Source organism: Ruegeria sp. CG1, assembly GCF_056537265.1.
In genome coordinates, this window is sequence record NZ_JBQFRF010000001.1 from 619705 (window position 1) to 674775 (window position 55071).

Annotated in this window: 63 protein-coding genes, 1 tRNA gene and 1 pseudogene (2 of these 65 cut by a window edge); 25 read left to right on the forward strand and 40 right to left on the reverse strand. The window is 55.1% G+C overall.

The window, feature by feature from the left end:
- The 3 genes from ACR0AU_RS03105 to ACR0AU_RS03115 form a co-directional block, all read right to left on the reverse strand.
- Positions 1-654: the 5' portion of a serine hydrolase domain-containing protein gene (locus tag ACR0AU_RS03105; RefSeq protein ID WP_480795250.1), read on the reverse strand. Its footprint begins 564 nt before the window's first position; 654 of the gene's 1218 nt are visible here — the first part of the coding sequence; its start codon is at positions 652-654; its stop codon lies beyond the left edge, outside the window.
- A gap of 107 nt (positions 655-761) precedes the next feature.
- Positions 762-1793, reverse strand: a complete 1032-nt coding sequence (locus tag ACR0AU_RS03110) for a phosphotransferase family protein (RefSeq protein ID WP_170562744.1) — start codon at positions 1791-1793, stop codon at positions 762-764.
- Between the two features lie 27 nt (positions 1794-1820).
- Complete coding sequence (locus tag ACR0AU_RS03115) at positions 1821-2639, reverse strand: SDR family NAD(P)-dependent oxidoreductase (protein ID WP_480795251.1); 819 nt, start codon at positions 2637-2639, stop codon at positions 1821-1823.
- Positions 2640-2747: 108 nt separating this feature from the next.
- On the opposite strand from ACR0AU_RS03115, the gene ACR0AU_RS03120 reads away from it, so the two are divergent.
- From ACR0AU_RS03120 to ACR0AU_RS03130, 3 genes are all read left to right on the forward strand, one after another.
- On the forward strand, positions 2748-3749 hold the full coding sequence (locus tag ACR0AU_RS03120; RefSeq protein ID WP_480795252.1) for an NADPH:quinone oxidoreductase family protein: 1002 nt from the start codon (positions 2748-2750) through the stop codon (positions 3747-3749).
- Between the two features lie 129 nt (positions 3750-3878).
- Positions 3879-4328, forward strand: a complete 450-nt coding sequence (gene aroQ / locus ACR0AU_RS03125; protein ID WP_170509909.1) for a type II 3-dehydroquinate dehydratase — start codon at positions 3879-3881, stop codon at positions 4326-4328.
- Positions 4325-5077 (forward strand): autoinducer binding domain-containing protein, encoded by a 753-nt coding sequence (locus tag ACR0AU_RS03130; RefSeq protein ID WP_170393076.1) that lies wholly within the window; start codon positions 4325-4327, stop codon positions 5075-5077. Before aroQ ends, ACR0AU_RS03130 begins: the two co-directional genes overlap by 4 nt.
- A 363-nt stretch (positions 5078-5440) precedes the next feature.
- Here the strand turns inward: ACR0AU_RS03130 and tsf are convergent, their stop codons facing one another.
- From tsf to ACR0AU_RS03155, 5 genes are all read right to left on the reverse strand, one after another.
- Positions 5441-6316, reverse strand: a complete 876-nt coding sequence (gene tsf / locus ACR0AU_RS03135) for a translation elongation factor Ts (RefSeq protein ID WP_170393077.1) — start codon at positions 6314-6316, stop codon at positions 5441-5443.
- A 76-nt stretch (positions 6317-6392) separates the two neighbouring features.
- Positions 6393-7193 carry a 30S ribosomal protein S2 gene (gene rpsB, locus ACR0AU_RS03140; protein ID WP_170393078.1) on the reverse strand — a complete coding sequence of 267 codons (801 nt, stop codon included), beginning with the start codon at positions 7191-7193 and terminating at the stop codon, positions 6393-6395.
- 167 nt (positions 7194-7360) lie between these two features.
- On the reverse strand, positions 7361-8215 hold the full coding sequence (gene olsA / locus ACR0AU_RS03145) for a lyso-ornithine lipid O-acyltransferase (protein WP_480795397.1): 855 nt from the start codon (positions 8213-8215) through the stop codon (positions 7361-7363).
- On the reverse strand, positions 8202-8957 hold the full coding sequence (gene olsB, locus ACR0AU_RS03150; RefSeq protein ID WP_170732216.1) for an L-ornithine N(alpha)-acyltransferase: 756 nt from the start codon (positions 8955-8957) through the stop codon (positions 8202-8204). Before olsB ends, olsA begins: the two co-directional genes overlap by 14 nt.
- 105 nt (positions 8958-9062) lie before the next feature.
- Positions 9063-9245, reverse strand: a complete 183-nt coding sequence (locus tag ACR0AU_RS03155) for a DUF3553 domain-containing protein (protein WP_170732215.1) — start codon at positions 9243-9245, stop codon at positions 9063-9065.
- 42 nt (positions 9246-9287) lie between these two features.
- Here ACR0AU_RS03155 and ACR0AU_RS03160 point away from each other — a divergent pair, with 42 nt between their 5' ends.
- Positions 9288-9884, forward strand: a complete 597-nt coding sequence (locus tag ACR0AU_RS03160) for a histidine phosphotransferase family protein (protein WP_170405755.1) — start codon at positions 9288-9290, stop codon at positions 9882-9884.
- Here the strand turns inward: ACR0AU_RS03160 and ACR0AU_RS03165 are convergent.
- The 9 genes from ACR0AU_RS03165 to ACR0AU_RS03205 all read right to left on the reverse strand — a co-directional run bounded on the left by ACR0AU_RS03165 (position 9881) and on the right by ACR0AU_RS03205 (position 17366).
- The gene (locus tag ACR0AU_RS03165; protein WP_480795253.1) at positions 9881-11143 is read right to left on the reverse strand and encodes a glutamate-5-semialdehyde dehydrogenase; all 1263 of its coding nucleotides are present in this window, start codon (positions 11141-11143) and stop codon (positions 9881-9883) included. The two genes, ACR0AU_RS03160 and ACR0AU_RS03165, sit on opposite strands and share 4 nt — an antisense overlap.
- 39 nt (positions 11144-11182) lie before the next feature.
- The gene (gene proB / locus ACR0AU_RS03170) at positions 11183-12289 is read right to left on the reverse strand and encodes a glutamate 5-kinase (RefSeq protein ID WP_170393083.1); all 1107 of its coding nucleotides are present in this window, start codon (positions 12287-12289) and stop codon (positions 11183-11185) included.
- On the reverse strand, positions 12277-13311 hold the full coding sequence (obgE, locus tag ACR0AU_RS03175; protein WP_170595639.1) for a GTPase ObgE: 1035 nt from the start codon (positions 13309-13311) through the stop codon (positions 12277-12279). Before obgE ends, proB begins: the two co-directional genes overlap by 13 nt.
- Before the next feature lie 37 nt (positions 13312-13348).
- Positions 13349-13885, reverse strand: coding sequence for a GNAT family N-acetyltransferase (locus ACR0AU_RS03180; protein ID WP_170393085.1), 537 nt, complete (start codon positions 13883-13885; stop codon positions 13349-13351).
- Positions 13882-14490, reverse strand: coding sequence for a LysE family translocator (locus ACR0AU_RS03185; protein ID WP_170393086.1), 609 nt, complete (start codon positions 14488-14490; stop codon positions 13882-13884). The genes ACR0AU_RS03180 and ACR0AU_RS03185 overlap by 4 nt, the downstream gene beginning before the upstream one ends.
- A 95-nt stretch (positions 14491-14585) precedes the next feature.
- Entirely contained in the window at positions 14586-14855 is a 270-nt protein-coding gene (gene rpmA, locus ACR0AU_RS03190) for a 50S ribosomal protein L27 (RefSeq protein WP_010440093.1), read from the reverse strand.
- A gap of 11 nt (positions 14856-14866) precedes the next feature.
- Entirely contained in the window at positions 14867-15484 is a 618-nt protein-coding gene (locus tag ACR0AU_RS03195; protein WP_170732211.1) for a 50S ribosomal protein L21, read from the reverse strand.
- A 233-nt stretch (positions 15485-15717) separates the two neighbouring features.
- Positions 15718-16524 (reverse strand): DUF2059 domain-containing protein, encoded by an 807-nt coding sequence (locus tag ACR0AU_RS03200; protein WP_170732209.1) that lies wholly within the window; start codon positions 16522-16524, stop codon positions 15718-15720.
- Positions 16524-17366: a DUF2059 domain-containing protein gene (locus ACR0AU_RS03205; protein ID WP_480795254.1), complete on the reverse strand. Its 843-nt coding sequence runs from the start codon at positions 17364-17366 to the stop codon at positions 16524-16526. Before ACR0AU_RS03205 ends, ACR0AU_RS03200 begins: the two co-directional genes overlap by 1 nt.
- Before the next feature lie 123 nt (positions 17367-17489).
- Between ACR0AU_RS03205 and ACR0AU_RS03210 the strand changes: the two genes are divergently transcribed.
- Positions 17490-17579 (forward strand) — tRNA-Ser (locus tag ACR0AU_RS03210).
- Between the two features lie 289 nt (positions 17580-17868).
- Here ACR0AU_RS03210 and ACR0AU_RS03215 read toward each other — a convergent pair.
- Together ACR0AU_RS03215 and ACR0AU_RS03220 are read right to left on the reverse strand one after the other, a co-directional pair.
- A complete protein-coding gene (locus ACR0AU_RS03215; RefSeq protein WP_480438545.1) occupies positions 17869-18087 on the reverse strand; it encodes a GDCCVxC domain-containing (seleno)protein in 219 nt (72 codons plus the stop codon).
- Positions 18088-18091: 4 nt separating this feature from the next.
- On the reverse strand, positions 18092-18415 hold the full coding sequence (locus ACR0AU_RS03220) for a hypothetical protein (protein ID WP_170776185.1): 324 nt from the start codon (positions 18413-18415) through the stop codon (positions 18092-18094).
- Between the two features lie 99 nt (positions 18416-18514).
- Here ACR0AU_RS03220 and ACR0AU_RS03225 point away from each other — a divergent pair, with 99 nt between their 5' ends.
- From ACR0AU_RS03225 to ACR0AU_RS03235, 3 genes are all read left to right on the forward strand, one after another.
- Positions 18515-18913 (forward strand): MerR family transcriptional regulator, encoded by a 399-nt coding sequence (locus ACR0AU_RS03225; RefSeq protein WP_170392759.1) that lies wholly within the window; start codon positions 18515-18517, stop codon positions 18911-18913.
- A 103-nt stretch (positions 18914-19016) separates the two neighbouring features.
- Positions 19017-20420 carry a sensor histidine kinase gene (locus ACR0AU_RS03230; RefSeq protein WP_170776183.1) on the forward strand — a complete coding sequence of 468 codons (1404 nt, stop codon included), beginning with the start codon at positions 19017-19019 and terminating at the stop codon, positions 20418-20420.
- Complete coding sequence (locus ACR0AU_RS03235; RefSeq protein WP_170732199.1) at positions 20417-21064, forward strand: response regulator transcription factor; 648 nt, start codon at positions 20417-20419, stop codon at positions 21062-21064. Before ACR0AU_RS03230 ends, ACR0AU_RS03235 begins: the two co-directional genes overlap by 4 nt.
- A 75-nt stretch (positions 21065-21139) precedes the next feature.
- On the opposite strand, the gene ACR0AU_RS03240 is transcribed toward ACR0AU_RS03235, so the two are convergent.
- The 4 genes from ACR0AU_RS03240 to ACR0AU_RS03255 form a co-directional block, all read right to left on the reverse strand.
- A complete protein-coding gene (locus tag ACR0AU_RS03240) occupies positions 21140-22003 on the reverse strand; it encodes a hypothetical protein (RefSeq protein ID WP_480795255.1) in 864 nt (287 codons plus the stop codon).
- A gap of 159 nt (positions 22004-22162) precedes the next feature.
- On the reverse strand, positions 22163-23044 hold the full coding sequence (locus ACR0AU_RS03245; protein ID WP_170732198.1) for a cation diffusion facilitator family transporter: 882 nt from the start codon (positions 23042-23044) through the stop codon (positions 22163-22165).
- Positions 23045-23202: 158 nt separating this feature from the next.
- On the reverse strand, positions 23203-24111 hold the full coding sequence (locus tag ACR0AU_RS03250; protein WP_480795256.1) for a c-type cytochrome: 909 nt from the start codon (positions 24109-24111) through the stop codon (positions 23203-23205).
- Positions 24112-24124: 13 nt separating this feature from the next.
- Positions 24125-24592 carry a c-type cytochrome gene (locus tag ACR0AU_RS03255; protein ID WP_480795257.1) on the reverse strand — a complete coding sequence of 156 codons (468 nt, stop codon included), beginning with the start codon at positions 24590-24592 and terminating at the stop codon, positions 24125-24127.
- Between the two features lie 86 nt (positions 24593-24678).
- On the opposite strand from ACR0AU_RS03255, the gene ACR0AU_RS03260 reads away from it, so the two are divergent.
- Positions 24679-25524 (forward strand): LysR family transcriptional regulator, encoded by an 846-nt coding sequence (locus tag ACR0AU_RS03260; RefSeq protein WP_170732195.1) that lies wholly within the window; start codon positions 24679-24681, stop codon positions 25522-25524.
- Positions 25525-25961: 437 nt separating this feature from the next.
- Here the strand turns inward: ACR0AU_RS03260 and cueR are convergent, their stop codons facing one another.
- From cueR to ACR0AU_RS03310, 10 genes are all read right to left on the reverse strand, one after another.
- On the reverse strand, positions 25962-26348 hold the full coding sequence (gene cueR / locus ACR0AU_RS03265) for a Cu(I)-responsive transcriptional regulator (RefSeq protein ID WP_170564201.1): 387 nt from the start codon (positions 26346-26348) through the stop codon (positions 25962-25964).
- Between the two features lie 15 nt (positions 26349-26363).
- On the reverse strand, positions 26364-28874 hold the full coding sequence (locus ACR0AU_RS03270; RefSeq protein WP_480795258.1) for a heavy metal translocating P-type ATPase: 2511 nt from the start codon (positions 28872-28874) through the stop codon (positions 26364-26366).
- A gap of 325 nt (positions 28875-29199) precedes the next feature.
- Positions 29200-29928, reverse strand: coding sequence for a DsbA family protein (locus ACR0AU_RS03275; protein WP_480795259.1), 729 nt, complete (start codon positions 29926-29928; stop codon positions 29200-29202).
- A 1-nt stretch (position 29929) separates the two neighbouring features.
- Complete coding sequence (locus ACR0AU_RS03280; protein ID WP_170509961.1) at positions 29930-30403, reverse strand: c-type cytochrome; 474 nt, start codon at positions 30401-30403, stop codon at positions 29930-29932.
- Positions 30403-31773, reverse strand: coding sequence for a multicopper oxidase family protein (locus tag ACR0AU_RS03285; protein ID WP_480795260.1), 1371 nt, complete (start codon positions 31771-31773; stop codon positions 30403-30405). Before ACR0AU_RS03285 ends, ACR0AU_RS03280 begins: the two co-directional genes overlap by 1 nt.
- Before the next feature lie 39 nt (positions 31774-31812).
- Positions 31813-32712, reverse strand: a complete 900-nt coding sequence (locus tag ACR0AU_RS03290) for a c-type cytochrome (protein WP_480795261.1) — start codon at positions 32710-32712, stop codon at positions 31813-31815.
- A gap of 9 nt (positions 32713-32721) precedes the next feature.
- Positions 32722-33309, reverse strand: coding sequence for a cytochrome c (locus tag ACR0AU_RS03295; RefSeq protein WP_170732187.1), 588 nt, complete (start codon positions 33307-33309; stop codon positions 32722-32724).
- Positions 33310-33705: 396 nt separating this feature from the next.
- Positions 33706-34155: a c-type cytochrome gene (locus tag ACR0AU_RS03300; RefSeq protein WP_170392477.1), complete on the reverse strand. Its 450-nt coding sequence runs from the start codon at positions 34153-34155 to the stop codon at positions 33706-33708.
- Positions 34156-34224: 69 nt separating this feature from the next.
- A complete protein-coding gene (locus ACR0AU_RS03305) occupies positions 34225-34815 on the reverse strand; it encodes a L,D-transpeptidase (RefSeq protein ID WP_170732186.1) in 591 nt (196 codons plus the stop codon).
- Between the two features lie 726 nt (positions 34816-35541).
- A complete protein-coding gene (locus ACR0AU_RS03310; protein ID WP_170732183.1) occupies positions 35542-35733 on the reverse strand; it encodes a hypothetical protein in 192 nt (63 codons plus the stop codon).
- Between the two features lie 182 nt (positions 35734-35915).
- Between ACR0AU_RS03310 and ACR0AU_RS03315 the strand changes: the two genes are divergently transcribed.
- From ACR0AU_RS03315 to ACR0AU_RS03350, 8 genes are all read left to right on the forward strand, one after another.
- The gene (locus ACR0AU_RS03315) at positions 35916-36470 is read left to right on the forward strand and encodes a hypothetical protein (RefSeq protein ID WP_170421572.1); all 555 of its coding nucleotides are present in this window, start codon (positions 35916-35918) and stop codon (positions 36468-36470) included.
- 210 nt (positions 36471-36680) lie between these two features.
- Positions 36681-37709, forward strand: a complete 1029-nt coding sequence (locus ACR0AU_RS03320) for a zinc-binding dehydrogenase (protein ID WP_170610605.1) — start codon at positions 36681-36683, stop codon at positions 37707-37709.
- Between the two features lie 42 nt (positions 37710-37751).
- Positions 37752-38627, forward strand: a complete 876-nt coding sequence (locus ACR0AU_RS03325) for a branched-chain amino acid ABC transporter permease (RefSeq protein WP_170393104.1) — start codon at positions 37752-37754, stop codon at positions 38625-38627.
- Positions 38628-38631: 4 nt separating this feature from the next.
- The gene (locus ACR0AU_RS03330) at positions 38632-39729 is read left to right on the forward strand and encodes a branched-chain amino acid ABC transporter permease (protein WP_170421566.1); all 1098 of its coding nucleotides are present in this window, start codon (positions 38632-38634) and stop codon (positions 39727-39729) included.
- Positions 39726-40490: an ABC transporter ATP-binding protein gene (locus ACR0AU_RS03335; protein ID WP_170732179.1), complete on the forward strand. Its 765-nt coding sequence runs from the start codon at positions 39726-39728 to the stop codon at positions 40488-40490. Before ACR0AU_RS03330 ends, ACR0AU_RS03335 begins: the two co-directional genes overlap by 4 nt.
- On the forward strand, positions 40487-41260 hold the full coding sequence (locus ACR0AU_RS03340) for an ABC transporter ATP-binding protein (protein ID WP_170405694.1): 774 nt from the start codon (positions 40487-40489) through the stop codon (positions 41258-41260). Before ACR0AU_RS03335 ends, ACR0AU_RS03340 begins: the two co-directional genes overlap by 4 nt.
- A gap of 5 nt (positions 41261-41265) precedes the next feature.
- On the forward strand, positions 41266-43152 hold the full coding sequence (locus ACR0AU_RS03345; RefSeq protein WP_480569677.1) for an AMP-dependent synthetase/ligase: 1887 nt from the start codon (positions 41266-41268) through the stop codon (positions 43150-43152).
- Positions 43153-43182: 30 nt separating this feature from the next.
- On the forward strand, positions 43183-44343 hold the full coding sequence (locus ACR0AU_RS03350) for an ABC transporter substrate-binding protein (protein WP_170393109.1): 1161 nt from the start codon (positions 43183-43185) through the stop codon (positions 44341-44343).
- 60 nt (positions 44344-44403) lie between these two features.
- Here the strand turns inward: ACR0AU_RS03350 and rpsI are convergent, their stop codons facing one another.
- A complete protein-coding gene (rpsI, locus tag ACR0AU_RS03355; RefSeq protein WP_010440030.1) occupies positions 44404-44889 on the reverse strand; it encodes a 30S ribosomal protein S9 in 486 nt (161 codons plus the stop codon).
- 6 nt (positions 44890-44895) lie between these two features.
- Positions 44896-45354 carry a 50S ribosomal protein L13 gene (gene rplM / locus ACR0AU_RS03360; RefSeq protein WP_039536983.1) on the reverse strand — a complete coding sequence of 153 codons (459 nt, stop codon included), beginning with the start codon at positions 45352-45354 and terminating at the stop codon, positions 44896-44898.
- A gap of 239 nt (positions 45355-45593) precedes the next feature.
- On the opposite strand from rplM, the gene ACR0AU_RS03365 reads away from it, so the two are divergent.
- A complete protein-coding gene (locus ACR0AU_RS03365) occupies positions 45594-45959 on the forward strand; it encodes a nuclear transport factor 2 family protein (protein WP_480795262.1) in 366 nt (121 codons plus the stop codon).
- Positions 45960-45962: 3 nt separating this feature from the next.
- Here the strand turns inward: ACR0AU_RS03365 and ACR0AU_RS03370 are convergent, their stop codons facing one another.
- Positions 45963-47366, reverse strand: a complete 1404-nt coding sequence (locus ACR0AU_RS03370) for an aminotransferase-like domain-containing protein (protein WP_170610589.1) — start codon at positions 47364-47366, stop codon at positions 45963-45965.
- A gap of 99 nt (positions 47367-47465) precedes the next feature.
- On the opposite strand from ACR0AU_RS03370, the gene ACR0AU_RS03375 reads away from it, so the two are divergent.
- Positions 47466-47693 carry a YjiS-like domain-containing protein gene (locus ACR0AU_RS03375; protein ID WP_170393113.1) on the forward strand — a complete coding sequence of 76 codons (228 nt, stop codon included), beginning with the start codon at positions 47466-47468 and terminating at the stop codon, positions 47691-47693.
- Positions 47694-47752: 59 nt separating this feature from the next.
- Here the strand turns inward: ACR0AU_RS03375 and ACR0AU_RS03380 are convergent, their stop codons facing one another.
- A complete protein-coding gene (locus ACR0AU_RS03380; RefSeq protein ID WP_170510386.1) occupies positions 47753-48196 on the reverse strand; it encodes a PaaI family thioesterase in 444 nt (147 codons plus the stop codon).
- Between the two features lie 49 nt (positions 48197-48245).
- Between ACR0AU_RS03380 and ACR0AU_RS03385 the strand changes: the two are divergent.
- The 4 genes and pseudogenes from ACR0AU_RS03385 to gluQRS form a co-directional block, all read left to right on the forward strand.
- A pseudogene (locus tag ACR0AU_RS03385) lies at positions 48246-49040 on the forward strand (enoyl-CoA hydratase); the annotation flags it as partial.
- Between the two features lie 251 nt (positions 49041-49291).
- Positions 49292-50632, forward strand: coding sequence for a methylenetetrahydrofolate--tRNA-(uracil(54)-C(5))-methyltransferase (FADH(2)-oxidizing) TrmFO (gene trmFO, locus ACR0AU_RS03390; RefSeq protein WP_170405674.1), 1341 nt, complete (start codon positions 49292-49294; stop codon positions 50630-50632).
- A gap of 38 nt (positions 50633-50670) precedes the next feature.
- On the forward strand, positions 50671-51285 hold the full coding sequence (locus tag ACR0AU_RS03395; RefSeq protein ID WP_170595665.1) for a class I SAM-dependent methyltransferase: 615 nt from the start codon (positions 50671-50673) through the stop codon (positions 51283-51285).
- Positions 51282-52127: a tRNA glutamyl-Q(34) synthetase GluQRS gene (gene gluQRS, locus ACR0AU_RS03400; RefSeq protein WP_480795263.1), complete on the forward strand. Its 846-nt coding sequence runs from the start codon at positions 51282-51284 to the stop codon at positions 52125-52127. The genes ACR0AU_RS03395 and gluQRS overlap by 4 nt, the downstream gene beginning before the upstream one ends.
- 23 nt (positions 52128-52150) lie before the next feature.
- Here gluQRS and hisI read toward each other — a convergent pair whose 3' ends face one another.
- The gene (gene hisI, locus ACR0AU_RS03405) at positions 52151-52540 is read right to left on the reverse strand and encodes a phosphoribosyl-AMP cyclohydrolase (RefSeq protein ID WP_480795264.1); all 390 of its coding nucleotides are present in this window, start codon (positions 52538-52540) and stop codon (positions 52151-52153) included.
- A gap of 48 nt (positions 52541-52588) precedes the next feature.
- On the opposite strand from hisI, the gene ACR0AU_RS03410 reads away from it, so the two are divergent.
- Both ACR0AU_RS03410 and ACR0AU_RS03415 read left to right on the forward strand, forming a co-directional pair.
- Positions 52589-53041: an iron-sulfur cluster assembly scaffold protein gene (locus ACR0AU_RS03410; protein ID WP_480795265.1), complete on the forward strand. Its 453-nt coding sequence runs from the start codon at positions 52589-52591 to the stop codon at positions 53039-53041.
- Positions 53042-53096: 55 nt separating this feature from the next.
- Positions 53097-53735, forward strand: coding sequence for a MarC family protein (locus tag ACR0AU_RS03415; RefSeq protein ID WP_170393121.1), 639 nt, complete (start codon positions 53097-53099; stop codon positions 53733-53735).
- Between the two features lie 185 nt (positions 53736-53920).
- On the opposite strand, the gene ACR0AU_RS03420 is transcribed toward ACR0AU_RS03415, so the two are convergent.
- Positions 53921-54043, reverse strand: coding sequence for a hypothetical protein (locus ACR0AU_RS03420; RefSeq protein WP_255612104.1), 123 nt, complete (start codon positions 54041-54043; stop codon positions 53921-53923).
- Between the two features lie 110 nt (positions 54044-54153).
- A protein-coding gene (gene recG, locus ACR0AU_RS03425) for an ATP-dependent DNA helicase RecG (RefSeq protein ID WP_170732155.1) crosses the window boundary here: on the reverse strand, positions 54154-55071 show its final stretch. The gene runs 1173 nt beyond the window's last position; 918 of the gene's 2091 nt are visible here — the last part of the coding sequence; the start codon falls outside the window, past its right edge; its stop codon occupies positions 54154-54156.

The window sequence follows — 55071 nt, forward strand, 5'->3', positions numbered from 1 at the left end:
TGAAAACGCGGTTTCACTCATCCCAAGTGGTCGAAAGATGTGTTCTGTCAGAAACACGTCCAGCGGTTTGCCTGATACAACTTCTATCACGCGGCCAATCACGTCGATCCCGACCGAGTACTCCCAGCGACTGCCTGGCTGAAAAGCCAGCGGCAACCCTGCCAGCACTTTAACCCGGTCTGACAGCGGGCCTTGTTTCGGGGAAAAGATCAGATCGAGCTCATCCATGGCTATTGGCAAAAGGCCGGGATTGAACGGGTAGCTCAGCCCGCTGGTGTGCGTCAGCAACTGATGCAGGCTGGGTGTTGGCGCGTCCTCGGTCTGGTTCAACTGCGTTGCGCCCGGGACCAAGGCTTGCATCGTTGCAAACTCTGGCAGGAAATCGGAAACCGGGGCATCTAGATGAAACAACCCTTGTTCCACCAACATCATCAAAGCAACGGACGTCACAGGCTTGGTCATCGAATAGATCCGAACCAGGCTATCGCGCTGGAACGCGAGGTCGGTTTCAATGCAGCGGCGGCCACATGCGTGAAAGAATGCCTCTTGCCCGTTCTGGTGGATCAAAAGGGCGCTGCCTGCGTATTTCGTCTGCTCAACATATCGGTGCATCCATTGGCGGATGTGGGTCTGCGCGGTCGGATCAAATCCCATGAGGCAACTCCATCTTGATCAGGCCGATCTTGCCTTCGTAAGACCCTAGGCAACAGCGAATTCTGCCGATTTTTTCTGGATTTGTTGAAGGGCGCCGAGAATACTGCCTACGTTTTTTGCAGCGCAGATAATCCGTGTTGGGCGAAGACCGGCACATAGGCACCGAAAGCCTTAGCGCGTGCCGGGTCTGATGCGTTTCCATCCAAGGCCCGCTTGTAGACACCTTGCAGAATGCCGGCCATCCGAAAGAAGTTGAAAGCAAGGTAGAAGCCAAAATTCTCAATCCCCGTTAGGCCGCGGCGCGCGCAATACTCGGCGATGAAGTCCTGATCTGACGGTAGCCCAAGTCTTAACCGATCTACGCCAGCCAACCCCCGACCCTCCTTGCCCGGCGGCAGTTGCCACTGCATGATGACGGCCGCCAGGTCGGCATATGGATGGCCGATGGTCGATAGCTCCCAATCCAGCACTCCAATGCAGGCGCTTCCATCCGCCTCGAACATCAGATTGTCGATGCGGTAATCCCCATGAACCAGTGTTCTTTGATTATCATCCTCGGGGATCTGGCGCTCAAGCTCGGCGATCAGCTGATCCATCTCGGCGATTTTTTCGGTCTCAGAGGCGCGATATTGTTTGGTCCAGCGAGCAATTTGCCGCTCGAAATAGTTGCCTGGAGGTCCGAAATCCGAAAGACCCACCGCATCGATATCGACCATGTGCAGTTCGGCCAGTACGCGGTTCATCTCTTTCAGCACACCCGTGCGCGTCGCATTGTTTTCGCCTTTCATGACAGGGTCGACAAATGTGCGCCCTTTCAGATGCTCCATCACGTAAAAGGCAGAGCCTATGACGCTGTCATCTTCACAAAGCAGATGTACTTGCGGGACGGGCACTTTGCTACCAGCCAGCGCCGCTTGTACGCGAAATTCCCGATCCACTGCATGTGCGGATTTCAGCAATATGCCCGGCGGCTTGCGTCTCAGAACATAGGATTTGGCCGGCGTACGCAGCAGATAGGTTGGGTTCGACTGACCCACGGTGAATTTTGTAGCCTCAAGAGGGCCATGATACCCAACAAGATGCGTGTTTAGATAAGCGTCGACGGACTTGATATCCAAAGTGTTTTCAGTGTGTGTCATATATTCAGCCTGCGTATGAACCCACGGCTAAAGGGCATCGGCAAAGATATTGCCACCGGTCTGCACATTTATCCCACCGGAGACAGGGATGACCGCGCCAGTGACATAGCTGCCTCCGCGACCGCATAGAAACAACATGCAACCAGCGATATCCTCGGCCTGGCCAACCCGGCCCAGTGGAACACCTTTGCCGACGCGCGCGCGCTTGGTTTCGTCTTCGGTGGCAAAGGCCGTCATGCGCGATACGAATGGTCCCGGGGCCAGCGCATTCACCGTGACTCTGTATGGTGCCAATTCCTTAGCCATGATTTTGGACAGGTGAATAACCGCCGCTTTGGACGCGGAATAGCTGTAGGCCCCGTCACCCATCGGGACCTCACCCATGACTGAACCTACATTGATGACCCGCGCAGGATCCTCGTCGGTTGCGGATTTCATCAGAAGTGGCAGCAATTTTTGGGTCAGATCAAATACGCCTGCGACATTAACCGACATGACTTTGTCCCAAGCGAAATGAGGGAACTGCCCCATCGGCGCGCCCCAAGACACACCTGCATTATTCATCAATATATCAATCGCTTGAGTGCGACTTTTGACTTCATCCACCAACGCATCTACACCCGCCTCTCTGCTGATGTCGCCAGCAAACCCTTCGGCCGAGCCTGACGCGTCCAGAGCGTTCAACTCTGTTGCAACCTCCTCGCATGCCTCGCCTTTGCGAGAAGCGATCAGTACATGCGCCCCGGCACGTACCAACGCCTCGGCCGCCATTCGACCGATACCGGTGGCACCCCCCGTTACCAGTGCCGTCTTTCCACTGAGCGAAAACAAAGTCTCGGGCGTCATGTGTACTCCATTCAGGCGATCTGGGATTCTGTCGTGAGGTCTTCTTGACAATACGTCCTGACAATCCAACGATTTCAAAACAGGTGAAGCAAGAGGCAATTGAAAAACATGCAGGCATTACTCAGCGTCACACCAGGCGGCCCCGAGAGTTTGGAACTGACCACCCTGCCCGATCCAACCCCTGAGTCAGATGAAATTGTATTGCGTATCCGCGCCGCCGGGGTGAACTTCCCTGATACGCTGATGATCCGGGACCTCTATCAGATAAAACCACCCCGCCCCTTTGCGCCAGGTGGTGAAATCGCCGGAGAAGTTGTCTCGGTTGGAGAAGGCGTCACAGACTTCGCGCCTGGTGATCGGGTTCTGGCGCTGACAGGGCACGGAGGGTTCGCCACGCATCTGAAGCTTAAACCAGCGACTGCCGTCAAGATACCCGACGTGATGCCGTTTGAAGATGCGGCTAGCTTTGTCTTCACCTACGGCACTTCATACCACGCCCTCAAGGACCGTGCGCTACTTAAGCCCGGCGAAAAAGTACTTGTTCTGGGGGCCGCCGGTGGCGTTGGGTCTGCGGCGATCGAGCTAGCCAAAGCGATGGGGGCACATGTGATCGCGGCGGTCTCGTCTGAAGACAAAGCATTGTTTTGCAGAGATGTTGGCGCAGACCAGACGCTGATCTATCCTCGCGATTTGGACCGCGAAGCGCAAAAGGCCCTGTCCGCCGAGATAAAGGCACTGGCCCGGGGCGAAGGTGTGGATGTGGTCTACGACGCGGTCGGCGGAGACTACGCTGAGCCCGCCTTGCGAAGTATGGCATGGGGTGGGCGTTATCTGGTTGTTGGCTTTCCTGCCGGCATCCCCAGCATTCCGCTGAACCTGACTTTGCTCAAGGGCTGTCAGATCGTCGGGGTGTTCTGGGGCGCGTCCGTATTTCGCGACCCGAAGGGGCACGCACAAAACCTGGCCGAGTTGTTCCGCCTATATGGTTCGGGAAAGATTTCACCCCGTATCAGTGCACGATTTCCGCTAACCCAGGCGGCAGAGGCAATTGGCATGCTCGAAAGGCGCGAGGCTCTCGGTAAAGTTGTGGTCACGATGGAAGATAATTGAATAGAGGATGGGATTGAGCCGATCCAGCAACCTGCATGCGTCAATGAAGCTCTACCCATAAGAGCGAAGGTCGCTGGACGACCTTTAAATTCATGTTTATGAAAAAAGGAAGATGGGGACAGTTTGAATATGCACAATATCCTGGTTCTGAATGGTCCGAACCTGAATTTGCTTGGTACACGGCAACCCGAGGTCTACGGCGCAACGACGTTACAGATGATCGAGGACCTGTGCGTTGCGCATGGTGAAACGCTGGGTCAAAACATAACCCATCTCCAATCCAATCACGAAGGCGCGCTGATTGATGCGATCCACGCGGCACGCGGCGTTCAGGATGGCATAGTACTGAATGCAGGCGCATTCACGCATACATCGATTGCGCTGATGGATGCGATATCTTCGGCCGAAGTACCCGTGGTTGAAGTTCATTTATCTAACATCCACGCGCGCGAGGCGTTTCGTCACAAATCGCATATCGCACCAGTCGCGATTGGACAGATCTGTGGTTTTGGCGCGCAAAGCTATGTTCTTGCACTGAATGCGATTGCCGCGCATCTGGCTGAGAGGGACACAGGATGACCCTCAAAGAGTATCTGAATTTTCTGAGCTACACGAAAACTCTGGAAGAGCTTTGGGATGCACATTGCCGCCAGATGGAAAAGTATGGCTTCGACCGGCTGTTGTATGGGTATACGCAATACCGAACGGCGACTTCGCTCGGCGATCCAGAAGACTTTGTAATCCTGACCAATCACTGCTCAGATTACTTGGAAGGGTTCCTTCAATCCGGCCTGTATTTTCACGCCCCCATGCTGAAATGGGCGCTGAACAACGAAGGCGCTGCAAGTTGGAGCATGATACAGGACATGATGTCCAGCGGGGTCATGTCGAACGAAGAGCTTCGGGTTTTTGAGTTCAATAAGTCGCGTGATATTACAGTAGGTTATACGGTCAGCTTCAACTCAGTATCGATGCGTTCCAAAGGGGCGATTTCGCTTGCGGCACGTAATCACAGCCAGGAGGAGATGGACGAGGTTTGGAACGAGCACGGCGACGACATCCTTCTGATGAACAATGTTGCCCATCTCAAAATCCTGACCTTGCCATATCATGCCCCGAACCGCGCGCTGACCAAACGCCAGCGCGAAGCTTTGCAATGGGTCGGCGACGGAAAGACCACGCAGGACATCGCGCTATTGATGGGTTTGACTTCGGCAACGGTGGAAAAACACCTGAGACTCGCGCGTGAGGCGCTTTCGGTTGAAACAACGGCACAGGCCGTATTGAAGGCCGCGTTGCAGAATCAGATGTTTGTGATGGAAGCATGACCCTATTTTGATGCTAATTAGCATCAAATTGACCTAGGGTAAGGAATACATGACTTTCCGAATCTCCCGATAAAATTGCAAATTGATATTGTTCCGTGAGTGGTGGCTTTAGCCAGGGAACGTTTTGATCGGATCTTTGTAATACCAAAGCTCTCTGATCGCTCTGACACCGAGGCGTCTATTCGTCCACGTCTCTTTGTCGGGATTATTGAGGGGCCCTTCCATCCCCATCATGCAGGGCCCCTCAATTCACCAATCTTCGCAAGCATCGGTTCACAGGCTTTTGACATGAAAAAAACCCGGCTGCGCTATGCAACCGGGCTCGGTATTTGTTGCAGCCTCTAACCGAAGCTGCAAAAGATTTTAGCCTTGGGCTGCCTTTGCAACTTCGGCAGCGAAGTCTTCTTTTTCAACCACGATGCCTTCGCCTACTTCCATGCGGACAAAACCGGTGATGGTCGCACCCGCTTCTTTGGCGGCCGCTTCGACGGTCAGGTCAGGATTCACAACGAAGTCCTGGTTCAGAAGGGTCGCTTCGGCAACGAATTTCTTCATGCGACCGACGATCATCTTTTCGATCACCTGCTCCGGCTTGCCGGATTCGCGAGCGATGTCCATCTGGACCTGCTTCTCTTTCTCGACAACTTCCGGATCCATGTCCGCCTCGGACAGGGCCGCCGGGTTCACAGCCGCAATGTGCATTGCAACCTGCTTGCCGAAGGCTTCATCGCCGCCGGACAGAGCAACCAGAACGCCGATTTTGCCCATGCCGGTTGTCGCCGCGTTGTGAACGTATGACACGACGGTATCGCCCGACAGTTTCGACATGCGGCGGACCGACATGTTTTCACCAATGGTGGCGATCTTGTCGGTCAGGGTATCTGCAACAGACTTGCCGCCCAGATCAGCAGCCAGCAGCGCATCGACGTCATCAACACCCTCGGCTGCGTAGGTGATCTTGCCGACCATCTCCTGGAATTCACTGTTTTTCGCAACGAAGTCGGTTTCCGAGTTCACTTCGACAGCAACACCGTTGCCGCCGTTGACGTGAACAGCAACCAGACCTTCGGCTGCGGTACGGCCCGATTTCTTGGCCGCCTTGGCCAGGCCTTTGGTGCGCAGCCAGTCAACGGCTTCGTCCATGTTGCCGCCGGTTTCGGTCAGCGCTTTTTTTGCGTCCATCATGCCTGCGCCGGTCGAGTCGCGCAGTTCTTTTACCATTGCTGCTGTGATTGCCATCTTTTGGCTCTCCTCAATTCAAACGGAATTGGGGCAGGTCTACCCTGCCCCATATGTCATTTACGTGACGGGCAGCTTACGCTTCGGCTTTGGCTTCCGGCGCGGCTTCTTCAGCGGGTGCTTCTTCGGCTACGACTTCTTCAACCGGAGCTTCTTCGAATGCACCCAGGTCAACGCCAGCAGCACCCATCTGAGCGGTCATGCCGTCCAGAGCGGCACGTGCGGCCAGATCGCAATACAGAGCGATTGCGCGCGCTGCGTCGTCGTTGCCGGGGATGATGTAGTCAACACCATCGGGCGAGCAGTTGGTGTCGACAACAGCCACAACCGGGATACCCAGCTTGTTGGCTTCGGCGATGGCCAGTGCTTCTTTCTTGACGTCGATGACGAACAGCAGATCCGGAACGCCACCCATCTCGCGGATACCGCCCAGTGAAGCCTGCAGCTTGGCCTGGTCACGTTCCATGCCCAGACGCTCTTTCTTGGTCAGGCCTTCGGCACCCGATTCCATGGCTTCGTCGATCTGGTTCAGACGGTTGATCGACTGGGAAACGGTTTTCCAGTTGGTCAGCGTGCCGCCCAGCCAGCGGTGGTTCATGTAGTACTGAGCCGACTTTTCAGCGGCATCTGCGATCGGCTGAGCTGCCTGACGCTTGGTGCCTACGAACAGAACGCGGCCACCTTTTGCGACGGTGTCACGAACAGCCTGCAGAGCCTGATCCAGCATCGGAACGGTCTGGGTCAGGTCCATGATGTGGATGCCATTGCGCGAGCCGTAGATGAACGGGCCCATGCGGGGATTCCAACGCTGTGTCTGGTGACCAAAGTGAACGCCAGCTTCCAGCAGCTGACGCATGGTGAACTCGGGAAGAGCCATGCTATGTTTCCTTTTCCGGTTTACGCCTGAGCGGGGGTGAAAGAAGCGGATGCTCCAACCGGCGGCCTTGATAAGGATGTCTCCCTCAAAAAGGCCAAACCCCGCCTGCGGGTTTGAATGGCGCGCGTATACGGCAGGTTTAGCAGCAGCGCAAGGGCCAAATGCCCTTATTTTTCAAGCCGCGCCAGCGAATGCGCATGACGTACAGCCTCTTCACAATGAGCCGCCAGCGCTTTGCGGTTTTCAAAGTCGCTAACCTTGGCTGGCGCGTGGTAGATCAATTCCACGGTACCTTGCCGCCGGGCGCCCAAAGTCTTCAGCAAATGCGGTCCGAATTCCATGTCACCCCACCAGCCATAAAACCTTTCGGGTTGCCCTTCGGGTGCGTGAAAGATGACCGAGACCGGTTGAACATACATGAAATCTCGCAATTCTTCAGTGAAGAACGCCGCAAAGAGAGTTGTTTTAAATGGTAAAACTCGCTGTCCGTCGGTCGAGGTGCCTTCTGGAAAGAACAACAGCTTGTGCCCGGCTTTCAGACGTTCCTCGAAAATCCGGGTCTGCTCGCGGGCTTTCTTGCGATCACGTTCGATAAAGACCGTACCCGTCGCGCGTGCCAGCCAGCCGATGCCGGGCCATTTTGCAACTTCGGCTTTCGATACGAAATACACGCGCTTACGGGCATTCAGCGCAAAGATATCCAGCCACGACGTATGGTTTGCAACCACAGCGCCGCGTTCCTGCATGAGCGCGCCAGAGGTGCGAAATCTGATCCCGAGAATTCGAAATGCATTGCGACAAACGAACTGAGAAATGAACGGTGTCACCGGCCGTTGAACGCCATAAAGCGGTCGTTCGATGAGACGTATGGCCAATAAGACGAACAGCCCCCCAAAAACCAGAAGGGCCAGCGGCAGACCGCGAAGTATCACCAGCAACCAACCTAAGAAACCAAGCTCAATTGGATCAGGCGCGTCTTCACTCTGCCACGATGGGTCGCTCACAGGGTTATGCTCCACCATAAATACGCCGCTGACGCTCATTCATGCGGGCTGTGTCAAGGATCAGACACACATCGGTTGTGTTGAAGGCATGATCGATAAATGCCCCCTCGCCGACGAATCCACCGAGGCGAAGGTAGGCCTTGATGAGAGACGGCACCTGAACCATCGCCGCGCGCCGATCCAGCGCGTCGGGTGCCAAAAGGTCCATTGATTGAAATACATCTGGCTGGGCCCGAACCCGCAAATCCAGCGGGGCAAGGTGGTTGTGATGCAGCATCGACAGCGGCTGCGCCAATTTGCTCACGTCGGTTCCGTGGAAACTCGCGACTCCGAACAAGACCTCAATATCACGCTCGGTGACGTATGCAGCCAGACCATTCCACAGATGATACATCGCCGTGCCACCACGATAATCCGGATGCACGCACGAGCGTCCAAGCTCCAACAGCTTGCGCCCGCTTTGTTTCAGGACGGTGAGATCGTATTCATCCTCGGAGTAGAATTGCCCCAGTTCGGCCGCTCGCTCACCAGGAAGCAGTCGATAGACGCCGATCACCTCTCCAGATGAATCGTCGATGGCGAGCATATGATCGAAGTATGGATCGAACCGATCCTTCTCGAGCCTCGCCTCATGATCCACCATCTCGCCGCCACCGCCCAATTCCTGAACAAACACGTCGTAGCGCAGTCGTTGGGCCGCCCGCAGTTCAACCTCGGTATTGGCCAATTTGACAGTGAATGAGGGGCCTTCGTCGGGCATCAAGAAAATTCCATCGATCGCTGTTGCGCGCTGATAACGCGATTGCTCGGCCAAAGGCAACAAGCCCGCGTTTTGCCCGAGTTGTTAACCTTTCCTAAACCAGTTTCACGGATCAAAGACCGGCGTCAGGGCTATGCGTGTCCCGTCGATCACCACTTTCCCCTGCTCGCGAAAGTTAACGGTGATCTTGCCTCCTATATTGGACTGCACCTGTCCAACGCCCCAATCGGGGAAATCGGGGTGGCGGACAAACATGCCCGGTGCAAGAATGGCATTCAGATCTGTCATATCGGGCCTCCGGGTCCAAGGCAGATGCAGCAGGAGGTACGCATGGGCGCGTCAGACGTCAACCTGGCCGAATTGATCGGTTCTCGGATCTGTCATGATCTGATCAGCCCCATTGGGGCAATTACCAACGGGCTTGAGCTGTTGGAGATGGTTGGCGCAGTCCAAGGCCCTGAAATGGAGCTGATTTCGGGCAGCGTTGGCAGTGCAGGCGCCCGCATCCGGTTTTTCCGCGTTGCCTTTGGATCAGCAAGCGATCAGCCATTGGGTCGCACCGAAGTGGTCGAGCTTCTTAAAGATGTGGAAAAGGCCGGGCGTCTGCGGATCAGTTGGAACCTGACCGAACCTGTCCCGCGCAATCAGGTTAAACTCGCGTTTCTGGCTGTGATGTGCTGTGAAAATGCGATGCCCTTCGGCGGCGAAGTGGAAATCGAAACTCAGGGCGACGCATGGACGGTGACTGGCGTTGCTGACAAGCTGAACCTCAATACGGGACTGTGGAAAGGGATTGGCTCGGGGCGATTTACCGAAAAACTAAGCCCGGCGCAGGTTCAATTTGCCCTGCTGCCGGATACAGCCTCGACGATGGGTCGCAGAATCACGGTAGAAACGACCGCAACCCAGGTGACACTGCGGTTTTAGTGCCGCGTGGTCCCGTTTCCGCGTACCAGATACTTAAAACTGGTCAACTGAGCGGCACCGACAGGACCGCGCGCGTGCATCTTGCCGGTGGCGATACCAATCTCAGCACCCATGCCAAACTCACCGCCATCCGCGAATTGGGTCGAGGCGTTATGCATCAGGATTGCGCTGTCAAGCCGTTCGAAGAAGTGCTCGGCGGCCGCAGTATCCTCGGTCATAATGCAATCGGTGTGGCTTGAGCCAAACTGCCGGATATGCGCAATCGCGGCGTCGATATCTGCTACGGGCCGTGCAGCGATGATACTATCTAGGTACTCTTTGCCCCAGTCATCATCCGACGCAGGAATGGTGTTTTCATTGGCCAAAACGCCTTCGGCATGCACTTCAACACCCGCAGCTTGAAGAGCAGCGATCAGATCACGGCCCAGTGTTTCTGCAACGTCTTGATGGATCAGCAAGCATTCTGCCGCGCCACAGATACCGGTGCGCCGGGTTTTGGCGTTCAACAAAACATCCAGCGTCTTCTGGGGATCGGCGGCTTTATCAACATAAATATGAACGATGCCTTCGAGATGCGCAAAGACGGGCACGCGCGCCTCGCGTTGCACAAGACCCACCAATCCTTTGCCACCTCGGGGAACGATGACGTCGACATAATCAGTCATGGTCAAAAGCTCTTGCACCGCAGCCCGGTCGCGAGTCGGCACCAGTTGAATGGCGTCTTCGGGCAAGCCTGCAGCTGCTAGCCCCTCAACCAGACAGGCGTGGATCGCGGTTGACGAATGAAAGCTCTCAGACCCGCCTCGCAAGATCACGGCGTTCCCGGATTTCAGGCACAATGCACCCGCATCCGCCGTCACGTTGGGACGGCTTTCATAAATCACGCCGATTACACCCAAAGGCGTGCGCACACGCTGAATGTTGAGGCCCGAGGCCATGTCCCATTCGGCCAACACCTCACCCACAGGATCAGTCTGATCGGCAACGGTGCGAAGCCCGTCAACCATGCCCTGAACGCGTGCTTCATCCAGCATCAGGCGGTCCATCATCGCGGGGCTCAAACCCTTTTCTCGCCCGAACTCCAAATCCTTCTTGTTCGCTTCGATAATGCCGGCACGTTTGTGCCAAACGGCGTCTGCGGCTGCGATCAGCGCGGCGTGCTTGCGTTCGGCGGTGGCAAAGGCAAGCTCTTGCGAGGCTGCTTTGGCGCGCGCACCAAGGTCGGCCATCATTGCGGGAATGTTGTCGAAATCCTTCATCTCATGCGCCTTTCGGTCTCAGTTTATCAAATCACGCCCTTACAGCGCCAGATCGTCCCGGTGGATCAGGGCCGCGCGGCCTGGATAGCCTAGCGTCGCCTCGATTTCAGACGATTTACGTCCTTTGATCGCATCCGCCTCTTGCGCGGTATAGCGACTTAGCCCCTGTGCCAGCCTCCGCGCCTGCGCATCCAGAACAGCGACGGGATCGCCGCGACCGAAATCACCCGTGACCTCGACAATGCCAGCGGGCAACAGGCTTTTGCCATTGGAAAGCGCCCTTGCCGCGCCGTCATCGATCACGATCTCTCCGCGCGGTTTCATCGCCGAAATCCAGCGTTTCCGGGCTGCATGCGGATCGAGCGTGGCCGTGAACCAAGTGCAGCTCGCTCCATTTTCAAGCGTTTTCAGCGGGTTCAGGGGTGATCCTTCAGTTATCGCCATATCGCAGCCAGCAGCGGTTGCCATCTTGGCAGCCAACAGCTTGGTCTTCATGCCGCCCTTTGACAGCCCCGATCCCGCGTCACCTGCCATGGCCTCGATCTCGGGCGTGATCTGTTTGATCACGTCATATCGAGTGGCTGTCGTGTCCTCGTTGGGATTGCCCGAATAGAACCCGTCGACATCTGAAAGCAGGATCAACTGATCCGCGCCGATGGTCACGGCGATTTGCGCTGCCAGCCGGTCATTGTCGCCATACCGTATCTCATCCGTGGCGACTGTATCGTTTTCGTTGACAATCGGAACAACACCCAGGCTCAGCAGCGTTTCCAGCGTTGCACGGGAATTCAGATAACGCCGCCGATCCGCGCTGTCTTCCAACGTGACCAGCACCTGAGCGGTTTTGATCTCATGTGGCGTCAACGCTTCTTCATACGCACGGGCCAGCCGGATTTGTCCAACCGCCGCAGCGGCCTGTGACTGTTCCAGCGGCAGATTCTGCATCGGCAGGCCAAGTACACCTCGACCCAACGCGATTGACCCGGACGAGACCAGAACAACATCTGTCCCCTGCCCTTTCAGCCAAGCCACGTCCTGCGCCAGCGATTTCAGCCAATCCGACCTGAGCAATCCCGTATCCCGGTCGACCAACAAGGCCGATCCGATCTTGACCACCAGGCGGCGGGCATGGGTCAGGGTTGCCAAGGCGTGGCCTCCTCGGCGGGTTTCTGGCGCAGGCGGTTTTCATCGATCTGAGCCCGCAAGGACCGCAGCACCTCGGTCACGCCCAAATGCGCAACGCCTGACATGGTCATGACCGGGCCGCGAACGGCATCTTCCAGTTCGGCCTTGATCAGTTCGCGTTCCTCATCGTCCAGAGCGTCGATCTTGTTCAATACGGTGATACGCGGCTTATCCGCCAGCTCTCCGCCATAGGCCTCAAGCTCGGTGATGATTGTGCGATAGTCTTCGACCACAGTTTCCGAGGTGCCGTCGACCAGATGCAACAGTACCGCGCAGCGTTCTACGTGGCCAAGAAACCGGTCACCGATTCCACGCCCCTCATGTGCGCCTTCGATCAGACCTGGAATGTCGGCAACGACGAACTCCACGTTATCGACACCGACAACGCCCAGATTGGGGTGCAGCGTAGTAAAGGGATAGTCGGCGATTTTGGGCCGTGCATTGGATGTGGCAGCCAAGAAAGTTGATTTCCCGGCGTTGGGCATGCCCAAAAGACCCACATCCGCAATCAGCTTCAGCCGCAGCCAGATGGTGCGGTCGATCCCCGCCTGCCCCGGATTGGCGCGGCGCGGGGCCTGATTGGTCGCGGATTTGAAATGCAGGTTGCCAAAGCCGCCGTTGCCGCCTTTTGCCAGCAAAAATCTCTGACCAACCTCGGTCAGGTCACAAATCACGGTCTCTTCGTCTTCGTCCAGAATCTCGGTTCCGACGGGAACGCGCAGGATGATGTCGTCACCATCCTTACCGGTGCGTTGCTGACCGCGACCGGGTTGGCCGTTCTTGGCGAAGAAATGCTGTTGATAGCGAAAGTCGATCAGGGTGTTCAGCCCGTCCACAACCTCGGCCCAAACAGACCCACCCTTACCGCCGTCCCCACCATCGGGTCCGCCGTATTCGATGTACTTTTCACGTCTAAAGCTGACGCAGCCGCCACCTCCGGCCCCGGACCGGATGTAGACCTTTGCAAGATCGAGAAATTTCATAGCTGTCCCCTACTGCAAAGGCCCCATCGGCCACAAGTCAGAGTTTCTTTGTATAGGTCCAGGTGGGCACATTCGCATCGCGCGCCACCGAATAGGTTTCCGCATCGCCAAGATACTGGAATCCGCAATGGGTCAGAACCCGGGCCGAGGCCGGGTTGTCCTGGAACACGCTGGCGAACATGGTCGCGTTTTCCAGCGGATTGGCGTTGACCAGCGTTTCAACGGCCAGCGATGCAATGCCGGTGTTCCAATACACCGGGGCGACCCAATAGCCGACCTCGGACTGGTTGCGATCCAGCCGAGTCAATGAAATCAGTCCGATCAGCTCCGGGCCACCATCCTTTGTGGCATCCATTGCCCAGACATCCTCGTCCCGGTCTTCGGCCATCGCGCGCATCACAAACGCCTCAATCGAGCCGGGTGGCAATGGATGCGGGATCGATGTCGTCATGCGCGCCACACGCTCATCGCCTGCGTAATGCTCAATGAGACCCAAATCCGACCGACGCAGAGGGCGAAGGTCGAACCGCTCGGTTTCAATGACCGGCTGATTTATTATTGCCTCAATCTTCATGAGTGCGTTCCTCCTCCGAACAACACAAAAAGTACGGACGCAACTGTCAAACTGGCTAACGTCCACATCAGATATTTTTCTGCAGGCCGACCTTCAACCGCATGGGCGATCCGATCTCCTGCAAATGTCCAGATCGGGTGCAATACGATCTGGCAGATTAACAAACAGAGAGCGATCGTGAGGGTCGCCTCAAAACTGGGTGTTCCTGTTGCCACAAACCCGGTGAAACCTGCGATAATCATTGCCCAAGCCTTAGGGTTAAGCGGATGCACTATTAACCCCGCCAGAAAACCGGGCACTTGCTTATCCGATTGACCTCGGGAAAGCCGCAGATTGGCAATTTTCCACGCGAGCCAGCAAATATATGCAGCAGAAGCATATTTGAGTGCCTCGAACACCAACGGCGCCTGATCGGCAACTTGCATCAGGCCAAAACCAACCGGCCAGATGATCAGCTGTTTGCCCAGAATGACCCCGCCCACAAAGGGTAGAGCCGACCGAAAGCCATAACGCGCACCTGTTCCCAGCAGGACCATATTGGCCGGTCCCGGCGTGCCGACCTGCGAAGCGGCAAAAATCAGGAAACTGGTGGTTGCGACTGTCATCGGTTCTGGTGATCACGACTGCGTTAAAACGAAAAAGGGACCGGCACTTTGTGCCGGTCCCCCATGAATTTTTCTTAAACCTTCTGGGTTTCGGCTTACTCTGCGGCCTCCGCCACTGGCAGGACCGAAATAAAGGTGCGGTTTTTAAGTCCCTTATGGAACTTCACGGCGCCATCGACAGTTGCAAAGATGGTATGGTCTTTGCCCATGCCTACGCCTTCGCCCGGCCAGAACTTGGTGCCGCGCTGACGTACGATGATGTTGCCTGCGATGGCGGCCTGGCCACCATACAGTTTCACGCCAAGGCGGCGACCCGCTGAGTCGCGACCGTTACGGGAGGAACCGCCAGCTTTCTTATGTGCCATTCTCTCTCTCCTTAGCCCTGAGCCAGCTCTTTGGCTTGCTCAACCCATTCGGGTTTCACTTTGATGGTGTCGATAGCAGCAATCTGCTCGTCCGACAAGGCGGCCAGAGCGGCAAAGCTTTCGATACCGGCTTCAACCAGCTTTTTGGCAGCGGCAGGGCCGACACCATTAAGAGCAGTCAGATCGTCAGCGGCAGCAGCTGCGGCGGGTGCCTTTGCTTTGGCTTCAGCTTTCTTGGCAGGCTTTTTTGCCACCGGAGCAGCTTCGCCAGCCGGTGCCGAACCGGTTGCAGCTTTGATGCCCGACTTGTCAGCGCCCGACGACAGGATGTCGGTGATTTTGACCAGAGTCAGTTTCTGACGGTGACCAACGGTACGCTTCGAGCTGTGCTTACGACGGCGCTTGACGAACTTGATGACCTTGTCACCTTTGATCTGTTCGATCACTTCGGCCTGTACGCCTGCGCCTTCAACGAAAGGTGCACCAACAACCGGTGCGTCGCCGCCCAGCATCAGAACATCGTTGAATTGAACTTTTTCACCTGCGTCGGCAGCCAGCTTTTCAACACGGAGCACATCGCCCGCCTGAACCTTGTACTGCTTGCCGCCAGTCTTGAGGACCGCAAACATGCGTCTTTCCTTTGTCTAACCGCGTTCTGTGGTCCCCGATTGGGTGTTTCCGGCTTTCGCCACCTCGAACAGCGCGCCCTTTTCGGGCTGTGTGAATGACCTTTGGCACATGCCATCAGGTCAAAGAATAACGATACCCGGCGCGGAAAGCCGGCCGGGATGCGCGCTTATCGAAGCATTCATGAAGAAAGTCAACCAAAAATCCGCGGCTCAGAGATCCGAAAATCTGCGGCTCAGAGATCCGACGCTTTCATGGCTTGCGCGACGGTTTGACCAAGCTGGTAAGAGATGCCGTTTAGCATTTCATCAAAACCCATGAACAAAGCGGAATTCAAGGCCCGACCCGCATCGGTTCGGGAAAAGGCGATGTTCTCTCGCATCTGAGACTCGTTCAACGGCTGATAGGCCAATAAAAGGAACGAGTACATCCATTCAGTTGTCTCCGCCCTGGTGTTCTCATGCTGAGATAGCAGTTCCTGCAACACGGATGCATCGTCGAACAGGGCACTTTGCCCGGAGGCAAGTCCTTGGTAAAAACTATAATCGGCGCTGATGGTGCCTTGCACATTTTTCTCGATCAGGTCGTTGACCTGCACATATTCATCTACAAGACGAAAAAACATGCCCTCGCGATCAGCCTGTTCGTAAGCGCTGCGTGCCATCTCTTCGATCGCGTCATCTGCAATGGCCCGGCGCGCCGAGTTTTCCAGAGAAACGATGCTTTGCCCCAGTTCGCTTTCAAAAAAGATCGAAGCTTGTTCTAGCTGCACATCGGACATCATCTCGCCAACCGACAGCGAAAGTTGTTGGTGCATCGTGCTCGGATCGTACAAATCCTCAACTTGCGCCAAAAAATAGGCTCCTCCTGAGCTGCCCAGCATGGACTCGTTGATTGCATGCCCTTGCGCCACACCTTCTTCACTAAGAATTTTCATAAAATCCAAAATATGCATCGCATGCATCAGTCTTTCAGCACGCTCGCTTGCGGCCATAGGCAGCGCCCAGATCGTCAAACAGAGTGCCGTAGCTAAAACTCGCATCAGATATCCTGCGCCGGGCGCAATTCGGCCATGCGGGCGGCCAATACTTCGAACCGCATCGCGATGATTTCATATTGGATCGCATTCAACAGCTCATAGACCTCCTGCATCAGAGGCTGTTCCAGAGCGTCAACATAGGCGTCGACATCCTCATCCGAGAAATCCTGGTAGGTGTAAGCCGCCCCTGCCAAAGCTGACAGTTGGAGAGATCGACGCAACTCACCTTCATTGCGTTGGATCATCGTACGCAGTTCATCTCCGCTCAGTTGCATGTCGATAATGCCAGACGCACTTGCGGCCAGTAAAAACCGCACCTGAATCTCTTGCAGCGCGCGCAGCGAGGTTCCGCTGGCGTCCACCGCACGGTTCATGCGCTTCAGGCTTTCAACACGAGATGAGCCTTCTTTTATCAACTTCGAGACGATTTCTTGCCCGGCCAGTTGTTTGGCATCATCATCGTCATCCATATGAGCGGCGTTTTCAGCAACGACCAGTCTTTGCCCCAACTCCGAGGCGTAAAACGAGACCGCGTGGACCAGCGCCTCTTCGCTAAGCGTCTGTTCAAGGATCGAGACGGCCGTTTCGTGCATCAAAGCGGTATCAAACACCTCTTCGGTCAGACGCGCCCAATCCGATCCGAAGCCGTCAGGGTCGATACCCAGCATCTGCGGGGCCGAAGCAGAGGCCTGCGCTATGCTTTCCAAGGCAACGTCAAACCCTGTCGTGGTCAGAAACGCCTCAATCTGATCCTGACTGGCGGCCTGAGATGGCGAGGCCATGACACCAAGTGAGAAAATTGGAAGGATGAGGCTGATTGCGAACTGGCGTATAAAGTAAGTCATACATATCAGCCTAGGTGTTTTCTTACCTCTGGCAATGGAAAATCCCACTATCGTCAAAATCCGGAACTTTCTGCTTGCACCCCTGCCCGTTCACCACTAAATCCCCCCCTCACAGACCCCCGCGGAGAGGTGCCGGAGTGGTCGAACGGGGCGGTCTCGAAAACCGTTGTGGGTGCAAGCCCACCCAGGGTTCGAATCCCTGTCTCTCCGCCACTATTTTGCTACCAGCAACATTCCTGAATACAGTCTCGATGCCCTACTCACGACCGAGTGCACTTGTCGTTGAGCATCGGATGGGTCCGTTTTCAAATAGATTGAAGTAGTTTTTCATTTGCCTTGCCCCAAAAAAGCTACTGTGCCCGGCGCCCTCTTTCCAATTTGTTATTTTCGGCCGAGCAGTCGTTCAAGAACCATTGCCCAACGGCTGGATCGGGCCAAAAGTATTAGATCTTTTACTCCTTCGGTATTGTCCGCAGTCAATCAATCCGACCCGTAGTAAGACCTATCCACAACAGCTATCCCCCAACTGAATTGGCGGACACGGTACAGTTGCGTAGGAACAAAAGACACAGCAATCGCCTTCTAACGGTTTCAAGACTGCCTTGCATGATTTGCATTCATAAAACCACTGGCACGAGTCAGTTGGCATTCTTTCGGTTTCAATGTGCCCACACTTTGGGCAGGTCAAAGTGCTATCGAGCACCACAGTTTGATTTGTCATTGTCTCACATCTGCATGATTAGATAGTCGTTGATTTGAGCCTCATTGAACACGATGACCCATGCCAACGCGGTAGTCGCCGTGCTTCCGACAAGCCACCATTTCAGATTTGCCAACGCCCCGTTTAGATGCGCTAAGAACCACGAAACCGCGGCCAGCGCTGTTGAGACGGCGAGAACACAGTAGCTTGCCGCCGCTATTTTTCCGAATACTGCCAACCAACTGCCGCCCAAGCCTAACAACATCATGGCCATTGGAAGAACACAGCATGTTGCGACGCCCAGAGCTGAAACCGATCCCAAGTAGCTGAGGTTCACGTATTTCTTCATCTTTTGCTCCCGAGATGCTCGATTTGATTGTGTTGAAGCACCGGTATTCAGAGCGTATAACTCCTGTAGTAACTACAGGATCAAGTGGAGGCACTTCACATGATTGCGATAGGTGAGGCTTCCCGGCAATCCGGGGTTGGCATAGAAACCATCCGCTACTACGAACGCGAAGGTATCGTACCAAGACCTGTGCGAGCTCTGAACAATCGTCGCCTCTTTTCAGCAAGCGATGTGGGAAGACTTCGATTTTTGAAGAGGTGCCGCGACCTGGGATTTCCTCTCCCAGACGCAAAGGCGCTTTTAGAGCTGTCAGAAGGAAGTGCCGAAGACTGCTGGTCAGTGAAAGAATTGGCCGAGGCGCATATTGCCAGCGTTCGAAGCAAGATTGATGAGCTCAGACGTCTGGAGCGTGCCTTGAGTGAGCTTACCGCCAATTGTGATAGTGGTAACGTTCACTGCCCGATGCTGCAAAGTCTGCGAACGATGGATGATATCTGACTCTGGACACAGGGCGGAAACTCAGGGTCTGAGATTTAGCCAGATCACCTCAGACCAAGGTCTGTGGTGCGGTAACAGATTGTAGTTCATAGTCGATTTCACGATGAGAGCGAAAGTAACTGACCTAACGATTGGCAATTGGTCGTTGTCGCGAGTCTTTCTTGCGGCAAGTATCTTCGTGATGGGTGCTGCTACCGCAATCGTTGGGGTCTGGGTGTCTAATCGAATTCAGAACGCAGTCGTGCAAAACTCCGCCAACTCCGCAGCGCTGTATATGGAAAGCGTAGTTTCCCCGCTCAGCCAGGAATTGGCACATGGCGACCGCCTTTCTGAGCAGGCGAGCCTGGCGCTGGATGAGATTTTCATGACCCAGCCAATGCTTGACCGTATCGTTTCCTACAAATTCTGGAAGCAAGGCGGTGTGATTGCGCATGCCTCGGATACAGACATCATAGGAAACCGTTTCAAGCCAACGGATGATTTAAGGCGAGCGTGGAGCGGAGATATCTCCGGCTCTTTCGAAGAGCTTGATCATGCCGAGAGCGCCGCCGAGGCGGCATTGGGGATACCACTGCTTGAAGTTTACAGCCCCATCCGCGAACTCTGGTCCGGCGAAATCATCGCAGTTGCGGAGTTCTACGAAAGAGCTGACCAGCTTGAGTTAGACTTAGCCAAGGCTAGGCGAACAAGTTGGTTGGTCGTCGGCTCCGCATTTCTGGCAAGTACAATTGTTTTGTATTCCATCGTCGCAATTGGCGACAAAACAATTCGACGACAGGGGTCTCTTCTTAAACAGCGGTTGAAAGAAAGTGAGAAGATGGCTGAGCAGAATGCGCTGCTGCGGTCGCGTGTGGTCGAGGCGTCAGAAAGATATACCACGCAAACAGATCGGTTCCTCAAGAATCTTGGAGCTGAGCTACATGATGGCCCTGCGCAATACCTGTCGCTCGCCGCCCTTAGACTGGAGGCGGCGTTTTCCAAAGAGTCGGAAAGGCCTAAAGAGGCAGTGGAAATTCAGCAGTCTTTGCAAAAATCGCTGGCTGAAATTCGTGCAATTTCGCGAGGGCTGTCCGCGCCAGATATCGATAGCCTGTCACTCGTCGATGTTGTGAAGAGAGCCGTAGAGGATCACGCCGAACACAGCCCGTTGCGACCGGATATTTCATTCCTGGGTAGCCAGGCTCCGGAGTTGTCATTGTCCGACAAACTGTGCGTTTTTCGGTTCCTCCAGGAAACGCTTTCCAATGCGGCGAGATATGCTCCAGCTTCCAAGTGCACTGTTATCGCTGAGGCGCAGAACGACCGCATAGTTGTAAAGGTCACAGACGACGGACCAGGATTTGACAGGTCAGAAGAAACCGCGTTGCGAGATGATGGTGGCCAAGGGCTTATGGGCTTGCGAGATCGGGTCGAGAGTATTGGTGGCAGGTTCGACGTCGCATCGAGACCGGGCGAAGGCGCCACCATAGCTATGACACTATTTCCCAGAAAGTTAGGCACATCATGACTACATCTGTCGTAATAGCCGATGATCACCCGATATTCAGGGATGGTTTGCAGCGCACGTTGGATGAAGCTGATGGCTTCGAAGTTTTAGCCGCTGGGTCCAGTGCTGAAGAGGCAGTATCGCTGGTCGGCACGCATCAGCCGGACATAGCTATTCTTGACCTCTCGATGCCCGGTGGCGGGATAAGCGCGACACGTAAAATCGCGGCAATGGCAAATCCACCCGTCATTGCAATCTTGACGGTCTCAGAGAACAGCGGCGATGTCGCGGACGCCTTGGAGGCGGGTGCGATTGGGTACATTGTGAAGGGAGTAACCGCGAGCGAACTAACCGCTTCTTTACGCAGCATCGCCGCAGGTGAAGGGTTCGTTTCTCCTGGCTTGGCCTCGCGGGTACTTCTTCAAATCAACGCTGACACCGGCATGTCTGTTAACAGCAGCATTCTAGATGACCTTACACATCGTGAGGAAGAAATACTGAGACGTGTGGCCAAAGGACTGAGTAATCGTGAAATCGCTGACGAGTTAGACCTCCAGGAAAAGACCGTGAAGCACTACATGACCGCAGTTCTGTCCAAGCTTCATGCGCGAAATCGGGTAGAGGCCGCGCTCATTGCACATGATGTTTGGAACAAGGAAGAATAGCTGCGGTCTCTTTGACGACGATGGCGACCTCTCACTAAGAGAAGCCGCCAACGGATTATCGACTGGAATTGCAGCTCAGTTGGCGACCGACTGTAACCTCCGGCGATCAGAGGCCGTTGCGTTTCTTTCAACAACAGTCCGGTTGTAAGGGTCTTTCAACTCGTAACGCCCAAACTCGATCTCCTCTTTCCAACCATTGGCATAATTTACTTCGATATTGTTGCCTTGGCGTTCGATTTTCGTGGGTCGACTTCCAGCAGTGCCGCCTTGCCCAGATGAGCGTACATTGTCGATTGAGATACCATTCGCCAAGGACCGAAGCCTTGAAACGTCAGCGCCTGTCGCGGGGCGTTCCTCAACAGTTCGGTTCTGAGCATTCTTTCTCTCATACCGCCCGTTTTCGATCTCTTCCTTGGTTCCGTCGGCGTAACGCACTTCAATGCCGTTGGCGTTTGTTTCGACCTTTGTTATCCCAGCCGAACCCGACGATTTACCCCCTGATTGAGACCGATCCTTCTTTCCGCTGCCCTTATTGGAGCGTTTGGAGTCATCGTCGTCATTATCGTCATCGTCGTCGCGACCACTTTTTCCTGATCCCGAATTGTCGTCCCGGTCATCATCTCTGTCGTCGTCTCGATCATCGTCTGTATCGTCATCACGATCATCATCTCGGTCGCCACCACGGCCGCTATTACCCGACCCCGAGTTATCATCCCGATCGTCGTCGCGATCATCATCCCTGTCATCGTCACGATCATCATCCCGGTCATCGTCACGATCATCCCCGTCTTTCCCTTTGCCGCTTTTGGCAAAGGCATATGACGGTTCAAAATGTAGGCGGCCATCGTCATCAAAGGTTGGCACATAAGGCGTCGCGGCAATCAACGAAGCCAACGCCGCGGTACTTAGAAGTTGACCCAGCTTTCTTTGAATTTTCATTTTCGCCTCCAATTTTGATCGTCACGCTTCATGGCATTGGAGACAGGCTACTACCGGCCCGACTTTCCCACATCGGGCTTAGGTCTGACAAATTTCAAGCCGAACGTCTTAACCAGATCAGTCAAACCAATAGATTCTTTGCAGAACCAAATGAGCAGTTCAGTGGGGATTAACCCCGTCGCCTTTCAACTCGTCATCAGGTTCGAGGTGAATGACAAAGACGGAACCCGGGTACAGACACTCTAGTTCTTCCTCTATGTCGTTACATATATCGTGCGCTGCGCTGACTGGCATTGTGCCGTCCACAACAAGGTGAAACTCTACAAAGATAACATTCGCGGATCTGCGCCCTTTGAGGTCATGATACTCTAAGGCTGCACCGAGGTTTGCTTCGATTGCATTAGAAACAGTCTGCAAGTCATGTTCCGACAGGCTTACATCCATCAGGCCATCGACGGATGCCCGAATAACTTTCCAACCCTCCCACAAGATGTTCAGCGCAACAAGAATTGCCAGGATCGGGTCAAGGATCAACCAGCCGGTGACAAGCGCTAGTATCAGTCCTGCGACGACACCAACAGAAGTCATAACATCCGTAAAAATGTGGCGGGAGCTCGCTTGCAAGGCGGGCGATCCCTCGCGCCTACCTGTCCTAAGCAAGAGGTAGGCCCATGCACCGTTCACACCCGTTGCAACGATATTGACGGCAATTCCAAGCAGCGGCGCATCCTCAAGATGCGGGTTCGGGAGCACCAGTACAGCTTCTCTGATGATCAAGAACGCCGCCAACACAATCAGCGCGCCCTCAACCACGGCTGAAAGATACTCCGCTTTTTTATGACCAAAGGGGTGGTTTTGGTCAGGAGGCTTATTGGCAACCCGAACTGCGAAATACGCCAACAAAGCCGCGACAACATTCACGGTTGATTCCATTGCGTCTGACAACAAAGCCAACGAACCTGTCAGCCACCAAGCCAACAGTTTCAGGGCCAGTACCGCAATGGATATCGGGATAGACCAAAGAGCGATTTTTTGTGTCATTTGGCCGCGACCCTCAGTCAATCATGAACAGAAACTCGGGTGATTGGTGAGCTCCGATGTTCAAAACGTAAAACAGGTGTTTGGCGAAAAGGGAATAGGTCTTACGGCATCCTATTGGTGACAGCATCTGGTCGCCGCTGCGTGGCGCCAAACGACTGTTATTCGGATGAATGCCCGGTCGACGAAACAGGAACAGCCTTGAGGTAGGCGGCAATCGCCAAACGGTCCTCATCCGTCAGCCGTGAGGTGTTCTCGATGACCTCCACCATCTCACCACCCGCACTGTCATAGTCTGGTGTAAAGCCAGATTTTAGGTATTCGGCAATGTCTGCCTCTGACCAATCAAGCTGGTCTGAGGTTAAGCCGGGGATACGACCTTTCCCGTTTGGATTTGGTGCACCCGTCAGCCAAAGGTCTCGTTTCAGGCCCCCTAAACCAATTCGCGGGGTATGGCATTCAGCGCAATGACCCAGCGCCTCGACCAAATACCTGCCATGTTTTTGTTGGTCGGTCAGATCACCTTCAACCACCCAGCCTGATGACATGAACAAGAGCTTCCATCCCCCCAATCCGCGCCGAACGCTGAAAGGAAAACCTACGTCATGCGCAACACTTTCCGTTGCGGCCGCTGGCAGCGTGCCGAGGAATGCGTGTAGCGAAACCACGTCTTCGGCCGACATGTTGGCGTAAGAGGTATAGGGAAACGCTGGGAAATAGTGCTGCCCTTCGGGTCCGGTTCCATGGATCAAGGCACTGGCCAGATCCAGGGCAGACCAGGATCCGATACCAGTTTCCGGGTCACTGGAAATGTTGGGGGCAATGAACGTACCGAATTCCGTCTCAAACCGGCGACCACCAGCGAGCACGAGCTTGTCTTCACCGACCGCATCCGGCGATGAATGACAGGATGCGCATCCCCCCGCGTGGAACACGATTTCACCTCGGGCAAGATCTGGGTTCAAACCGTCGAGTCGTGATTGCTCCATTCGTTGAGGTCGGGTCAGCACCAAACCGGCCAACCCGACCAACACAATGACGATTGCGACAAAGAAAAGAAAGCGCCGCACCGTCAGTGCCCAATCAGTTCTTTGGAGCTCTGTATGCTTTGTGACATGCCGAACAGCTTCCGCCCAGATCGCCCATCGCTGCTTTTAGGGCATCAACATCTTGACCTGCCGCAGCCTGCATCGCAACAGCGGCGTCTGCCATGGCCTGCACTTTTGCACCCACGTCAGGGAAGCTCTCCCAGATCGCAGGCAATGCACGGGTGGTCGGATCGGACACATTGTCAGATCCCTGGGGCCACATCGCGGATTGATCGATTTGTGTCAGCACAACAAGATTATTCGCGGCCCGAGTTGCGGCCTCGGCATCATAATCGACCTCTCCCTTAGCCATTCCGCCAAGTGTACCAAGATTGAAGGCATAGAGTTGCATGATTGAGGTACGAGCTTTCACAGCCGGATTTTCACTTTCATGGGCGATGGCTGTGCCAATGGCGGCCAATGATAAAAGACCTGCCGCGAATACTGAGAACTTCTTCTTCATGATGTGTCTCCCTGTTTAATGCTCCGAATATTAACTTGAACGATTTTTCTTGTAATTGTTTGTTATTGGTCGTCACTTGTTAATTTATGAACAACGCAAACTGGGATGATATTCGGTACGCGCTCGCCGTAAGCAAATACGGCTCACTCAATGCAGCGGCAGCGGCACTGGGCGTCACGCATGCGACCGTGTTGCGAAGGGTGGCCGCATTCGAAGAGCGCAATAGCTGTGTGATTTTCCAGAAAAGCCCTTCGGGATACTCTGCCCTGCCCGAGGCCAGAACCGTTCTGTCGGCTATGGAAAGCGTCGAAGATGCGGTGCTATCGGTCGAACGCGCGATTGTCGGTGCAAATCAGTCCCCTACGGGCCATGTGCGAATTACATCTACAGACAGTCTTTGCCAGATTGTTCTACCTTCAATACTAAATGAGATCGCACGGCTTTACCCCGGCCTGAAGCTGACTTTGCTAAGCGGGAATAGTCACCATGATTTGTCCCGGTTAAGCGCAGACATCGCCGTGCGCCCATCGATAAAGCTCGGGGAGGGTCTGGTCGGGCAGCGTGCCGGAACACTGTCTTTCGGAGTCTTTGACGACGGCTCCCCCAATCGCAAATGGTTGAGGCTAGATGGCGCGTTAAGCCGTTCACTTCCTGCCAAATGGTTAAAAGCGAATGTCAGTGCTGACCAAATGACCAACGGGGCAGACAGTTTTTTGGTGCTTCAGCAGATGGCAGCCGCAGGAGTCGGCAAAACGTTTTTGCCTACTTTTTTTGGCGACGCGGATTCCAGACTTCGAAAGTCTCACGACATCACTCCAGAAATTCAGGTTCCGCTCTGGGTTGCGGCACTGGACGAAATTGCGAACACACCAAGATTTGCAATCGTTCAACGAGTGTTGGTTGAACGCTTAGCCACTGTTCTTACTGGATGACGCTGTTTTTTTGAAATCAAATGCGAGCATTAGGATGGAGCTTCAAGCCGATACACGACGCAGACATTTCAAACCAAAGTCTTACTAACAAGCTGTTAGGACAATGACCTCTTGATGCAGTTTGCCGGTCACTACGATAACCGAATTTGCTATCGTCTAGTTTGCGCTGTGCGGACTTGAGGTAAGGAGTGCTTTCCGCCCTAAGGGACCTAAATTCGCCTTCGATAACTGCCGGCAAAGGTTACTCGACTTTAATCACTATGACGCTTTCCTATGACACCCCCCCCACCCGCTTTTTGTGCCGAAGCCGTCCCTAGTGCTGACCCGAAGCCAACAAAACTACAATTGATAGCGCGGCACGCACTAGAGAAGAGCGGATTGCCACGTCTAAAGAAAAAGATTGCCAAACTTGGAGGCAGATCAAACAACAAGGTCAACTACGCTTGGCCCAAGTTTTTTAGAATTGGACAGTCTGGGCGGTGGTCGCCGGCGCATTCTTCGATCAGATGAGACAGTGTTTCATGCATCGCCTTCAGATCGGAAATCTTATCTTCGATCTCTTTCAGATTCTGTTTTGCAATTTCTTTCACGTCCGCGCTTGCGCGTTCTTTGTCCTCGTAAAGCGCCAGTAGCGAACGACAATCCTCAATAGTAAAGCCCAATGAGCGGGCCCGCCCGATGAAGGCCAGCTTGTGCAGTTCCTTTTCGTCGAAATGGCGATACCCATTGAGGCTCCGCTTGGGTTTGATGAACCCGATATCCTCGTAATAGCGGATGGTTTTGGCAGGCAGACCGGAACGTTCTGCTACATCTCCGATATTCACAGCGGTTCTCCTATTCTATCCAGCAGGCGCTGAACGCAGCGTCTGCTCGGTGTTCTGCGAGATCTGTTCTCGCCCAACTTTGATCGGCTTTACCCAGCGCAACCGCAGCGCATTGGTCAGGACAAATACACTGGAGAGAGCCATGGCACCTGCGGCCAAAACCGGCGATAGCAGCGGGCCGCCAAACGGATAAAGCACCCCTGCCGCAACCGGTATGAGCAGTGTGTTGTAGCCGAACGCCCAGAACAGGTTTTGGCGGATGTTACGCATGGTGCGCTGACTAATATCGAAGGCATTGACCACGCCCGTCAGGTCGCCTGACATCAGAACGACGTCAGCCGCTTCGATGGCAATGTCAGTGCCTGTCCCGATCGCAATTCCTACCTCAGCTGCCGCCAAAGCAGGCGCATCATTGATGCCATCACCCACAAAGGCCAGTTTTCCGCCATTTGAACGCAAATCCTGTAACGCGGATACTTTACCCTCGGGCAGAACTTCAGCCACGACATGATCGATGCCAAGCTGCGCCGCAATGGATTTGGCAGTAGCGGCATTGTCACCGGTGATCATCGCTACTTTCAGGCCCAGCCCGTGCAGAGCTTCGATTGCGTCCGGCGTGGTGGTTTTGATTGGGTCCGCCACAGCGATTACGGCCGCGAGAGCCCCGTCTACGGCAGCATAAAGTGGAGTCTTTCCGTTGATTGCGAGTTCAGCGCCCCGATCAGACAACGCGCCCATTTCTACCCCTTCGCGGCTCATCAAGCGGTCGGCCCCGATCAGGATTTTATGGCCTTCAACTGAGGCGCTTACCCCGTAACCGGTGATCGACGTGAAGTCTTCTGGCTTGGAAAGCTCCAGACCACGGGTTTCTGCCGCGCGCACGATGGCTGTGGCGATTGGATGTTCTGAAGTGACCTCAACGGCAGCAACAAGGTGCAGAACCTCGTCTTCGGTCATTCCTTCGGCCACAATCAGGTCGGTCAGCTCCGGACGCCCTTCGGTCAGGGTGCCCGTCTTGTCCACCGCAACAACGGTGGTTTCCTGCAGCATTTGCAAGGCATCGCCCTTTCGGAACAGGACGCCCATCTCGGCAGCGCGGCCAGTGCCGACCATGATGGAAGTAGGTGTTGCCAACCCCATGGCGCAGGGGCAAGCAATGATCAGTACCGCAACCCCGGCCACCAACGCCAGGCTAAGCGCGGGATCGGGTCCGAACAACATCCATACCAGCACTGTCACAACGGCCACTGCGATCACTACCGGCACAAACCACAGCGTGATGCGGTCGACCAGGCCTTGAATCGGAAGTTTGGCACCCTGTGCTTGTTCGACCATCTGAATGATCTGGGCCAACATAGTGTCTGCGCCGATCTTTTCAGCACGGTACGTCAATGCACCTGCGCCATTTACGGTCCCCCCGACCACAGTTGCGCCCTCGGTTTTTTCGACGGGAACCGGCTCTCCGGTGATCATGCTTTCATCGACATATGACGCGCCGGTCATTACGGCACCATCCACCGCGATTTTTTCGCCCGGTCGAACGTGCACAATATCCCCTACAACGATCTGCTCAATCGGTAGCTCGACAACCGATCCGTCGCGCTCAACTCGTGCTGTTTTTGCCTGCAGACCGACCAGTTTTCGGATCGCTTCACCCGTTCGGCCCTTGGCGCGCGCCTCGAGGAACCGCCCAAGCAATATAAGAACCACGATTACCGCTGCGGCCTCGTAGTAGACATTTGCGGTTCCGGCAGGAAGAATATGCGGCGCAAAGGTCGAGATAAGCGAGAACCCATAGGCCGCCGAAGTGCCCAGGGCCACCAGAGAATTCATGTCCGGCGCGCCTTTGACCAAGGAAGGGAATCCCTTGGTGTAGAACTGCAAGCCTGGCCCCAAAAGAACGATCGTGGTCAGAAGGAATTGCAGGTAATAGCTGTTCTGGATGCCGATGGTGCTCGCTATCAGGTGGTGCATGCCCGGAATAACATGCGAGCCCATTTCGAGAATGAATACCGGCAAAGCGAGCAAAGCGGCGAAGCTTGTTCGCCGCGCCAGATGGCTGATCTCTGCCGCTTTGCGGTCTTGTGGTTCGGTCTGCGTTGCGGATCGCAGGCTCGCCGGATAGCCGGCAGATGCCGCAAGCGCCGCGATTGCTTCGGGTGTTGTGACTCCCTCAGCAAAACGCACAGTTGCACTTTCAGTGGCCAGATTGACCGACGCGGACAAGACGCCGCCATCGGCTTCCAGGGCTCGTTCAACGCGCCCTACACAGGATGCGCAGGACATGTTCTGAATATCCAGCGTTACCTCTGCGGTCCGCGCCGGATATCCGGCGCGGTTTAACGCATCAGCAATGGCCGCTTTATCGGCTGGATCGCGGAAATCGACCTGAACGCTTTCACTGGCGAGATTAACCGAAGCGGCATCTACCCCTGGCACATCTTTCAATGCGCGCTCGACGCGCCCAACGCAGGAAGCACAGCTCATACCCTGAACCTGGAACCGCGCATGTGAATTTTCAGTCATATTGTCACCACGTATGTTCTGCTGACGGGCAACATAAGGGTTCCAGCAAGTGGAAGGTCAAGGGATGAGGCTGACTTTCTTTCTCATCATTCATGACGACGCTAAGTATCCCGGATATGAACTGCGGGCACCGCAAGTCAGCTATAGACAAAGCCATTGACACAGTAAGTTCCTCCGCACAGTTGGACTTTGACATGAAAAACCGCAGGGTACGTGTCTTAAGCACCAATCAACTTGATCATATCCTTGCAGCTCAGAGTCCGAGGGATACGAAGCCACGTTCGCAACAGAAGCTTAGGGGCGCACATGCTGTCGTCCCTTAGTTCTATCTTGCGTCTCTGACTGCCTCGATTAGCCGGGTCATTTCATCTTCGGCGATCAGACCCGGGGCAAGCGCATCTCCAATCACAAACGAAGGGGTGCCACTGAAGCCAAGCTGCCGGGCCAATTCCATGGACACCTGGATATGCGCGTCGACTTCCGGCGCCTCCATGTCTGCGCGCAATTGATCCTCGTCCAGGCCAAGTTCCCGAACAACTTTCAGGACACTGGCCTCAGTGGCACGACCGTTCAGAGCCATAAGCGCCCAATGAAATTCTTCATATTTTCCCTGATTACGTGAGGCAAGCGCGGCGCGTGCCGCGAAGTCGGAACCTTCTCCGAGTATGGGCCATTCTCGGTAAACAACTCGGACATCGGAATCGCCTGCGATTACGTTTTTCACGACCGGGGCCGCGCGTTTGCAATATGGGCAGTTATAGTCAAAAAACTCGACTACGGTTACACCACCTTCCGGGTTTCCGATGACAGGCGCATTCGGATCCTGTTCCAGCAATTCACGCTGATTTTCCAAGACGTTTCCAATGGCTTCGGCTTTTGCCTGATCTTCGCGCTGTTGAAGCAATTGAATCGCCTGCATGATGATTTCGGGGTTTTCCATAATGGCTTCCAGAGCCAGCCGTTTTACATCGGAGTCAGACAATTCGTCAGCACTCGCCATAGCAGCACCAATCGACATAGTGATGGCAATTAAGCCTGCAAAAAATCGTTTCACGTCAGTTTCCTTCCGTTTGTTCTGCCTCGGTGCGCTGCTCTTGCAGCTTGCGTTCCCGATCCGGCCAACTCTCCTTGATGAAGGCAAGGATGTCCCAGATTTCCTGATCCGACAGAGTGTCCTCGAAACCTGGCATACCGCTTTTGACATCAGCGACGCCCATCTGTTTTAGTGTTTGGTACCCGCCAAGCTTTGTATAATCGAACAACAGCTTGTCGCCGTGATGCCAAGTGTGCCCTGTTCGGTCATGCGGGGGAGCTCGCAAGACGCCATCTGGATCAGGTGTCTGCCAATCTGGTTGACCCTCCAGACTTGCCCCGTGGCATGACGCGCAGTTTTCGGCGTACAAAACTGCACCACGTGCCGAATCCGCTGATGCACCGTTTTGTGCGCGCCCGCTCAGGCCCCAGCCAGCGACCGCGACAATGATCACCACAGCAGCTAGTGACACCCATTTCGCCGCACTCTTGTTCATCACGCCACGCTCAGCCAGGTCTTCATTCCAGCGGCCTGATGCGACAGCATGTGGCAATGAAACAGCCAGTCCCCCGGGTTATCCGCAACGAACGCAATCTCCCGCGTTTCCATCCGGTCAACCAGTATTGTGTCTCGCAGCGGTCCCAGGCTCCCGTTCGGCAGAACTTCCTGAAAGTGCGTCCCGTGCAAGTGCATGGCATGCGCAAAGACAGTGTCGTTCTGCATCTGAATACGGACTATGTCGCCACGCGAAACAGAAGCGAGCGGGTCTTCGGGTAACCCTGCGACTCCGTTGAATGTCCAGATCTGTCCTTCCTGAACCAACTCATTAGCGCTCATGACTTGGCCGTTGTAAGTACCTTGACGCAGTCCGCCCATCGCCCCGCCTTCCATCACCAATGGAACCTTTAAGGCGTCAGAAACATCTTCAAGAAAAGAAACAGGGTTGGGTGGCAGAGCTTCGATCTCACCGCGGCTGGCAGATGTACCGCTTCCCGAAACCGGGATCTCAGCGATAACAAATGATTCATCGCGTTCGTGAAGAGTTATTTGAACGGCTTCGTTCGATTCCGCTGTGACGTCGACGATCAAGTCTGCTCGCTGTGCAGGTCCGAAAACAAGTGTTTCGAAATCTTCTGGCTGCCTTACAGGCATGCCATCATAAGCGACCAGTTTCCCGTTTGCGCCACCTACTGACACATACATGATCCGATCAGTTGCCACGTTGACCATTCGAATTCGCAATCGCTGGTTCGTCAAAACTTCGGTCATTGGCGATATGCGCGCGTGAACGTAGTTTCCCATCCGACCTGCATGGGTCCAATCATGCATTGCACCAAAATCATCTACTATTTGAGCGTCCTTACCCAACCGCCAATCATCCAGAAGGATCGTGATGTCATGGTCCGTGTCCGGCGGGTCCGTTTCGTCGACGATGAACGCGCCGTAAAGGCCCCTGGCCACTTGTTCCGTTGACTGGTTGTGAGAGTGATACCAGAAGGTCCCCGCGTCCTTCAGATGCAAGTCATACTGATATTTGCCGCCGGTTGGTACAGCCTCCTGCGTAAGGCCCGGCACCCCGTCCATATTGTTCGGACCCCGCAATCCGTGCCAATGGATTGCTGTAGGCTGAGGTAGCGAGTTCAGGAGTGTCCGGCGAACCGTTTCGCCTTGCCGGGCTCGAATTTCAGGGCCCGGAACACCGCCATCATATCCCCATATCTCGGTCTCCGGATAGTTGTCGGGGGCAACACGCGCCAATCCTGAACGCGCCTCGATTATTCGGGGGGCGGTAGCCGCCCTCCCGATAGTCGGCACTGCGATTAGTGCCGACGTGCCTGCAACAAATTGCCTGCGATTGAGCTTCATTAGGACTTCCTTCCAAAGAATACTTGATCTCTCACTGAATTATCCCCCCTCGTGTACATCCAGCAGATAGGTCGCCATTGCCTTCCGGTCATCGTCTGTCAGAAAGCTGGTGCCATAGTTTACGACCTCTCCCATGGCGCCCCCGAAGACATCGCCATCAGGCATGACACCGGTGCGCAACGCATAGGCCAAATCATCTACCGTCCAACCACGCTTTTGCAGGGTCTCAAAGTCGATGGCCGGTGCCTTGTCACCGCCTGGCAGCGAGTCACTTCCCTTGAAGTGTTCCGTGTCCGAATTTCTTGCGCCAGCCAGGTTCCTCCCGGTGTGACAGGCGGCACAATGCGTGGCACCTTCAACGAGTAACCGGCCCCGGTTCCATACATCATCATTGCCCGGCACGGGATCGGTCCGCGGCGGTTCCAAAAATGCCGCCCGCCACAGCTTCAGTCCCCATCTCTGATTGAAGGGGAACACCATTTCCTGCTCTTTTGACGGTTCCGCTACCGGTGCAACCGTTTTCCAGGCGGCCCAGAGATCGGCGATGTCCTGATCCGTGAAATTCGCATAAAACGGATAAGGAAAGGCCGGGTAGTAGGGCTGCCCGTCTGGCGACACACCCTGACGCACAGCGCGGGCAAATTCCTCGATGGTCCAATCACCGATCCCGTGATCGGGATCTGTGGTCAAGTTCGGCGAAAAGAGCGTGCCGAACGGGGTATCCAACTCCACCCCACCGGCCAAGGGCTCACCTCCTTTGGCAAAGTCTGTGTGGCAGGCGATACAGCCGCTTGCCCTTGCCAGATACGCCCCGCGGTTAACGTCACCTTGAATGTCGAGAGCTTGTAAGGGCTGGCCAATCGGCCAAGCCATCACAGCAACAAACCCTGCTGACGCCGTAACGGCGGTAGCAAGACCCAACCGTATTATCGGCTTCATGATGCATTCCTATTCCGACCGAAATCGCGTGTGACACGCCGAGCATGTCTGGCTCAGCATCATGAACACACCATCTGCCGGCATTTCAGACAGCTGTGCTAAGTTTGGACTGCCAGCCATCATCCCGCTGCCCATCATGGAACCACCTCCCATCATGGAACCACCTCCCATCATGGATTTGCCGCCCATCATGCCGGAACCATGACCCGATCCGGACGCCATCAGCCCGTTGTCTGCCGAAAGCGCAAGGCCTTTTGAGTAGATTTCCAACTGTCTGGCTATTTCTGTAAAGGAACCCCAATCCTGCCAGATTTGCGATTTGGCCTCCGAGGGTTTGCCATCAGATCCCTCTGGAAACAGCTTAGTCATGCTCTCACCGGCGTGGCTTCCGATTTTCTTGGCTTCGCTTCGTACCGTTTGCGCATTGTAGGGCGTTTTCCCCTGCATCATCGGTGTAAGGACCTTCATGCTGTCCTTCATCGCGGACATACCGTCCATGCGTTCTTTGACGACGCCGGTTGCGCCACCATGCGCTAAGGCGGCCGCCGCAAATAGAGAAACCAGGGCCACGCCTGTAGTCATTTTTAGAAAGTTCATTTATTTGTCCTTTTCGTCTGCTTCGACGCGCCCATCTTGAGCGCAATTCGACTCGTCAGATCAGGACACGCGGCGGTGGTGGGTCAAACGCGATAATACTAAGAACCCGGTATTGAGCTCGAGGTATCGAGTATCTTCGTTCCGTGCCTTGGGGACCAGGCGGTGTTGGACCCATCAAAAATAGTCCAACAGCGTTGCAGATCGCTCCGCCATGACAATGCCCGGGATGACCCTGCTTGACATGTTCGACGTCCGCAGAGTCGGTCTGGTCAATCACATGCGGTGAATCACCGCCATGTGCATGAGCAGAATCGGCCGTTACAAGTAGCCCGCCAATAGCCAGCGCAATTGACAGGATGGAGCAACGAATTGCTGTGCCCACTCGACTCGTCACCTTCAGAAAATCCCGTTTTCTTGCTGCAACTCTCTTATGTACGCCACGATGCCCTTCACATCCGCGCGGGTCAAACCATCGACCGGCGGCATGTTACCGAACTTCCAATGGTGTGCCCGAACACCATTCTGGACGGCCACGTAAAATGCCTCGTCCGAATGGTGGCTTGGTTCATAGATTTTATGCACCAATGGTGGTGCAAGGCCCTCCAGACCAGTTGCATTCCCGCCATGGCACGCCGAGCATTTTGCGTCGAATGCCACTTTGCCGACGGCCGCAAATTCGCTTAGCTGGTCCGGTAGATTGACGTTTTGGATTGGGTCTCCCGACGCCAGCGTCGACGTATCAGGTGTCGTCATCGAATGGCCAGCTGGTTGCTGATTTAGATTGTAGACGATTGCGACGGCACCTGCGATCGCCACACCGCCTATCATGAGTGTAAGTTTATCCATTTTACTATTTCACGTCGTTGTCAGTTACCGAGCTTAAGCACCTGTCCAGAAAAGCCGACTTGACCATGGTCAGATCAGTTTTACCTGCGTGCCCACGGTGGCCAGTTCGAACAAGTCCGCGATCTGCTCATTGTACAAGCCGATGCAGCCATTGGAGGATCTTCTTCCGATCTTGCGTGTGTCGTTGGTGCCGTGGATCCGGTAGTATTGCCAGCTCAAATAAAGTGCATGTGTCCCCAGAGGATTCTCCGGACCCGGGCCCACATAGTCGGGCCAAGCGGGGTTGCGCTTTTTCATTGCTGGTGTCGGTCGCCAAGATGGCCCCTCAACCTTGCGAGTTACTGTGGTGTAGCCCAGCCTTGTAAGGTCTTCCGTCAGCGGCACGCTGGTTGGATACATCCGATAGACGCTCTCGTCTTCTGACCAATATTGCAGGACCTTGGACTGTGTATCGGACAGGATCACACCATTCTTAAGCGTATCAAAGTGATCCTGCCATTTAGCAACGCGGAATGAAGAAACATTGCGGCGCGCCCCTTCGGTTGTCATCGATTGGGCCCAAACGGCCGGTGCTGGAAAAAGAGTTGTCGCAGCAAACGCGGCAATCACTCCGCGTCGCGTAACAGCCTTTCTATCCCTGTTCGGTTTCATGCCTGCCATCCCAAGCGTGTATTCTTGCTCTACGACTCATTTGGGCTGTATGCCCGGTTCCCGCGCTGGAAGGTCAACAAACAACAGGTTTTGCGTAAGGGATATTTCATCTGGAATGCCGCCGCCGTGGGCACATGGGGCGGTTTCAAAGGTGGCTTCAGATCGTCAAGCTATTGTGAAGAAGAAACTATTTTTGGGTGCTCACACCAAAACAACGTCAATACAGGTAGATAGCAAGCATGGAGCGTTTTCCCGAGCTTCTATCGCCTTTGTTCAGATTGCTGCCCGTTGTCGGTCCAATAACGGTAAAGAGCGCAACACCTGCGAGAGCTTTGACCTGTGTCATGGCATCGATTTCCCAATAACCTGTATGGTCGTTGGCACGCGGCCCAGATTCACTGGACACTATACTCTCGCGTAACGGTCGCCATAATAGCTTTGTCTGGATGCACGGGCAGGCACCACCTCGTTGACTGGATTAGCCTCGGAGCGGAATACTGTTACCGTACTCACCATTAAGTTGATCGCGAGGTTCTTCGCGGAACATTTGATTGAAATGACACAAGAAACGTGTGCCGTCTGGAATGCTTTACTTTCCTAGCCTACTGTTTCGAGCGAAAAAGATTTGGTGTTAGAAAGTCACGCGGAGTGGTAACAAAAAATTCCGGTTCCGCCCTAAGGATCTTCAATGGGCGTTCGGCAACCGCTGACATAGGTCACTCACCATAAATCACTTTAATGCTTTCTTGTGACACCCCTGCCCGCTTTCTGTGCCGAACCTGCCCATCTTGCCGCCACAAAGCCCTTGTCTCTTAATGCAAGGACTTCTGTTTTGATGTAGAACACGGTCTCGGAAATCGTTGTGAGTGCAAGCCCACCCAGGGTTCGAATCCCTGTCTCTCCGCCATAAATCAATTCATCCTTCAAGGCTGTTTCTTTGCTTGTGTTGCGATTCCTGCAATGGATGGCATGATGTTGCCACTGCCTGCAGTGTCAATCAGCGCAGTGTGGCTCAAACCCGCAATATGCTGCAAACTCACGTGTTTTCCCCTTTGCTTTAACGTACCTTAACCCCATCTGAGCGACACATCATTTGAAGGAGACATCCAATGTCGCGTCTTTTACTTATCGTAGCCATCGCCGTTATCGGCGGAGGCGCTTACTATTTCGCCACAAAACCTGAACCAACCCCTGCCGAGCAGTTGCAATCGGCGGCTGAAGATGCCTCAGAGGCGGTTGGTGAAGCAGCCTCGGCAATACAAGAGGGCGCTGCTAATGCCGTTGAGGCGGCGACTGAACAAGCATCCGAGGCTGCGTCCTCGATTGCGGATCAGGCCTCGGAAGCTGCATCTTCGGTATCGGAACAGGCCAGCGACGCTGCTACATCTTTGACCGAGCAGGCCAATGATGCAGCCTCAGCAGCTGGCGATCAGGTCGCAGCGCTTGCCGGTCAGGGACAGGAACTGTTCAACTCGTGGGTTCAGGACGGCATGCTGACCGCGCAGAATTTCGACTATGACGCAATCGTCACGTCAGTTCAGGAAAGCGCCTTGTCTCAGGACATCAAAACACAGGTTATGAAGATCCTCGACGAGATCAAAGCGTCGCCTGAGCTGGTTGTCGCGAAGATACAGGATCTGCGCAATCTGATGACGCAGCAGTGATCAATTCTAGAACCAGCCCCAAGAGGGCTGGTTCACCCGGTCGGGATGCGACTTAATTTGCGTCACTTTACGGCATTACCCAATTGACATAGCTCACCGTGTTTGATTGCTTTCTTGAGATTGTTTTGAAAAAATAAAACCTTTTGTCAGTGTGTTACATTGTGACGATGAAGGCCTCGTGCTGAACTCGCATCAAAGAAGGATCGAACGATGACCACCCTGCCCGACACCATGTTTGCCGTTGTTCAGACGCAGGACGGATATTCCGGCACAGCCACGGGACCGACGCTGGAGAATGCCTCGGACTGGTTAGCGGAGGCTGAACTGCCTGTACCTGTCCCAAAGGCGGGACAAGTGTTGATCAAAGTGCGCACTGCCTCGGTGAATCCTTCAGATATCCATTTTATCAAAGGGGAATATGGTCAGCCGCGGGTCAAAGGCGCCGCAGCAGGGTTCGAGGGGTGCGGAGATGTTGTTGCCACCGGTACCGGCGCTGACGCCCTGCTGGATCAGCGCGTGGCCTTTGTGGCAGCAGGCTCTGGTGCCTGGGCCGAGTATGTTGTGACGCAGGCCCAGATGTGTATCCCCTTGCGCCCCGAAATCTCGGATGAAGACGGGGCGGCGCAGATCGTAAACCCGCTAACCGCAATGGCGATGGTGGATATCGCACGGGCTGAGGGCGAGGCTTTTGTGGTCTCTGCCGCCACCAGCCAGCTTGGTAAGTTGATGTGCAGCCTTGGACGGGATCTTGGGTTGAAACCGATCGCTCTGGTGCGGCGCGCCGAAACGGTCGAGATGTTAAAAGGCCTGGGTGCGGCAGAGGTGGTCGTGACCAGCGATACGGATGCGCCGACGCGGTTTGCCACGATCAGTGCAGATCTGAAACCTCGTGTTTTTCTCGACGCGGTTTCCGACCAACTGTCAGAGCAGGTGTTCTGCGCGATGCCCAATGGCGCGCGGTGGGTTTGCTATGGGAAACTCAGTTCGGAAATGCCGAAGTTGACTCAGATGGGCCAGTTGATCTTCATGAGCAAACGGATCGAGGGTTTCTGGCTGACCCGCTGGATGATGGACACCCCCCCGGCTGATCAAATGCGAGTTGTCAGCGAAGTGCAGGCGCGATTTGCAGATGGGCGCTGGCGCACAGATGTTTCCGCACGGCTTTCGCTACGAGAAGTGCTGCCAAATCTGGCGGATGCTCTGAAAAAGAGTGACGGGAAGGTGATAATCACTCCATAGTAGAACAAAGCGCCGGACTTAACCGGCTTAGGGAGGGTGAGATTGGATAACGCACAGCTGCTGATTAGCGGGCTGGCGAATGGTTGTGTCTACGGCCTGATCGCCCTTGGCTTTGTACTGATTTACAAAGCCACCGAGGCAGTGAATTTTGCGCAGGGCGATTTCATGATGCTGGGTGCGTTTGTCACCATTGGCCTTACGAATACGGAATATATGGGGCTGCCCTTCTGGCTGGCGCTACCGATTTCACTGGGGATTATGGGCGCACTTGGGTATCTGATCGATCGGCTGATCATCCGCCGCGTCTTTGGCGAAAGTCAGACTGCCGTGGTGATCCTAACCATCGCCTTGGGCTTTGTGATCAGGTTTGCAGCTGGTCTGATCTGGGGGCACGAGCCGCAAACGCTGCAGAACCCATTGGCTGGTAAGGAAATCCGGTTCGGTGGTCTTGTGCTGGGGATGGAGGACGTGGCCGTGATTGTTGTCACCGTCCTACTGACCTGGGGTCTTTATGTGTTCTTCAGCAAGACCAAGCTGGGGCTTGCCATGCAAGGTGCGTCTCAAAACCAGTTGGCGGCATATTACATGGGGATCCCGGTCAAGCGGGTTCAGGGCTTAATCTGGGCATTGGCCGGAGTTGTCGCCGGGATTGCCGGAATTTTGTTCGCGGCCAAAGGCTCGGTCGATCCCACAACTGGGCTTCTGGGGATCAAGGCATTTGCAGCAGCTGTGATCGGCGGGTTCGGCAGCCTGCCCGGCGCTTTGGCCGGCGGGCTAATCGTCGGCGTAATCGAGCCCTTCGCTAGCCGCTATATCGCAGCCGGGTACAGTCAGATCGCGCCTTATGCGCTGTTGCTGGCAGTTCTGATCTTTCGACCGCATGGGCTGTTCAGCCAGGTGCGGGTCAAGAAGGTCTGATCGCATGCGGATTGTTTTCAAAACAAACTATATGCAGGACATTCGCCCGTGGAAGGATGGCTATCAGCTTAGCCTCTATCTGATCCTGTTGGCGGTCGTAGCCGCTGCGCCGTGGTGGCTGGATGATTTCTATCTTGGAGAACTGACCAATGTCCTGATCTGGGCCATCGCAGGTTTGGGCTTGATGATCCTAACCGGCCATACCGGGCAGGCCAGCCTTGGCCATGCCGCCTTTCTGGCCGTTGGGTGCTATGCCAATGTTATCCTGATCGAGGCTGGAGTACCATTCCTCATCGCTTTCCCTCTGGCGGGTCTGTTGACCGGCATCGTCGGAGCAACCGTCGCCATCCCTGCGCTGCGCTTGCATGGCATCTATCTTGCGATCTTCACCCTGGCTCTGTCTGTGCTCATGGACGACATCATCGTTCTGGCCGAACCCGTCACCGGAGGTGTCGCGGGTAAATATCTGGGTGGTGTCGAAATCTTCGGACATCTGGTCGATCGTTGGGCCACCCCGGCCCCGTTTTTCTGGCTGGTGCTGGCCGTCGCCGTTATCGTGACACTGGGCTATATCAACCTATTGCGCGCGCCCTTGGGCCGCAGCTTCATCGCCGTACGAGACTCTGAGGTCTCAGCGCAGGCGATGGGTGTGGATATCGCGCGCACCAAGACGATCTCTTTCGCCCTCTCCTGCGCCGTCACCGGACTAGCAGGCGCTTTGATGGGTATGTTCTCTGGGGCGTTCAATAACGAGACCTTCAGTGTCGTAATTTCCATCCAATTGCTGATGATGATCGTTATCGGAGGTCTGGGCTCAATCCATGGCGCGTTTTTGGGCGCAATCGTGATCGGTTTCCTGCCGCAGTTTTTGTCGATTTCAAAGGAATACGCAGCAGCCCTGTTTGGTGGTAATACGGTCGCCATTCCGGGGCTCGAATTCGGCATCTTTGGCATGATCCTGATCGCCTTCATCCTGTTCGAACCGATGGGTCTGTATGGTCGATGGCTAAAAATCCGGACGTGGTTCGAACTGTTCCCCTTCTACCGCAAGGACATGTTCAAAAGACAAAAGTCCTATCTCAAGACGGAGCGTCTGAGATGAGCTTGCTGGAGTTTGAAAACGTTACCCTGAAATTCGGCGGTCTGACTGCTGTGGATGATCTGTCCTTCAACGTGCAAGAAGGTGAGGTGTTCGCCATCGTCGGTCCCAACGGCGCCGGCAAATCAACGGTCTTCAACCTGATTTCGCGCTTCTATGATCCTTATGCAGGGGCGATCCACTTTGACGGGCATGATCTGCTGCGTATCAAGCCCTCGGGTGTCGCGGCCTATGGCGTCGCGCGGACATTCCAGAACATTGAACTGTTCGAACATGCGACCGTTTTGCAGAACCTCCTGGTCGGGCGCCACCGGCACCGCAAAACCAATCTGATCTCGGAAATTCTGTTCTCGCCCTCTGCACGACAGCAGGAGATCGAGAACCGAGAAAAGGTTGAAGAGATCATCGACTTCCTCGACCTCCAGGCCTTTCGTGACAAGATGATCTCGGGCTTACCCTATGGCGTGCGTAAGGTGGTCGAAGTCGCTCGAGCGTTGGCCACCGATCCAAAACTCCTGCTGTTGGACGAACCCGCCTCGGGCTTATCGGTGGAAGAGACCACAGATATGCGTTGGTGGATCGATGACATCCGGCGTCAGATGGGCATTACCGTGCTTATGGTAGAGCATGATATGGGTCTGGTCTCGGGCGTATCCGACCGGGTTCTTGCCATGGCCGACGGAGCGAAGCTTGCCCTTGGAACCCCAGCCGAAGTTCAATCTCATCCTGCTGTGGTAGAGGCCTATTTGGGCAAAGCTTCATGAACCAACCGATCCTTAGCATTCGCAATGTTGAAAGCTTTTATGGCCCGATCATGGCCATTCGTGGCGTGTCATTGGACGTGCATCGAGGGCAGGTCGTTTCAATCCTGGGCGCAAATGGCGCGGGCAAGACAACGCTGATGAAAACAATCTCAGGCGTGATGGATCCCGAAAAAGGTTCAATCACATTTGACGGTCAGCAAATACAGGGATCGGAACCTCACAAGGTCGTGCAAAAAGGCATCGTCCATGTGCCCGAGGGACGCGAGGTCTTTCCACTTTTGACCGTCGACGAGAACCTGAACCTTGGGGCTTATACCCTGTCGGATAAAGGACAGATCGATCATGACCGCGATCTGGTATTTTCCTACTTTCCTGTGCTGAAAGACCGCCGCAATCAAGAGGCTGGCACTCTGTCCGGCGGGCAACAGCAGATGCTGGCGATTGGGCGCGGCCTGATGGCTAACCCGCGTATCATGCTGCTGGATGAGCCCTCGCTGGGCCTATCGCCGCTGCTGGTGCAAGAGATTTTTGGCATTCTCAAACGCCTGAATGACGAACAGAGCATGACAATGATGCTGGTCGAGCAGAACGCCAATGCGGCACTGGAACTCGCCCATCATGGCTATGTAATGGAGATCGGACGGATCGTTATGGATGGTGCGGCTGAAACCTTGCTGCAATCCGAGGACATTCAGAACTTTTATCTGGGCGTTCAGGAAGAAGGCGCGCGAGAAAACCGACGCTGGAAACGCAAAAAGACGTGGAGGTGAGCTGGATGGACGCAAGCCCCCTGCCCCCTCAGACCAGTATCAACGGTGTGCAGTTCAACGCTACGCCAGGTCAGAGACCCCTGCGAGTCGATGGCTGTGTCACGATATGCGAGTTATTCCAGAAACGCTGTGCCGAACTGGGACCGCGTACGGCGCATCGCGAGAAGGACTTCGGCATCTGGAAATCCTACTCATGGGCCGACTACTGGCAACACGCCAAATGGATCGGGCTGGCCCTGCGCAAGCTGGGTCTGCAACGTGGCGAGGTTGTCTCGATCCTGTCCGAAGACCGCAAGGAATGGGCGTGGTTCGACATGGGCATCCAGTGTGTTGGAGGGATTGCTTCGGGCGTCTACACCACAGATTCGGCCAGCCAGTTAAAATACCTGATCAATGACAGTGGCAGCCGGTTTCTGATCGTTGAAGATGAAGAGCAGTTGGACAAGTTCCTCGAAGTCGAGGCGGATCTGTCCGATCTGCTCAAGGTCATTATCCTTGAGGATGAAGGCCTGCACGACCTGGATCATCCGCGTTGCATGATGATCGAGGACTTGTATGCTCTGGGGCAGCAGGCTGAGGTCGATGAACCCGGCGCATTCGAAGCAGAAATCGCTGAAACCACGTCACAAGACACCGCCCTGCTCATATATACGTCAGGTACCACCGGTAATCCCAAAGGCGCCATGCTAAGCCATGAGAACATCATGGCCGCGATTGAGGCAGGGGCGCATTCCCTGCCCTCCCAATCAACCGACGAACAGCTATGTTTTCTGCCGCTCTGTCATATCCTCGAACGCGACGTGTCGATCTACTACCCGCTTGCGATGAAGACTACTGTGAATTTCGCTGAAAGCCCCGAGACAGTGTTCTCCAACCTGCAAGAGGTCTCTCCCGCCACCTTCACTGCCGTCCCGCGCGTGTGGGAGAAGATCTACTCGCAGGTCATGTTCATGGCGAAAGAAGCAACGCCCACAGGGCGCTTCGCCTTTGCACAGGCGCTCAAGTCTGGAATGGCGCGGGCCGAATTTATCCTTGCAGGCAAACCTGTTCCAGCACCGATCGCTATGCAGTTCTGGCTTTGGGATCGGCTTGTTCTGCGCAACCTGCGCCGGATGCTGGGCTTAGATCGTCTCCGCCGAGGCGGCTCTGGTGCAGCGCCGATCTCTCCCGATTTGCTCAGGTGGTATTGGGCAATTGGTGTGCCCATTGTCGAGGGCTTCGGTATGACTGAAACCGCCGGCATAGCAGCGCTGAACACGCTTGAGGCCAACAAGATCGGCACCATTGGAAAACCTGTTCCTGGCAACGACCTGCGCATCGCGGAAGACGGAGAAATTCAGGTCAAAGGCCTGAACGTCTTTCAGGGCTACTGGCGCAACAATGCCAAAACAGCCGAAAGCTTCACCTGCGACGGTTGGCTGCGCACTGGGGATATGGGGCATATCGACGAGGAAGGCTTTGTCACCATCACAGGGCGCCTCAAGGACATCATCATTACTGCGGGCGGTAAGAACGTCACGCCCGCAGAGATCGAGAGCGGGTTGAAGTTCAGCCAGTATATCTCGGACGCGGTGATCATCGGGGATCGGCGCAAGTATTTGACGGCGCTAATCATGATCGATCAGGAAAATGTCGAGAAATTCGCACAAGAGCGCAAGATCCCCTTTTCGAACTTTTCTTCCCTTTGTGCTGCTTCCGAAGTGACGGAGCTGATCGGCGAGGAAATCGCAGCGGTTAATAAGGACTTTGCGCGGGTCGAACAGATCAAGGATTTCCGGCTGATCGACGTGTTGCTCACTGCCGAAGATGAGGAGCTGACGGCGACGATGAAACTCAAACGTGGTCTGGTGGAAAAGAAACACGCACATCTCATTGAAGATATGTACAATTAGTTAAGGGGCGACCCAACAGGGAGGAGAAGTATGAAACACTTATTTAAGGGCCTTGCCGCAGCGACGGCATTGACTGCATCTGCCACGATCAGCTGGGCGCAAACACAAGGCGTGACAGATGACGAGATCGTCATTGGCTCAGTCAACGACCTCAGCGGCATCTTCGCTGCTGTGGGCGTTCCGGCCACCAAAGGCGCAAATGTGGTCTTTGATCGCGTCAACGCCGAGGGTGGCGTGCATGGCCGCAAGATCCGCTTTGTCGTCGAGGATAACGGCTATCAGATGCCACGCGCGATGCAGGGCTATAACAAGCTGCTGAACCGTGACAAGGTTTTCGCGATGTTGCAGTCGCTGGGTACGCCGATGAATGTTGCTGGGTTCAAGCTGCTGGATCCGAAAGGTATTCCCAACGTCGCACCTCTGACCGCCGCGCGGCAAATGCTGCAAGAGCCGATGAAGAACAAGTTCACCTCGTTCTCGACCTATTACGATCAAGCTCGGATTGGGGTGAAGTATCTGAACGGTGAATTTGGATCGCAAACCGTTTGCACCATGTACCTGCCTACTGATTTCGGTGAGGAAATTCTGGAAGGCAGCAAAGCGGGAGCCGAAGAGGCTGGCATCACTTTCGGCGCTGAGACCACCCATAAACCGGACGAGACGGATTTCGTGGGGTCCTTGAGCAAGCTTAAAGAAGAAGGTTGTGACATCGTCACGATGGCGCTCGGCGTGCGTCAGGCAATCACTGTTGTTGGAACGGCCAAGAAAATGGGCCTGACCGACATGAAGTTCCTCGGCACCTCTGCCAGCTTCCTAACCGTGGTGGCGCAGGTGCCCGGTGGTGTGACCGACGGTTTCTATGCGGCGGCCTCATGGCTGGATCTCTGGGCGCGCGCCGAAGAGCCCGCCCCGGCAGCATTTATTGCTGAATACAAAGAGGCTACGGGCGAAGACCCGGTCGGATTTTCAATGCTGGGCTATTCAGCGGCCGAGATGATGGTCAAAGCACTTGAAGCTGCAGGTCCTGATCTGACGCATGATAGCTTCATTGCCGCGATGGAATCTCTGGATTACATGGATGAGTTGGTCGGCAACCAGATCACATATGGGCCCGATGACCATCAGGGTGCTGACTCTGTGTTTGTCAGCGTCGTCGAAAATGGTGCGTGGAAACTGGTTTACGAAGAATAAACCGACCAAGGAAAAAGGGCTCGCAGTTGCGAGCCCTTTCCAATTCGGTATCCGTAGCGATTAACGCTTCGAGAACTGGAACGAACGACGCGCTTTGCGCTTACCGTATTTCTTACGTTCCACAACGCGGCTGTCGCGGGTCAGGAAGCCTGCGGCTTTCAGAGCGCCACGCAGGTTGGGATCGTACAGTTGCAGCGCTTTCGAGATGCCGTGCTTGACCGCACCGGCCTGACCGGTCAGGCCACCACCTTTGACGGTTGCAACAACGTCGAACTCACCTTCCACACCAGCAACCTGGAACGGCTGGCGCAGGATCAGCTGCAGAACGGGACGCGCAAAATACTTGTCCTGATCCTTTCCGTTCACGGTGACCTTGCCGGAACCCGGCTTGATCCAAACGCGGGCAACAGCGTCTTTACGCTTGCCGGTGGCGTAGGAACGACCCAGCTCGTCACGTACGGGTTCACGTACGATGACTTCTTCGGCCACGGTTTCAACGCCTGCGACGGCGCTCAGCTCTTCGAGAGTATTGATCTGATCAGCCATCGGTCATTAGCTCCGGGTGTTTTTCTTGTTCATGGACTTAACGTCCAGAACTTCGGGCGCTTGCGCCTCATGAGGATGCTCGGCACCTGCGTAAACGCGCAGGTTGGTCATCTGCTGACGCGCCAGACGGTTGCCCGGCAGCATGCGCTTGACCGCTTGGGTCACGACGCGCTCGGGGTGTGCACCCTCGAGGATCTGCTGCTTGGTGCGCGACTTGATGCCGCCCGGGTGGCCAGTGTGCCAGTAGAAGTTCTCTTCGCGCTTCTTGCCGGTCATCTGGATTTTGTCAGCGTTGATCACGATGACATTGTCGCCCATGTCCATGTTGGGTGTGAACGACGCTTTGTGCTTGCCACGCAGGCGCATGGCGACGATCGAGGCAAGACGGCCCAGAACAACGCCCTCGGCGTCGATCAGGATCCATTTCTTGTCGATGTCTGCAGGTGTTGCAGAAAAGGTTTTCATGGCAGGATAGTCCTGTTTGATGTGAAAGACCGCCCCTTGGCGGAGCGGCCCGAATTCGATGGAGGGGGTTTAGACCTACTAGTTATGCAGGTCAATACAGGCAAAGTATAATATATCTATCAATAACAATAACTTATAAAATAGGTATTATTTTACCCCAAAATTTCTTCGGCATATCCAATTTTGCGTAGCTTAGTTAAGCTAGACTCAACCAAGATCATCCAATGTCGGAGGTGGCTATGCAAGAATTGGAACAGGTTATCGCTGCCTATGGTGCGGCATGGCAGTCGACCGATCCCGAAAGGCGACTGAGCTTTCTTGAGCAGTGTTTTGCACAAACTGGTCGTTACGTCGATCCAACTGCAGAAGTTTCCGGCAGAGATCAACTCAATGCCCATATCGGAGCGGTTCTGAGTGATACAAAGGGCCGAGTTGAGCTGACCAGTGAGCCGAATTCACACCATGATGTGGTCCACTTCACCTGGCATATGATTGCTTCCGATGGGTCCATTATGGTTACCGGGCATGATTTCATTCGTCTCGATGTCGATGGCAAGATTGCACATTTGGCGGGCTTTTTTGGCGACCCTGCCCCATTGCAATAGGTACTAGACGCTTATTTGCTCGGGCGGGTTGTCCAGCAATGCGCGCAGACGCAGCATGGCGTCTTCGAACTTCTCAAGCGAGACATGCCCATTCACCGCTATACGAACGGCATTTGGCGCGCGACCATCCCGCAGCGCGAATTCATCGGCCGATCGCAGCTGAATACCTTCCCGCTCGGCCGCCCGGCTGAACGCAGCAGACCGCCAACCGGAAGGCAGATGAAGCCAGACGAAGGGAATCTCAGAATCCCAGTTTAGATCGAAGCCACCCAGGGCGTTTACCGCCACACGTACATATTCGCCCATCTTGGAGCGAACGTTTTTTGCAAGTTGCCTCGCCTCTGGATGTCCCAACAGCAACCGCGTCAACTCAGCCAAAGGCTGGGCGAGCCCGAAATACCCGTATTCTGCAGAACGCCGCAGATCGACGCTCTGCTCTTTCGGTGCGATGGCGAAACCTACCCGTAATGCTGGTGTGAGAGTTTTCGAAATTGACGAAACATGCCAGCCCCGTTCGGGTGCCAAAGCACGATAGCTGGGCGCGCGGGCCTCGCCCATGCGATAGCAATCGTCTTCGATGATCTGTAATTCATGCTTTCGCGCAATCTCGACAACTTCTTTGCGCCGCTCCAACGGTGAATGCCCGCCCGTTGGGTTCTGCACTTCGGGTGAGACGCAGATCGCCTGCGCCTTCGTTTGCCTGAGAATGTGGTCCAGCGCATCGGGGCTTATGCCCCATTTGTCCATTTTTACCCCGACAACCTCGGCGCGCATCAACTCACCTGCCCGTCTGAACCCGGCATAAGACAAGTCCTCAACCAACACGATGGGTTTCGGATCTTTCAGAACGGTCTGGAACACAACGCAAATGCCACTTTGCCCACCATGTGTCAGTACAATGTCATCTGCATTAATTGAGCCCAGAGGAAGATCTGACAACCAGTCGGCCACAACCTGGCGCACGGGTAGGTAGGCATCTCGGGTCGGATAGTTCATAAACATCCGCGGATCGCCTTTTGCAACCTTTTCAAGGCATTCGCGGATTAATGTCACCTGCCCCACATCCGGCAAGCGTGGGCTGAACAGGCTGACATTGGATTCATATTTGTCGTCCCTCAGATGTAGCTGCCGCGACCAGACATCATCCAGAATGGGCGATCTCGGCGGGGCTACAAATGTACCACGCCCGACCTCGGCTTGTAGCAAACCTTCATCGGTCAGGATCGTATAGGCGCGCGCGACAGTGCCTGGTGTAATCTTTAATCGATACGCTAACTCACGCACCGGAGGCAGTTTCTTTCCAACCTCCAGTGTTTTGTTTTCTATCGCTTTTCGGATCGTGTCAGCGACCAGAGTATATTTTGGACCTTTGGATTTCGGTAACGCCTCTGGCCAAATTGTATCCATTACAATTCTTCCTTTGATTTCGACACAATGCTGAATGTATCAAAGCAGTGTACCGAATATTTTTACTTTGTGTCAATACAATATGAAAGGATACCCAAGATGACACGCGCAATGCACAACCCCGCCCTCTTGCTGCTGAACGACAGCCCCCGGCTGCCGCTGATCGCCGCGCTGGCCGTGCGGTTTGCGGCGTCGGTCACACAATGGGAACAACGCCGCCGCAGCCGGGTAAACTTAGGTAAGCTGGATGACAGGCTGCTCCGCGATGTCGGGCTGACCCGCCATCGGGCAGATGCAGAAGTCAGCCGCTATTTCTGGATGAAATAGACTATCCCCAGTCCCATCTAAGGGACCTCTTCCTGGCCGGGGTTTATCCCCGGCCCTTTTTACCCAAAGGCAGCAGCGGCTGAGCCTTCTGGAGGAAGCGAATAGGTCATGCTGGCCCGCGCGACGGGCTTGTCAGAGCCTTCCGAGTAAATCAGCACATCCCCGACAGCTAGTGTTCGACCTAATTTCAACAACCTACACTCAGCAATCAGGTCCGCCCCGCCTTCGGGCTTGCGCAAGAAATCCAGAGAACTGTTGGTCGTGACAGCCAGAGATTGCCGACCTTTCCGCGCCAAAACCATTGCATATACACTGACATCGGCCAGCCCGAACATGGATGGACCAGATACTGTGCCTCCGGGGCGCAGGTGACGGTCTTCGACCCTCAGGCGCATGGTGATGTTGGCTTCTGTCAGATCCTCGACGACAAAGTCATTATGAACCTGTGGAAACACCTGCGCCAGGTATTCCGTCAACTCTTGTTTATTCAGTGCTAATGACATGCTTCCCCTCGTCGCTCTGCCCGCCTAGAGTTGGCCTGAACGCCAGCGGGAGGGCAAGATGGCAATTCTGGAACGTAACGATACAGGTGCGATTGCACGGCTTCGAATGAACGCGCCTGAGCGGTTGAACGCCCTCAGCGATGAAATGCTGGCGGCCCTGCAGGCAGAGTTCGATGCGCTGCGCGAAGACAAGTCGATTCGTGTTGTTGTTCTTTCCGGTGCGGGGAAAGCGTTTTGCGCGGGGCACGATCTGAAACAGATGACCCAGGGGCGGCAGGCACCCGATGGTGGGCTTTCCTATTTTCAGGATCTGTTCGACCGATGTGCCAAGATGATGATGTCCATTCAGTCCCTGCCCCAACCCGTGATCGCCCAAGCGCACGGGATCGCCACTGCCGCAGGGTGTCAGCTTGTAGCAACCTGTGACCTGGCAATCGCGGCCGAGGGTACACGGTTCGGCGTAAATGGTGTCAATATCGGCTTGTTCTGCTCCACTCCGATGGTGGCTCTCAGCCGGAATATACCGCGGAAACAGGCGTTTGAAATGCTCACGACCGGTGATTTTATCACCGCCGAACGCGCGGCTGAGCTAGGTCTGATCAATCGAGCGGTTCCCGAGAACTTGTTGGAAGATGAAACCAATGCGTTGGCCGAGAAGTTGGCAGGCAAGCTCAGCAGTGCGGTGAAAGTCGGTAAAACCGCTTTTTATCAACAGATTACAATGCGGACTGATCAGGCGTACGATTATACCGCCGAGGTAATGGCACAGAATATGATGGACCGGAATACTGAGGAAGGAATTAGTGCCTTTATCGAAAAGCGCCCGCCTGATTGGCACCAGTAACGCAATTATTTAATACATTTTTGCCGACTGTTCGCATTTTTTCACTTTTCAAAAGGGCGACACTGTGGCAAAGCTGGGTCAAGGCCAAGGCCTGACCATACTTTTGGGTCGCCGTGGGCGGAAGGTCCCTCCAAGCTGGTTTCTCTCACCGGCGTTGACATTCCCGCAGCGGCGACCCCAAGAATCCCCCTCAGAACTAAAGCGATTACTGCGCATTGCGCATGGCGCTGCTCTGCCCTATTTGGCAGCACATGACAGAGACATTGCATATCGTGGGCGGCGGCATGGCCGGGTCCGAGGCCGCCTGGCAGGCAGCGGAAATGGGCGTGGATGTTGTGATCCACGAAATGCGTCCTAATGTGGGCACGTTTGCACACCAGACCGGCAATCTGGCCGAGATGGTGTGTTCGAACTCATTCCGATCGGATGATGATGAACAGAACGCAGTCGGCTTGCTGCATTGGGAAATGCGCGCGGCAAACGGGTTGATCATGACGACCGCAGATAGCCATCGCCTGCCTGCGGGTGGCGCGCTTGCGGTTGACCGTGATCCTTTTGCCGAAGCCGTAACTGCCAAGCTGAAGGCCCATCCACGGGTCTCGGTCTCAGCGGAAGAAGTAACCAGTCTACCCCAAGACGGAAAGTGGATCTTTGCAACCGGGCCGTTGACCTCGCCCGCATTGGGGGAAGCCATTCGCGCAGAAACTGGTGCCGAGGCGCTGGCCTTTTTCGACGCGATCGCCCCCATCGTCTATGCAGACAGCATTGATATGAGCAAAGCCTGGATGCAGTCACGCTACGATAAGGGCGAGACTGAGGAAGAGCGTACCGCCTACCTCAACTGTCCGATGGATCGTGATCAGCACGAAGCCTTCATTGATGCGCTGCTGGCTGCAGATAAGACCGAATTCCACGAGGGAGAGACCGCTGGTTATTTCGACGGCTGTCTGCCGATCGAGGTTATGGCCGAGCGCGGTCGTGAAACTTTACGCCATGGCCCGATGAAACCTGTTGGCCTGACAAATCCGCATCAACCGGACGTAAAACCTTATGCCGTCGTCCAATTGCGGCGCGACAATGCCTTGGGCACGTTGTTCAACATCGTCGGTTTTCAAACCAAGATGAAATACGGAGCGCAGACCGAGGTATTTCGTATGATACCGGGTCTGGAAAATGCCAGCTTTGCGCGATTGGGTGGCATTCACCGCAACACTTTCATCAACTCTCCGACTTTGCTGGACGCGCAGATGCGGCTCAAGTCTAGGCCAAATATTCGTTTTGCGGGGCAAATCACGGGGGTGGAAGGGTATGTGGAAAGCGCAGCGATGGGCCTTTTGGCAGGCCGTTTGGCCGCTGCCGAAATACTAGGCCGATCCCTTCCCGACGTACCGCAAGACAGTGCGATGGGCGCATTGATCCACCACATCACGGGCGGCGCCGAAGCCAAGACCTTCCAGCCGATGAACGTGAATTTCGGTCTGTTTCGTCCGGTCGACGGCCTGAAGGGGGGGCGCCGAGGCCGCAAGGACCGCTACAAGGCCTATACCGATCGCGCAAAAGAAGTCTGGAGCGATTGGGTAAAGCAGTGTTGACTGGACGTCGCCCCCAGCCTGCGCCTAACATGTAAGGTATGAGCGATAAGTTTCTGAAAGACACATACAATCTGAATTCTGCCCAGGAAACGCACGATCACTACCAGAAATGGGCGGCCTCATACGATGATGAAGTCGGTGAGCACGGATATGTCACCCCGGACCGTGTTGCGGCAGCATTGAAATCCTTTGTCTCAGATGCTGATGTGCCGGTGCTGGACTACGGATGCGGTACCGGGTTGTCGGGTTTAGCACTTCGCAAGGCGGGTTTTCGTGTCATCGATGGGATGGATCCAACACCAAAGATGCTGGAAGGTGCCGCTGCCAAGGGGGTTTATCGCAACTTGATAAACTTCGAAGTTACTGATCCCAACCCCATTGAGGCCGAGGCTTACTCAGCCATAACGTGCATTGGCGTCATCGGCGTTGGTGCCGCGCCGCCTGAAACCTTTGATCTACTTATGAACGCGCTGCCACGTGGCGGATATCTGGCGTTTTCCTTCAACGATCACACTTTGGCTGACCGCACTTACACCGGGCGGCTGAACGACTGGCTAGACATGGGTCACGCAAGGCTGTTATTCCGCGAATACGGTCCGCATCTACCGGGTATGGACATGAAATCAGACGTTTATGTTGTTGAAAAAACGTGACATTCACAACGCGTTTTGCGCCATCGCCAACAGGTCCGCTGCATTTGGGGCATGCCTATTCCGCGCTTCTTGCGTTTGATCAGGCACGGGCTGCGGGTGGATCATTTCTTTTACGGATCGAAGATATTGATCAATCGCGATCCAGGTCCCATTGGGAAACCCAGATCTACGACGACCTGCACTGGCTTGGACTGCGCTGGCCGCACCCGGTGATGCGCCAGTCGGACAGGCTGCCGCGATACAGAGAGGCATTGGAGATTCTCAAAAACACGGGCCTGGTCTACCCTTGCAGCTGCAATCGTGCCGATATCGAATCTGCGGCCGGTGCTCCGCAGGAAGGTGTACCCCAGTTCGGACCTGACGGGCGCATCTATCCAGGCACGTGCCGCGACCGCCCTTTGTCGGATGCTTCAGCTGGTGATGTTCTGCGCCTGAACATGCACAAGGCAATCAAGGCATCCGAACTTCGTGGATTTTGTGAAACTGGTGCGAAGTATTTGGGAACGCATGAGCTTGATGCGCACAACCTCCTGAACGCGGTTGGCGACATCATTCTCGTTCGGCGCAATATGGGCAGTTCGTATCACCTGTCCGTCGTGGTTGATGATGCGGATCAGAACATCTCCCATGTGGTCCGAGGCGAGGATTTGTTCGAAGCCACGCAGATACATGTCCTATTACAAGGGCTGCTTGGGTTGCCGACACCTGTTTATCATCATCACCGTCTGATCCGGGACAACAACGGCAAACGCCTCGCGAAACGTGACGACGCTCGCGCCATCTCGCTTTATCGCGAACAAGGAGCATCTCCCGCTGAAATCAGAGAGATGGTGGGCATTTGACCTGACCACCATCAGAGGCCCCACTATTCCATCGGCTTCATGAGTTCGACTTCGGTCCCATCGCGGACAGCCGTGTAGAAACAGCTTCGCCGATTGGTGTGACAGGCTGGCCCCGTTTGGTTCACCACGACCAGCAGGCAATCCCTGTCGCAATCGACACGAAAATCCACCAGGGCCTGAAAGTGGCCTGAGCTTTCGCCCTTGATCCAGAACGCCTGTCGCGACCGCGACCAATACGTAACCCGTCCGGTTTCCAACGTGCGCTCGATGGATTGGGCATTCATCCAGGCCATCATCAGAACCTCACCCGTCGCTTCGTCCTGTGCGATCGCGGGGATCAAACCCGCCTCGTTGAATTTCAGTGTCGACGGATCGAACAAGACTGCGTCAGCCATCGCAAAAACCTTTTGCATCCCAGAATCCCGCCATTATGTATGGGGAATGGACAACGAGGGAAAGCCATGAGCGGCGAAACCGATCTGATCAAGCTCTATTCCGGACGCATCTTGGCGCTAGCTGCGGATATTCCGCATCTGGATCGCTTGGATAATCCCGCTGCGACGGTAAAGAAACGAGCCCCTTTGTGTGGATCGACCGTGACTGTAGACGTCAAGCTTGAAGATGGGCGGATCGTGGACTTTGGGCAAGACGTCAAGGCCTGTGCGTTGGGTCAGGCCTCGGCTTCGATCGTAGGCAGCGCCGTGATCGGGGCGACGCGGTCGCAGGTCGAAACCGCACGTGATCAGCTTTCCGCAATGCTGAAGAAAGACGGCCCTGCCCCCGAGGCGCCCTTTGACGGGCTCGAAGTTCTGATGCCCGCGCGGGACTACAAGAACCGCCACGCGTCAATCCTGCTGGCGCTTGACGCGACCGCCGAGGCGATGGAGCAGGCCGAACAAGCCAACTGCGCCTGATTGGCTTTTCCATACAAAGCCGTATAGGGTGCCCCCAATGATTGGGGGGGCTAACGTGAACAATTTGCTGGAACATTTTGTGACGCTCTGGGTCGTGATCGACCCGATCGGCACCATCCCCGTCTTTATCGCTGTCACTGCTGGGATCGCGACGGGTGCGCGTCGTAAAACCGCTTTACTGGCCGCGTTGGTCAGCGCAGGCATTCTGCTGTTCTTTCTGATCTTTGGGCAACTTGTGATCGAGGCTTTGGATATCGGCCTTAACTCGTTTCAGGTTGCAGGCGGAATTATTCTGTTTCTCTTCGCTCTGACCATGATCTTTGGCGAAAGCAAACAGGTGATCGAGCAGCGCCAGGCCGAAGAAGACTTGGACGACAAAATGCACAAGACCAATCCGGCCATATTCCCTTTGGCCGTCCCTTCGCTTGCGTCACCGGGCGCGATGCTGGCGATAGTGGTTCTAACGGACAACAACCGATACAGCGTCGCCGATCAGAGCATCACTGCACTGGTTATGTTGGTCGTTATTGCCATAGCGTTTGTGCTGATGCTGCTGGCCGAGCCGATCATCCGGTTGATCGGGCATTCCGGCGCGGCGATCATCAGCCGCGTGATGGGGATGATCCTTGCATCTGTCGCCGTAAATTCAGTTCTATCCGCCACGATCGAAATCATCAAAACCGGACAGCTGTAAAAAGAACCGCCGCACCTTCCGGGCGGAAAGGGCGGCGGCAAGTCATGCGTTTCTCATGTAGGGTCCGGATCACCGCACGGGGCCGAGGCAGGCCCCTTCAAGGGAAATGGGACAGGCAGGTCACCCTTGACTATGACGGGGAGACAAGCGCGGTGTGATCGGCACGAGATCGCAGGCAGAAAGGCTTAGAACCCGGTTGGCAGGTGAAGGGCAACCACCAGCATCACAACCAGTGAAACCGCGCCCGCTGCATCCTGCAAAATCGTGGATTGTGAACGGGTAAAGGCAGTTTTGATCTGGCTCAGCATGGTCTCACCTCCGGTCAGGTTTAATCCTTTGTTGACCTTTTGTTCTCATATTTTAACGAGTCGGTAAAGAACTTTTTGAGAACATTTGTGGACTTAGTGGGATTTTCGGTCTAACCCACTGATATCAAACGGATCGCCTGATCCTGCTTCATAAGCCACAGAAGAACACGCGCAGCCTGCCCCCGATCCGAGGTCAATTTGGGGTCTGCGGACAGCAAAGCGCGCGCATCTGATTGCGCCACCGCCATCAGCCCAGCTTGCCTTTCAAGATCAGCTATCCGGAACTTTGGCAGGCCAGATTGTGCGGTTCCGATCAAGTCACCCGCACCGCGCATCTGCAGATCGGTCTCGGCAATGCGGAAGCCGTCTTCAGTTTCTCGGAGTACCTCCAGCCGTTTGCGACCACCCTCGCTAAGCGGTGGCTGATACATCAACAAACAGGTTGAGGCATCTTCACCACGTCCAACTCGGCCCCTAAGCTGATGCAACTGCGCCAGACCAAAAATCTCTGCCCGCTCAATCACCATGATCGTGGCGTTCGGCACGTTCACCCCAACCTCGATCACCGTAGTAGCGACAAGGACTTTGGTCTTACCACTCTGAAACGCCGCCATTGCCGCGTCTTTATCGGCGGGCGGCATTTGGCCGTGTACCAGACCCACCACATCGTCCCCCAAGATCGCGCGCAACCTTTTGAAACGCTCTTCAGCTGCAGTCAGGTCCGAGACCTCGGATTCATCGACTAATGGGCACACCCAATAGCATTGTTTGCCTGCATCAATCGCACCGCGCAGATGGGCCACAACTTCGTCCATGCGTTGCGTGCTGACGACTGCGGTCTTGATCGGTTTACGACCCGGCGGCTTTTCATCCAGCACCGAGACGTCCATATCGCCGTACTGCGCAAGCGCCAAACTGCGCGGGATGGGCGTAGCGGTCATCACCAGCACATCCGCGCGTTGGCCCTTTTCGGACAGCTCCATGCGTTGGCGGACGCCAAAACGGTGCTGCTCATCAACGATGGCCAG

What these genes read in the sequence shown, in the direction of transcription:
- ACR0AU_RS03110 (WP_170562744.1), bottom strand. Translation starts at nt 1,793, where the DNA reads ATGACACACACTGAAAACACTTTGGATATCAAGTCCGTCGACGCTTAT.
- ACR0AU_RS03115 (WP_480795251.1), bottom strand. Translation starts at nt 2,639, where the DNA reads ATGACGCCCGAGACTTTGTTTTCGCTCAGTGGAAAGACGGCACTGGTA.
- ACR0AU_RS03120 (WP_480795252.1), top strand. Translation starts at nt 2,748, where the DNA reads ATGCAGGCATTACTCAGCGTCACACCAGGCGGCCCCGAGAGTTTGGAA.
- aroQ (WP_170509909.1), top strand. Translation starts at nt 3,879, where the DNA reads ATGCACAATATCCTGGTTCTGAATGGTCCGAACCTGAATTTGCTTGGT.
- ACR0AU_RS03130 (WP_170393076.1), top strand. Translation starts at nt 4,325, where the DNA reads ATGACCCTCAAAGAGTATCTGAATTTTCTGAGCTACACGAAAACTCTG.
- tsf (WP_170393077.1), bottom strand. Translation starts at nt 6,316, where the DNA reads ATGGCAATCACAGCAGCAATGGTAAAAGAACTGCGCGACTCGACCGGC.
- rpsB (WP_170393078.1), bottom strand. Translation starts at nt 7,193, where the DNA reads ATGGCTCTTCCCGAGTTCACCATGCGTCAGCTGCTGGAAGCTGGCGTT.
- olsA (WP_480795397.1), bottom strand. Translation starts at nt 8,215, where the DNA reads ATGGTGGAGCATAACCCTGTGAGCGACCCATCGTGGCAGAGTGAAGAC.
- olsB (WP_170732216.1), bottom strand. Translation starts at nt 8,957, where the DNA reads ATGCCCGACGAAGGCCCCTCATTCACTGTCAAATTGGCCAATACCGAG.
- ACR0AU_RS03155 (WP_170732215.1), bottom strand. Translation starts at nt 9,245, where the DNA reads ATGACAGATCTGAATGCCATTCTTGCACCGGGCATGTTTGTCCGCCAC.
- ACR0AU_RS03160 (WP_170405755.1), top strand. Translation starts at nt 9,288, where the DNA reads ATGGGCGCGTCAGACGTCAACCTGGCCGAATTGATCGGTTCTCGGATC.
- ACR0AU_RS03165 (WP_480795253.1), bottom strand. Translation starts at nt 11,143, where the DNA reads ATGAAGGATTTCGACAACATTCCCGCAATGATGGCCGACCTTGGTGCG.
- obgE (WP_170595639.1), bottom strand. Translation starts at nt 13,311, where the DNA reads ATGAAATTTCTCGATCTTGCAAAGGTCTACATCCGGTCCGGGGCCGGA.
- ACR0AU_RS03180 (WP_170393085.1), bottom strand. Translation starts at nt 13,885, where the DNA reads ATGAAGATTGAGGCAATAATAAATCAGCCGGTCATTGAAACCGAGCGG.
- ACR0AU_RS03185 (WP_170393086.1), bottom strand. Translation starts at nt 14,490, where the DNA reads ATGACAGTCGCAACCACCAGTTTCCTGATTTTTGCCGCTTCGCAGGTC.
- rpmA (WP_010440093.1), bottom strand. Translation starts at nt 14,855, where the DNA reads ATGGCACATAAGAAAGCTGGCGGTTCCTCCCGTAACGGTCGCGACTCA.
- ACR0AU_RS03195 (WP_170732211.1), bottom strand. Translation starts at nt 15,484, where the DNA reads ATGTTTGCGGTCCTCAAGACTGGCGGCAAGCAGTACAAGGTTCAGGCG.
- ACR0AU_RS03200 (WP_170732209.1), bottom strand. Translation starts at nt 16,524, where the DNA reads ATGCGAGTTTTAGCTACGGCACTCTGTTTGACGATCTGGGCGCTGCCT.
- ACR0AU_RS03205 (WP_480795254.1), bottom strand. Translation starts at nt 17,366, where the DNA reads ATGACTTACTTTATACGCCAGTTCGCAATCAGCCTCATCCTTCCAATT.
- ACR0AU_RS03215 (WP_480438545.1), bottom strand. Translation starts at nt 18,087, where the DNA reads ATGACAAATCAAACTGTGGTGCTCGATAGCACTTTGACCTGCCCAAAG.
- ACR0AU_RS03220 (WP_170776185.1), bottom strand. Translation starts at nt 18,415, where the DNA reads ATGAAGAAATACGTGAACCTCAGCTACTTGGGATCGGTTTCAGCTCTG.
- ACR0AU_RS03225 (WP_170392759.1), top strand. Translation starts at nt 18,515, where the DNA reads ATGATTGCGATAGGTGAGGCTTCCCGGCAATCCGGGGTTGGCATAGAA.
- ACR0AU_RS03230 (WP_170776183.1), top strand. Translation starts at nt 19,017, where the DNA reads ATGAGAGCGAAAGTAACTGACCTAACGATTGGCAATTGGTCGTTGTCG.
- ACR0AU_RS03235 (WP_170732199.1), top strand. Translation starts at nt 20,417, where the DNA reads ATGACTACATCTGTCGTAATAGCCGATGATCACCCGATATTCAGGGAT.
- ACR0AU_RS03240 (WP_480795255.1), bottom strand. Translation starts at nt 22,003, where the DNA reads ATGAAAATTCAAAGAAAGCTGGGTCAACTTCTAAGTACCGCGGCGTTG.
- ACR0AU_RS03245 (WP_170732198.1), bottom strand. Translation starts at nt 23,044, where the DNA reads ATGACACAAAAAATCGCTCTTTGGTCTATCCCGATATCCATTGCGGTA.
- ACR0AU_RS03255 (WP_480795257.1), bottom strand. Translation starts at nt 24,592, where the DNA reads ATGAAGAAGAAGTTCTCAGTATTCGCGGCAGGTCTTTTATCATTGGCC.
- ACR0AU_RS03260 (WP_170732195.1), top strand. Translation starts at nt 24,679, where the DNA reads ATGAACAACGCAAACTGGGATGATATTCGGTACGCGCTCGCCGTAAGC.
- ACR0AU_RS03270 (WP_480795258.1), bottom strand. Translation starts at nt 28,874, where the DNA reads ATGACTGAAAATTCACATGCGCGGTTCCAGGTTCAGGGTATGAGCTGT.
- ACR0AU_RS03280 (WP_170509961.1), bottom strand. Translation starts at nt 30,403, where the DNA reads ATGAACAAGAGTGCGGCGAAATGGGTGTCACTAGCTGCTGTGGTGATC.
- ACR0AU_RS03285 (WP_480795260.1), bottom strand. Translation starts at nt 31,773, where the DNA reads ATGAAGCTCAATCGCAGGCAATTTGTTGCAGGCACGTCGGCACTAATC.
- ACR0AU_RS03290 (WP_480795261.1), bottom strand. Translation starts at nt 32,712, where the DNA reads ATGAAGCCGATAATACGGTTGGGTCTTGCTACCGCCGTTACGGCGTCA.
- ACR0AU_RS03295 (WP_170732187.1), bottom strand. Translation starts at nt 33,309, where the DNA reads ATGAACTTTCTAAAAATGACTACAGGCGTGGCCCTGGTTTCTCTATTT.
- ACR0AU_RS03300 (WP_170392477.1), bottom strand. Translation starts at nt 34,155, where the DNA reads ATGGATAAACTTACACTCATGATAGGCGGTGTGGCGATCGCAGGTGCC.
- ACR0AU_RS03305 (WP_170732186.1), bottom strand. Translation starts at nt 34,815, where the DNA reads ATGGCAGGCATGAAACCGAACAGGGATAGAAAGGCTGTTACGCGACGC.
- ACR0AU_RS03315 (WP_170421572.1), top strand. Translation starts at nt 35,916, where the DNA reads ATGTCGCGTCTTTTACTTATCGTAGCCATCGCCGTTATCGGCGGAGGC.
- ACR0AU_RS03320 (WP_170610605.1), top strand. Translation starts at nt 36,681, where the DNA reads ATGACCACCCTGCCCGACACCATGTTTGCCGTTGTTCAGACGCAGGAC.
- ACR0AU_RS03330 (WP_170421566.1), top strand. Translation starts at nt 38,632, where the DNA reads ATGCGGATTGTTTTCAAAACAAACTATATGCAGGACATTCGCCCGTGG.
- ACR0AU_RS03335 (WP_170732179.1), top strand. Translation starts at nt 39,726, where the DNA reads ATGAGCTTGCTGGAGTTTGAAAACGTTACCCTGAAATTCGGCGGTCTG.
- ACR0AU_RS03340 (WP_170405694.1), top strand. Translation starts at nt 40,487, where the DNA reads ATGAACCAACCGATCCTTAGCATTCGCAATGTTGAAAGCTTTTATGGC.
- ACR0AU_RS03345 (WP_480569677.1), top strand. Translation starts at nt 41,266, where the DNA reads ATGGACGCAAGCCCCCTGCCCCCTCAGACCAGTATCAACGGTGTGCAG.
- ACR0AU_RS03350 (WP_170393109.1), top strand. Translation starts at nt 43,183, where the DNA reads ATGAAACACTTATTTAAGGGCCTTGCCGCAGCGACGGCATTGACTGCA.
- rpsI (WP_010440030.1), bottom strand. Translation starts at nt 44,889, where the DNA reads ATGGCTGATCAGATCAATACTCTCGAAGAGCTGAGCGCCGTCGCAGGC.
- rplM (WP_039536983.1), bottom strand. Translation starts at nt 45,354, where the DNA reads ATGAAAACCTTTTCTGCAACACCTGCAGACATCGACAAGAAATGGATC.
- ACR0AU_RS03365 (WP_480795262.1), top strand. Translation starts at nt 45,594, where the DNA reads ATGCAAGAATTGGAACAGGTTATCGCTGCCTATGGTGCGGCATGGCAG.
- ACR0AU_RS03370 (WP_170610589.1), bottom strand. Translation starts at nt 47,366, where the DNA reads ATGGATACAATTTGGCCAGAGGCGTTACCGAAATCCAAAGGTCCAAAA.
- ACR0AU_RS03375 (WP_170393113.1), top strand. Translation starts at nt 47,466, where the DNA reads ATGACACGCGCAATGCACAACCCCGCCCTCTTGCTGCTGAACGACAGC.
- ACR0AU_RS03380 (WP_170510386.1), bottom strand. Translation starts at nt 48,196, where the DNA reads ATGTCATTAGCACTGAATAAACAAGAGTTGACGGAATACCTGGCGCAG.
- trmFO (WP_170405674.1), top strand. Translation starts at nt 49,292, where the DNA reads ATGACAGAGACATTGCATATCGTGGGCGGCGGCATGGCCGGGTCCGAG.
- ACR0AU_RS03395 (WP_170595665.1), top strand. Translation starts at nt 50,671, where the DNA reads ATGAGCGATAAGTTTCTGAAAGACACATACAATCTGAATTCTGCCCAG.
- hisI (WP_480795264.1), bottom strand. Translation starts at nt 52,540, where the DNA reads ATGCAAAAGGTTTTTGCGATGGCTGACGCAGTCTTGTTCGATCCGTCG.
- ACR0AU_RS03410 (WP_480795265.1), top strand. Translation starts at nt 52,589, where the DNA reads ATGAGCGGCGAAACCGATCTGATCAAGCTCTATTCCGGACGCATCTTG.
- ACR0AU_RS03420 (WP_255612104.1), bottom strand. Translation starts at nt 54,043, where the DNA reads ATGCTGAGCCAGATCAAAACTGCCTTTACCCGTTCACAATCCACGATT.